We start from the raw sequence: 57,671 nt of genomic DNA, 5'->3' as shown, positions 1-57,671 counted from the left end.
AAAATGCGGATGGGAATGTTCAGCTTCTTCGCATTCTCCTCGATCACCTGGCGGTTGGCCGGGCTGTAGCCAGGATCCATAACAAGGAACTTCACCTCAAAATCAAATTTATTGTGAAGCTTCAGTTCCTGGAAGCATTTTGCCATAAGCATGGAGTCTTTGCCGCCGGAAATACAGACTGCAATCTTATCTCCCGGCTTCACAAGCTCATAGGTATTGATAGCCTTGGTAAATTTGGACCAGATTTTTTTCTTAAATTTCTTGCGGAGGCTGATCTCCACATTCTTAGCAAAATCCTCATCCTGGGAATTCTTCATCACGTCCATAAGCCAGGCAATATAGCCGCGCTCCAGGCTCACTGCATCCAGGCCTTCTTCCGTCAGATTCTCAGCCACTTCCTTGCTGTTGATTCCGCGGCTGCAGCAGATGACAAGCTTCTTCGCCTTATCCACATCCGGATTGCTCAAAATTTCTTCTGGCTTACAGGCAACTGCGCCCTTCACTGCGCCATGGGAAATCTCGATTTCATCGCGGATATCAATGATCTGATAAGAATTTTCGGGTAACTGTTTTAATTCTTCTATTGTTATACTGCTCATTGAAAAACCTTTCCTCTAAAAAATGTCTTAATCCATTAATTCCGGTTCTTGATCAGTGACAGGATAAACAGGATCACTGCCAGAACAGCGAAGAACGGAATCACCGCCACCAGAATATGGAACAAAAGAAATACGATGATCAGCAGGCCTACAACGCCAAGCAGCTTGCTGTACCAGGTATCAAAGCGCCATACATGGGCATGCTTCCCGCCGGAGCTCTGTGTGTCCTCTGTCTCGTCTGAATAAGTGCTGTACTCTGCATAGTCAGCCTGACCATCATCCACATCTGTATCAAGTAAAGTCCTGGCGATCAGCCTTGGATCTCCAAGCTCCGCAAGAACCTGCTGTTCATCACGGCCGCTTCTCACCTGGGACTGAATATAATCCTCATAATAACGCACATGTGCAGCCACCTTGCCCTCATGCATCTGACCGGACAGCTGGCTTCTCAATGTATCCAGAAATTCAGTTCTGTTCATCTGATTGATTCAACCTTTCTATAACAGATTTGTCATTAAAAATTTCATATTATATTCTAACAATACTTGTCCCCATACGCAACTGTCCAAGTCATAAAATTTTTATGAAGCCTTTCTGAAAGCATTCTAAATTACAAGATATATATGGAATGTCTTTTTAAATTTTTGTTACTTTTCACAAATATGCTGTTCGTTTTTTGACAATAATGCTGTTCGTTATTTTCTTGACAAGATGTTTTTTTAATGATACAATTAATGCATCAATTGAAAAGCTTCTGAATACTGACGGATCGTGGAGTTTACCACAAGGACTTCGGAAGCAGATCATAGCCGACCGTCTGGGCAGTATTTGAACTTTCAGATACTGTCCTTTTTTTACCGGGCGGTACCTCTTTTACGAGGGATAATGCCGCTGCCTTTTTAAGGAGCGGTATTGCAAACCATTTAATCTTACACAACGAAAGGAGCTTTTATTATGGGGTTTAAAAGTGACATCGAAATCGCACAGGAATGCGAAATGAAACCAATTACTGAGATTGCGGCTAAGGCAGGTATTGATGACAAGTATCTTGAGCAGTACGGCAAATACAAAGCAAAAATCGACTACAATCTGTTAAAAGAAACCGACAAGAAGGATGGCAAGCTGATCCTTGTTACAGCCATCAACCCGACTCCGGCAGGAGAAGGAAAAACAACTACAACTGTTGGTCTTGCAGATGCTATGCAGCAGATGGGTAAGAGTGTTATGGTTGCACTTCGTGAGCCATCCCTTGGACCGGTATTCGGTGTAAAGGGCGGCGCAGCAGGCGGCGGATATGCACAGGTTGTTCCTATGGAGGATATCAACCTTCACTTCACAGGTGACTTCCATGCGATTGGCGCAGCTAACAACCTTCTGGCAGCAATGATCGACAACCACATTTTCCAGGGCAACGCTCTGAACATTGACCCACGTAAGATCACATGGAGAAGATGCGTAGATATGAACGACCGTCAGCTTCGTAATGTAGTAGACGGACTTGGCGGAAGAACAAACGGTATGCCTCGTGAAGACGGCTATGACATCACCGTTGCTTCCGAAATTATGGCAGTTCTCTGCCTGGCAAGCGACATCACAGACCTGAAGAAGAGACTTGCCAGAATGATCATTGGTTATACATACGGCAAACCATCAGAGCAGAAACCAGTTACAGCTGGTGACCTCCACGCAGAGGGTGCTATGACAGCACTTCTGAAAGATGCCCTGAAACCGAACCTGGTTCAGACTCTTGAGCATGTACCTGCAATCGTTCACGGCGGACCATTTGCAAACATCGCTCACGGATGCAACTCTGTAACCGCTACAAAGATGGCTCTGAAGCTTGCTGATTATGCAATCACAGAGGCTGGATTCGGTGCTGACCTTGGTGCTGAGAAGTTCCTTGACATCAAGTGCCGTATGGCTGACCTTCATCCAAACGCAGTTGTAATCGTTGCTACCGTTCGTGCTCTTAAATATAACGGCGGCGTTGCAAAAGCAGATCTGAACAACGAGAACCTGGAGGCTCTTGAGAAAGGTCTTCCGAACCTGCTGAAACATGTAAGCAATATCAAGAACGTTTACAAGCTTCCATGTGTTGTTGCAATCAACGCATTCCCGACCGACACAAAGGCAGAGCTTGACCTTGTAGAAGCAAAATGCAAAGAGCTTGGCGTTAACGTTGCACTTTCCGAAGTATGGGCAAAAGGCGGCGAAGGCGGCAAGAAGTTAGCAGAGGAAGTTATCCGTCTGGTTGAAGAGCCGAACGACTTCACATATTCCTACGAGCTTGAGGGCTCTATCGAAGATAAGCTGAACAATATCGTTCAGAAGATTTATGGCGGCAAGAGAGTTGTTCTTACAGCCAACGCTCAGAAACAGGCAAAACAGCTGGAGGCTCTTGGCTTTGGCAACTGTCCGATCTGCGTTGCAAAGACACAGTACAGCTTAACAGATGACCAGACCAAGCTTGGCGCTCCGACAGACTTCGAAGTAACTGTTCGTAACCTGAAGATTTCCGCAGGTGCAGGCTTCATCGTGGCCCTTACCGGCGAGATCATGACCATGCCAGGTCTTCCGAAGGTTCCGGCTGCTGAGAAGATCGACGTAGACGAAACAGGCAAGATCACAGGACTGTTCTAATTGAAATTTAACTATAAATTCCCGGGAGAATATTACCTCCCGGGAATTTTTTTGCAAAAAATCGCCGGGGAGCAATTCCCCGGCTGGTTTTGGTTTTATGTAATTATTTCAGCTTCTTGCCTGTGAGCATCTCGTATGCCTGCAGGTATTTGTCGATGGTCTTGTCCACGATTTCCTGTGGGAGAGTCCAGTTGTTGTCCGGATTGGCTTTGAGCCAGTCGCGGGCGAACTGCTTGTCAAAGGATGGCTGGCCATGTCCTGGCTCATATCCATCTGCCGGCCAGAATCTGGAGCTGTCCGGTGTAAGCATTTCATCGCCAAGCACAATGTTTCCATTCTCATCCAGACCAAACTCAAACTTGGTATCTGCAATGATGATGCCCTTGCTTAACGCATACTCTGCACATTTTTTATATAATGCGATGGTGTAATCACGGATCTTCTCGGCATATTCCTGACCATGTCCCGGATAGTATTTCTCAAGGTGAGCAACGCTCTGCTCGAAAGAAATATTCTCGTCATGGTCTCCGATCTCAGCCTTGGTAGAAGGTGTGTAAATAGGCTCAGGCAGCTTGTCTGATTCCTTCAGTCCCTCCGGAAGAGTAATTCCGCAGACTGTGCCGTCCTTCTGGTAGCTTGCCCAGCCGCTTCCGGTAATATATCCGCGAACGATACACTCAACCGGAATCATATCCAGCTTGCGGCACATCATGCTGTTTCCGTCAAATTTCTCCTGCTGGAAAAACTCCGGCATGTCTTTGACATCAACAGAAAGCATGTGGTTTGGCAGGATGTCCTGAGTCATATCGAACCAGAACTTGGACATCTGTGTGAGAACAGTGCCCTTCTTAGTCACTTCGTTGTTCAGGATCACGTCAAAACAGCTGATACGGTCTGTTGCAACCATGATCAGACTGTCTCCGTTGTCGTAAATCTCGCGCACTTTGCCTTCTTTAACTGGCTTCATTTCCTGCATAGCTTTACACCTCGTCACTTTTCTTTTTTAGTTTTATCTGCTGGAAAATATTTTTAAAAACAGTTCTTCCTGTTCCTTATTTTCCATTTGCATTACCTTATTATTTTACCATTTCACAGGGCAAAAAACAATTCTCCTAATTGCCGAAATCACAGCTTCTTTTGCAGGAATCCATGTGAATCTTCACAGAACTGAAACAAACTTTCAGATTTCCATGTATCCGACTGGTTTTTCTCTCCTTACAGGCACTGCCTGCAGCCGCGCTACTTAAATACATATCGGTTTTTTCCATTTTTCTTCGCCACATAAAGATTATTGTCCGCACTGCTGATAAACTCAGCCAGGCTGTAACCACTTTCCACGGTTTTGTTTACCACTCCCATGGAAATAGTCACATGCTGGAAGACCATATGATCAAGAAAAGGCATCTTCGCACTGTTAATATTGCAGAACAGCTTTTCTATAAAGTCTCTTAATTCTTCGTCAGATTTATTAATACCCAGAATTACAAACTTATCTCCTCCATAACGGCTTACAAAATATTCCAGCTGAAGCAGACAGGATGCCAGACAAATAAAATGCCGGAACGCTTCTACATCTTCAAAATTTTTTCCGGAAGTGACAGTATATTCTCTGCTTCTTTGATTGCAGCAGCTTTATTTCCTGTTTCCACATAAACACGCACAGAATCTACTATTCTGTTAATCTCTGCTGCCGAACAACAGTCCTGGGATTTTCCGTCACTTTCCATAGACGCCATGTCAAGATACTTTCTTGCCTGTTTATATTTCTTTTCCCCCAGATATCCAACAGCAAGATTTACAAGATACTGCTTTTTATTGTCAATTTTTTTCGAATCCCTTTGTTCCCTCTTTTGACAAAGTTCATATACTTTTCTAAAATATTCTGCCGCTCCTGCAGCGTCTCCCGCGTTATTCAGCAAAGCTCCAATATTGTTATACACCATTCTCATCATCACTTTGTTACCACATTCGCGGGCAAGCTTTAGCGACTTATAATAATAATCCAGGCCCAACAGGTCATCTCCCTGGTTTACATAAATAATAGCAATAATATTATAGGTTTTCATCAGAAGATCCTGATATCCATATTTTTCCTGAACTTTTTTTGCAAGCATCATATTGGCCAGAGCTTTCTGGAACTCGCCCATGGAAAACATGGTATCCCCCATGTACAGACGGGCATATGCTACCTCATAAGCTTCTTCATTGCTGATACCATGCTCCAGAATTTCACTGCAAATATTGTATGCCTTTCTGGGATCTGAAAATCTGTATTCAATTACTTTCTCGCACTTTTTTTCAATTTCTTTATCCATTTTCTTCTCCCTGGAGGGATTCTACGATTACAAAGCCATTTTTAGAATTTTTCTTCAAATCATAGAGCGCCTTATCCGCCGCTTCCATAACTGACATAGTCTGGGATCCGCCGATTGCCAGCAGGAATTCATCCCCTGCTACATGCCCATAAGTATCATTATATTCTTTGAAAAAGTCCACATCAATGATCAAAACGGCAAATTTATTCCCCACAGCTTTTGCATCAGAAAATGCCTGAACCATATATTTTCGGATGCCCCGTCGGTTCAGCACGCCTGTAAGCTCATCATATTCGCTTCTTTTATACAGAGCATTCCGCCACGCTTCCATATTGACCCGTTTGCTGGATTCTTCCTGAAGTTCGATTCGTTTCCGCAGGCGCTTCACAACCGTTTCTCTGGATGCCGCCTTAAATTTCATATATTATCCCTGTCCGTCAACATTTTCCAGACAATTTCTTTGCACAAAAACAGTCAAAAAGTGATTGCCAGGCACTTCGTAAATTCCAGGCAAATCCTGCCCGGGCAATCTTTATACATGTAAAAGCAGTTGAAGAGAGGTCACAGGTATCGTATAATTATTTGCATCACCAAAGACACATAAGGCCATTAAAAAAATGATTTTTCAAACAGGCTCGATTCAGGAGAATACTATGAAATACAAATTTGCAGCCGCCGATATGGACGGCACTTTATTAAATGATTCTAATGAGATCACTCCACATACAGTCAAAATCATCCGCCAGGCAGTGGATAAAGGGCTGATTTTTTCCATCTGTACAGGCCGTCCCATTCAGGGCGTATCCCGCTACCAGAAGCAGCTTGGCATTCAGGGGCCTGTGATCACCTACAACGGCGCTATGATCCTGGATTCTGCAACAGAAAAAATCCTCTACCGCCAGGAGCTTGCATCCGATGACGCCCGCAAAATCCTGGAAGCAGGCATCCGCTATGACACTACCATGTGCATCTGGTCTGATAACAAATTATACGGAAACCAGTTAAATGACCGCATCCACGAATACAGCCAGGCAACCAAAGTAACGCCTCTTCCCATTCCCTCCATAGAACAGCTTCTCTCCCAAGGCATTACCAAAATCCTGTGGTATGATGATGTGGAGAAAATTCAGCAAATAGAAAAAGAGCTGCGCAGTGCAGCCCATTTCCAGAATGTTACTTTTTGCACTTCCAAGCCTTTTTACCTGGAATTTTTCAACAGCAAGGTGTCCAAAGCCGCTGCCATTGACAGGATTGGAGAACTCTACGGCTTTTCCCCTGCCGAAACCATTGCCATTGGCGACGGTTTCAACGACCTCCCCATGATCCGCTACGCTGCCCTGGGCGCGGCCATGTCCAACGCCCCAGACGGGGTAAAGCAGTATGCAGACTATGTTGCAAAGCATACGAATAATGAAGACGGAGTGGCTGAGGTTCTGGAAAAGTTTGTTCTATAAGGTTCTCAAAAGCAAAACAGAGCGGTCATAACGCACCGCTCTGTTTTGCTTTTTGTTTAATCTTAAACTTCCATATTCTTATTTAAATAATGGTTTCATTGTCGGATACAGCTGTCTGAATTTCTGGTATCTTTCCTCATATTTGGCAGCCAGTTCCGGAGTTGGTTCTACGGTATCTACTACTTTGGCAAGTTTTTTGCCTGCTGTCTCAACATCCGGGAAAACGCCGCAGCCTACCGCTGCAAGCATAGCGCCGCCAAGGGACGGTCCCTCTTCCACTTCCAGGACATCCACCTTAATGTTCATCACATTTGCAATAATCTTTTTCCAGAGAGGGCTCTTTGCTCCGCCGCCGCAGATCTTGGTACGCTCGATCTTGATGCCAAGGCTCTTGGCAACCTCAAGGGAATCACGAAGTGCAAACGCAACCCCCTCCAGAACAGCCTGTGTCATATCTGCTCTTGAAGTGTCCATGGACATTCCGAAAAATACGCCTCTTGCATCCGGGTCATTGTGAGGAGAACGCTCTCCCATCAGGTATGGAAGGAAGTAAACATGGTTCTCTCCAAGCTTTGTGATCGGTGCCTGCTCTGCTGCGAAATCCTTGGTTCCAAGAATCTCCTCAGCCCACCATTTGTTGCAGGAAGCAGCGCTGAGCATGCATCCCATAAGGTGATAGCTTCCGTCTGCATGGCAGAAGGAATGAAGGGCATTGTTCTCGTCTACGCCAAAATTCTTGCTGGAAATAAATACAGTTCCAGATGTTCCAAGAGAAATGTTGCACTGGCCATCGCCAACCGTTCCGGTTCCAACAGCTGCTGCCGCATTGTCACCTGCTCCTGCGATTACTTTCACATTCTCGGAGAAACCAAGCTCTTTCGCAACCTCTGGCTTCAGGGTTCCCACAACCTCCCAGCTCTCGTAAACCTTCGGAAGCTGCTCTTCCTTCACGCCGCAGATCTCCAGCATTTCCTTAGACCAGCAGCGGTTCTTCACATCAAGAAGCAGCATACCGGATGCATCAGAAACATCTGTGCAGAAGGATCCGCTTAAGCGGTAAGCAAGATAATCCTTCGGAAGCATGATCTTTACAACCTTCGCAAATTTCTCCGGCTCATTTTTCTTCATCCACAGGATCTTCGGAGCAGTAAAACCGGCAAACGCAATGTTGGCAGTGTACTGGGAAAGCTTATCCTTGCCGATCACATTGTTCAGATAATCAGTCTCCTCAGAGGTACGCCCGTCATTCCAGAGAATTGCAGGACGGATTACCTGGTCCTGATCGTCCAGAGTTACCAGGCCATGCATCTGACCGCCAAAGCTGATTCCAGCAACCTGTGAGCGGTCGATTCCCTCAGTCAGTTCCTTCATTCCCGCCATGCTCTGGGTGTACCAGTCTTCCGGATTCTGCTCAGACCAGCCCGGATGGGGAAAAAATAAGGGATACTCTTTGGAAACAATATTACAGATTTTTCCGGATTCTTCCATAAGAAGAAGCTTCACTGCGGAAGTACCAAGGTCAACACCGATAAAATACATTTTGTCCTCCTTACCAAAACAGCCGTACCGCATAAAGTGGTACGGCCGTTTTTATACGCCTATAAATTATTAACGTTACTTAATTAGCCCCATGGATTCTCAGTTGGATATCTTACACCAGCCGGCTGGTTGTAACCGATCTTCTTCACATCAAGTCCAAGGAATTTCACTACTTCATAGAATGCTTTTCCGTAGTGTCCAAACATAACTGCGCCATGATGCGGGAAGTTGCCCTCGATGAGAACGTGACGGTAGAATCTTCCCATCTCCTTGATTGCGAAAATACCGATACCGCCGAAGGATCTTGTAGGTACATCAAGGACTTCACCTTCTGCAACATAGGAAACCAGTTCTCCTTCAGAGTTGCACTGCAGACGATAGAATGTAATATCAGATGCAGCGATATCTCCCTCAAGAGTTCCTCTTGTAAAGTCTGGCTCAGATCCTGCCGGCTCAAGAAGTCTGTGCTGGATCAGCTGATATTTAACTGCTCTGGACTCGCACATCTTGCATGCCGGAGTATTTCCGCAATGGAAGCCCATGAATGTATCTGTCAGCTTGTAATCATATCTTCCCTTGATGTCCTCATCATAAATGTACTGCGGAACAGAGTTGTTGATGTCAAGGAGTGTAACAGCATCCTGAGAAATGCAAAGTCCGATGTACTCGCTGAGTGCTCCGTAAATATCAACCTCACAGGATACCGGAATTCCTCTGGAAGCAAGACGGCTGTTTACATAGCAAGGCTCAAATCCGAACTGTGACGGGAATGCAGGCCAGCATTTGTCAGCGAATGCAACGTATTTTCTTGCACCCTTGTGAGCCTCTGCCCAGTCAAGAAGAGTCAGCTCAAACTGTGCCATTCTCTCGCTAAGGTCAGCATAGTATCTGCCTTCGCCCATCTCTTTTGCCATATCTGCGCAAACTTCCGGGATACGAGGATCGTTCTCATGCTCTTTGTAAGCAACCAGAAGGTCAAGCTCAGAGTTCTCTTCGATCTCAACACCCAGCTCATAAAGTCCCTTGATCGGTGCGTTGCATGCGAAGAAGTCCTGCGGACGCGGTCCAAAGGTAATGATCTTCAGATTGCGAACACCGATGACAGCACGTGCAACTGGTACGAAGTCTGCGATCATCTTCGCAATGTCATCAGCTCTTCCTACCGGATATTCCGGAATATAAGCCTCAAGATGACGCATCTTTAAGTTGTAGGAGCAGTTCAGCATACCGCAGTAAGCATCACCACGTCCGTTGATCATGTCGCCGTCGCCTTCAGCAGCTGCTACATACATGCAAGGTCCGTCAAATCTCTCTGCGATCAGAGTCTCAGGAGTCTCAGGTCCAAAGTTTCCAAGGAAAACAACCAGTGCGTTGCACTCTGCCTTGTTTACATCCTCAAGAGCCTTCTCCATGTCTTTCTCATTCTCAACAGTTACTGGACATTCATAAAGCTCTCCTTTGTAAGCTTCCATGATAGCTGCGCGTCTCTTCTCGGAAAGCTCGATTGGGAAACAGTCACGGCTTACTGCGATTAATCCAAGTTTTACTACTGGTATATTGTTCATAATAGGTATTCCTCCATATTTAAATTTTCTTATTATTTGATTGCTATAATTAATTTGAAAAACTTAGTCGATTGTGATGTTCTCACCTTTCAGGCCATTGAATGCGCCTTCGATTTTCGCATCCTCGTGGGCGATCAGCCATTTGTTCTTGGCTGTCATCAGGCTGTCCTCTCCGGTCTTCTCAGTTGGGAAAGTAAGCTCTGTGTTGGTTCCCTTCGGCAGTACAACAACGCACTGGAAACCGCCCTCGTTCACATGGCATGGTGCATAGTGAAGTGTAGTTGCGTAAACTTCGATTCCGGTTCCTGCAGGTACCAGGAATGCCTCGATCTTAGATGTGTCATATGTATGATCTGGCTCAATATCCTGCTGATGTCCGATCAGAAGAACCAGGTCTGTCACTGCCACATTGATCTCGGAATTGCGGTGATACTCCACTGCATTTAATTTCTTGTTATGTCCGTTGCAGTATCCGATCTGGATAGGCAGTCCGCCGTAGCCCTTGTTCTGCAATTTTTTCATAACATCCAGTGCTTCCAGTTCCTCAACTGACGGAACATAAATTACATCCTCGGGAACCGGTGTGTGCTTCATTTCTTTAATAAGGCTTGTAAAATCGTATCCCTCCAGCACCTGTCCGTATTTGCGGAATGCCGGATCTGTTACTTTCTGAATCTTCACAATTAACCTCCTTTTTCACCTGTCAGAATGCCGACAGGCTTACACTCAAAATTTCAGAACCAGCGGTCTTCCACAGCTTTTCCGCAAGCTCCTTAAGTTGAAAAAAGCATACCATATCCTGGCATGCTTTTCGACGGTTTTCTTGTCTTATGTATAGCACTTTTTTGACCTTTTATTATCTGCCAGCTTTTGCCTGAAATCACTTGGCAATATCCCGTACTTCTTCTGAAACTCCCCGGAAAAGGCCCGGCTGTTTGCAAATCCGTTATCCAAAGCAATCTGACTGATGGTTTTCTCTGTGTTACTCAACTCCCTGTAGGCGTAGGACATGCGGATTTCCTGCAAATACGCCTTAAAATTGATTTTCGCATACTTTTTGAACATTCGCGACAAATAAGCATCGGAATATCCAAAAAGGGCTGCCATGTCCGAAAGCTTCAGGTCTTCGGTATAATGCTCCCGCATATAAGTGGTAATTTTTGACAAAGCATCCAGGCGACGGCTATCCTGAATCTCCGCCTGCTCTGCTTTAGTTTCACGATAATCTTTTACCATAAGGTACAAAACATTATAATATAATGCCATAGTTCGATATTCCCAGCCTTCTTCCCTGGCCTGGTATACCTTGTGCAATTCTTCTATAAAAAATGCCAGTTTCCGGTTATCCGGAGCCTTCGTATTCTTATCCTTTGCCAGCCGGGCTGCGCTTGTAAAACGGATAAAGCGTTGTGCAGTAAAATATTTTTCAAATTGCTTCAGCGGAATCTGCAGGACTACGGTTTCATTTTTTTCCGGCGCATAAATAGAATGAATCTCATTAGAATTGATAATAATCAGCTCACCCGCCTCCAATGGATATTCCTCATCATTCAGAAAAAACGTCAGTCTGCCTTTCAGCACGGCAAAAATCTCGATAGATGTGTGCCAGTGCTTCTCTCTCTCATAATGGCCCTGTCCACCCTCAAATAAAAATATTTTAAACGGCAGCCCCTCATTGGGTATGATCAGTTCATGCTGAAATTCCATAGTTTGCCTCCCGCAGTCATTTTTCTAAAATACTATCGGCCTTCAACAGCATTGTATAAACTATCTTTAAATGTAAGAATATCATTTTACAGTAGCTTTTACAATCCCGTTCCTTTTTCCATTTAAATGCAAACATAAATATCTTACTGTTTCATCTCTTGTATTTCCGGACTTAAACGCTTATAATATTTCTAAAAATGAATTTTACTACTTTATTTTCCTGGGAGGTTTATTATGAAATTTATATATCCTGCAGTTTTTAAGAAAACCGAAGACGGCCGCTACAAGGGAACTTTCCCCGACCTGGAGGGCTGCTTCGGAGAAGGTGACACCTTAGACGAAGCCATCGAAAATGCCAACGCCGCTGCTTTCGACTGGATCTCAGTAGAGCTTTCCGAAGAAGTCCCGGAACTCCCGCCCATTACCGACCCTGACGACATGGAACTGGAAGAGGGCGATGTAGTGCGGAATATTCAGGTGAATATACGGTTGTATGAAGGATGGGATGAATAGAATTCTTCTCATTCCAGCTACGGCAACTGAATTCGTGTAAAATATACTGCAAAGTGGGGCGTGCAAATTGCGGAAATGATTTTGGTTGCACGCTCTAAATCAATGAATATTTCGTAAAAGAATCCCCCGGAGCACCATATGTCTCCGGGGGATTCCTTTATATAAAAATTTATTTAATTTTCCTCATACTGATTGGATTTCCAGATTACGCTGACCAGCCTTGCGATGCAGGCTTTCAGGTCTTCCAGCTTCAGGGTTCCGGCTTCCAGTTCTTTTTTCAGGTTGTCGTGGTCACCGAAGCAGCCGGGCATAACCAGGTCGTTTCCGGCGCACATGCAGCCAGAAGCTGTACAGCTGTCATCACGTTCAGTGGTTGTCCAGTCGGTCATGATGGCACCGCCAAAGCCCCACTCATTTCTTGCCACCTCTGTGCAAAGATCATAATTGTTGGCAGCGTGAACGCCGTTGATCAGATTATAACTTGTCATAATGGAAAGAGGCTGAGATTCTTTCACTGCAAGCTCAAAGCCCTTCAGGTAAAGCTCACGGATGGTTCTCTCAGAAACAATGCTGTCAGAGCCCATGCGATTGTCTTCCTGGTTGTTACATGCAAAATGCTTGATGGTAGTTCCGCATCCATAGTTGGACTGTACGCCATTTGTCATGGCAGCTGCAATGGTACCTGCTACATACGGATCCTCGGAATAGTACTCAAAGTTTCTTCCACAAAGAGGATTTCTGTGGATATTCATTCCAGGAGCAAGCCATAAGGTAACTCCGAAATGCTCCATCTCTTTTCCAATCATAGCGCCCACTTTTTCAATCAGGGCTGTATTCCAGGTCTGTGCCAGCATGGTTCCCACTGGAATTGCCGTACAGTACTGGTAGTATCTGTCGCCAGGAAGCTCAGTAGGACCATTGTAGAAAAGTCCGCCTTCCAGACTGAATTCAAATGGCATGGAAATGATCTTTCCTTCATTTACATTGTAATATTTCATAAGGCGAAGGCCAGCCGGGCCATCTGCAAGAACAATACTTGCCAGACCTTTGTCAATAGCACATCTATGTGTCTCACCTGCGGAGCCTGGTACGGAAATTCCGGCTGCTCCCAGGTTTCCACCCTGTGCTTTTCCAGGATCACCGGCAGCCAGATTAATAAGCTCTTCCACGGAAAGGGTATTTACAAATTCCATTGCCTCAGGTGCAGCCAATTCACTGTTCTTACGGTATACAATTTTCTTTGTCTTAAACTCAGCAGCTTTCAGTTCCAGAACCGGAAGCTGCTTTGACCTGGCAAGCGCAGCTTGTACAGCTTCACGTTTACAGGTTGCACCTGCTGGCTGCTCTAATTCTTTTAATGCATCCTTTAGCGGAAAAAGATTCTTCACTTTTTCCAGAACTGCATCCTGATCCAGCTGCAGCCCGAATGTCAAATTGGCACTTTCCAGGCTGTTTCCAAGAAAGATTCCATAAAATCCTTTTTCCAGAACCCATGCTGCTTTTTTCTCATCATAGGAGATTAAGCATTCTGCCGGGATTTCCAGCGTGATGCTCTGCGCCTCTCCTGGCTGTAACAGTTCTGTTTTTGCATATGCGATCAGACGATGTGCCTCTTTTTCCATGGAGCCACCAGGTAAGGAAGCATATGCCTGTACAACTTCCTTTCCGGCAACAGCACCAGTATTCTTTACAGACATGGAAACCTTCAGAAGATTTGTCTGTTCTTTTTTAACTGACGCATTCTGAATTTCAAATGTGGTATAGGAAAGTCCGTATCCAAAGCCATAGCGAACCGGAATTCCAAATGTATCAAAATAGCGATATCCTACATAAAGTCCTTCCTCATAGAACTCCTTTTCCACATTACCGTTATTGTGGGAAAAAGTAGCTGCGCTTGGATAATCCTCATATTTATATGCCCAGGAATCCACCAGCTTTCCAGATGGATTTACCTTGCCGGAAATGACATCTGCGAAAGCATTTCCTCCTTCCATTCCAGGCTGTACAATCACCAGAAGTGCTTTGATATTGGAAAATTCATCCATAAAGGAAAGGTCCACCTGTCCGCCTGCATTGATAACAATAATAACATTTTTGTAATATTGGCAAAGATCTGCCACCATCTGGCGCTCGTCATCCTTCAGATAATAATCTCCTTTATCTGCATTGCGGTCTGCGCCTTCTCCGGCAACACGGCTCAGTACATAGATTGCAGTGTCTGTGCTTTCATCAGCTTCCGGTACCTTTACAGGATCACCAGTTGGCATAATAAAGGGTGTTGTACTGTAAACCGTAAAAAAGTCCATCACATCACCGCCAGTCTGGCTGGCTCTTGCATTAATATCATTTTTCCAGTCCTGACGGGCTTTCTCATAAATCTGATCGTAGCTGCTGATCCAGTCTTCATTGGTGATTTGGTAACCTGCATTTTTCAGCCCCTGCCAGATAGAAATGTTCTCACGCTCATTTACATCGCCGGAGCCAGTTCCACCCTTGATTGTTCTGCCTGCGCCTGCACCATAAACAGCAACTGCACTTCCCGGTTTCAGAGGCAGTATCTGGTCTTCATTTTTCAGAAGAACAATTCCCTCATCTGCTGCTTCTCTTGCTATCTGACGATGTTCATTCTCCCATGACGCAGCTTCCGGGTTAGTTGTTCCTGAAAAAGTTCTTTCTTTTAAAACACGTGTCATAATTATTTCCTCCTCAGGCAAAATATTTTCTCAAAAGATAAGTCGGGGTACAGCTCCACGCATGGCAGTAGCTGTTAACAATACTGCTTCCATAAGGAGACTCTGCCGGATTTTCCGGATTATAAAGCTCCCAGAAGGTGTCTGCTCCGTGGCTGATCATTCCGCCCCAGTAATATTTCATATAGTCAAGAGCCTGCTCTTTTTTCCCGCAAAGAAGAAGTGCTTCTACATAATGATGATTCATATACGGGGAAACCATACCTTTTTCCGGCTTCATGTCTGTTACTTTTTCAAGAATCTGTGCGCCGTCTTCTTTGTCTACTGCACCAGCAAGTACCATCCAAACCTGGCTTGCATAATTAATCTGTCTGTCCGGTCCACTTACAAACAGTCCGGCTTCAGAATCCAGAAGATATTTTTTTGCTGCTTCTGTTTTGGCTTTTTCTTCCTTTGCAAGCTCTGCTGCTTTTTCGGTATCCCCAAGGATTTCAGCAATTTCACGTACCTTTTTCGCACAATAAATATATACGCCCTGCATCGCAGCCTGCTTGTCCAGGCCATCAGTCCAGTCGATAAATGCCCAGAAGCCTTCGCCGCAGATCAGAAGATCTTTCTCGTCAAACTGTTTTCCTGCAAGCTCCATCTGGCGGTAAGCACATTTGCTCAGGTCACGAAGAGTCTCCATGTCACCGGAAGCCTTATAGTAATCAAGAAGTGCGGCTCCGTAGAACATAGAGTAGTCCAGAAGGAAGGTATCATCCACAATAAATTTCGGCTCTGTAAACAGGCAGGCGCTTACCATTCCGTCATCTCTTGTCTGGCCTGCAAACAGGTAAAGACATCTTTTTACCAGGTCATAGTTTTTAAATGTATCATAATTTGCCAGTGCCTGAAGTCTCAGGTCTCCCAGCCACAGTCTGCGGTCACGTTTCGGGCCGTCTTCAAATACAGACTGCATGCAGTTCATTAAAGTACGCAGGCTGACCTTGTCCAGTGTACGGATCATTTCGTCATCACTCTTGATAGGCTTTACCTGATCCATGTTTACAGAAGAAACACTGACACAGGTTACATCCTCCACAACCATCTGCCATTTCAGGGAAGTATCGATTGCCTCGATTTCCAGATAGCGGAAAGCATAGCGTCTTGGCAGCTTCAGTTCTGCTGGCAGCACATCAATATGAATAAATTCTTCCTGGATCCATCCGCGGCTGATCCATCCGTCATAGTCTGCGGAATCCTCCGTCATCTCTTTTGCAATCTCTCCGAATTTCAGACGAAAAAATGCAGGTGAGTCCTGCGGGCTTCCTACAGAAGCAAGCTTCAGAGTTACATATCCAACCTGGTGATCTCCAAAGTCCAGGCACAGCTTGTCCCCTTTGGCAAGATGGTAGCTGGAAAGATTTTCAATGGAGTCTTTGACAACTACATCTGGATATATGTTTTCTGTTTTTACAACATCCACGATAGAAACTGGCTTTACAACGGTCTCCTGAAGCTTCGGTGCGCAGGCCTCTGCTTTTTTTACAAAATCATCGTTGGTTACACGAACCATATTTAAATCAATGCTTACTTCTGGCATAATTCTTTTCTCCTTTCGGTACTCTTCCTTCGATGGGTTTACTTTACCTCTTTTTTAGGTGTTTTCCAATTGTTTTTTTTGAGATGAAATACTGACCTTTTTTACGAATTTTACAACAAAAAAGCAGCAACTCCATGCTCACATGAAATCACTGCTTTAACTCATAGCTTTTTAGTCAGATAACTTGATAATAACGGTGTCCTTATAGATTGCAATTGATCCGTAATCCGGATAACAGGGCATATTTTTTACATAAGGATCTTTTCTCAGTTCTTTTACCTGGTCATTGTCAACAAGGTTTGGTACATATCCCATGTAATGCCAGAACCAGGATTTTCTGGAATAATAGTTTACAAGCGGTTTTTCTTCTGTAACTCCGTTGCCTCCATAGTGGAATTTATTGGAGTCCTTCCACTGATTATGAAAGGTCTCATCCGATACTTTTCCAATAAACGCCCAGCTAAGAGAGGTATTAAAGCCTTCCGTCATTCGTACCTGTGTCAGCATGGAACTTAAATATGCTTTGGTTTGTTCTGTATTGTAATACATTGCCATATAATTTCCATTGGACAGCCAGACATATTGAACCGTGACCAGAATCAGAAGTGCTGCTACGCTGTTTCGTCCATACAGATACAGCTTTCGGCGGGAAAGCTTATTGATTTTCACATCTGCGTTTTGAACGATCAGATCCATAACCATAACCGGCACCAGAAAAATGAAAACAGAGCCATATACCATCATGGTATAGATTTCGCTCTCAGAGCACATAATGGTGATGCCGTTTACTGCCAATGGAAAAATCATGCACAGCAAAATACATTCTAAAATCAGGCTCACTCTGGCTTTCTTTGCCCAAAGTAGATAAACAATCCCCACAAATGAAATTATTGCAAGAATCACAATTGCGATTCTGACAACAACTGTAGATGAAATTCCATAATAATCAATGAATGGCATCTTTACGATATCTCCCACCGCACGCTTCAGAAGTCCCGGAAGACTGCGTAAAGAAATATTTCCCATATTATTAATTCCCTGATAATCAGACAATTCGGCGCCGTGTTTTGCCAAATTCCATTTCATACAGCCATAATATGCTGCAAATCCCAGAATCATAGTAAAAAGATCAAGAACTCCTCTGCAAAGTACCGTAAGCCATCTGGATTTACCCGACAGAACCTCTTTTAACAGCAAAATAACAAACAAACTTGCAGTCATTGGCAGATAGGCCTGATAGATTCCAAGGGATACTGCAAGGCAAAGAGTTCCGCCGACGAGACCGATCCAATGGTATTTTCTGGCCACCCAGACGGCCAGGACTGCTAAAAATGCTGCGAGGGAATTATATTCCACCACATACATAAAGAACATGGAACTGGTAACAACAGGAAAGCTGATAAAAATTCCTGCAAATACACAGCAAAGCGGTACAGACTGAATATTCAGTACATCGATGATCAGGCAGACACTCACGGATAAAAGAAAAATGGCAATCAGCCCGTTCACCATAGGAATATTATAGTTCACGCCGTACTTTATATGAAGCTGGGACAATAACTCAATTACCCACCTTCCTGATGTAACACCTGTTCCAACACCCACTGGTGTCTGTGAGATATTGTCGTAATTCTGCAGTACATTGGTAAGTGCAAATAAATGTGCCGCAAGACCTACGAAAATACTTGTGAAGAATGTGTATTTAAAGCGTTTTTCTGTAAGTTTCATTGATACCCCCTTATTTTTATAAATAGCACTTTACTTATACTGTTATTGTGCACATTCTGTAAAAAATGTCAAGCCATACAAACATAACAGAACAAAGTTCAGGCGGCATTCTTTTCTCAACGCAGCAAACGCCCCGGAATGATTTCCGGGGCGCATGGGATTATGGCAATAATCGGTTTTCGTCTGGCAATTATGCTTCTTGAACAAATTCCGCAAATGCTTCTCGCACCTTCTGCTCATCATCTGTATCTGCGTTAAGCACCAGCGGCTGGCTCAGGTCCAGGCTGAAAATTCCCATGATGGACTTGGCGTCCACATAATATTTTCCGCTCTGCAGATCCATGTCGCAGTCAAATTTGCTGCAGATTTTGTTAAATTTATCGGCATCCTGCATGGACACGATTTTCACGTTTAATTTTACCATCTTCTAATGTCTCCTTTCAGGGATTATGCTGCTCTTCTTTCATCTAATTCCTTGATGATCTGCGGGTAAATTTTATCAAGGTTATAGAACATCATGGTGATAATTGTTGCAATGTTCATCACGATGGGAACCCAAATGTACATGGTTGTGATGTAGCTCTGTGCAGTTGCAGACTGTACGGAAAGAACTGCGTCAAATCCGCCGAACTGAAGCAGTGCTGCACCAATACTGCTGGCAATTGCCATGCCCACTTTTCCAATAAATCCGTTTACTGCGGAAAGAGTTCCCGCTGTATTTACACCGCTCTTCCACTCGCCATAGTCAACCGGGTCAGGCTGCATTGCAAAGTGCATGCTTCCTTTCAGACCGTATCCTGCGGCAGCGATCACTGCGCCTCCAATCAGCACCGGTACATTGGTACCGCCAAAGAAGATGATAAGAAGACCGCCTGCATGTACCGCGCTTCCTCCGATCATCAGGTTTCTCTTGCTTGTAAGCTTTACAAGGAATGGAGCCAGAAGGTTGGTTACAATTGGCACCAGTGTTGTAATGGTGGCAACGATCTGAACCATGCTGGTGTTCTGTACTACATAGGTAAAATAGTAAATAACTGCACTTGCCTGAATTACATATCCGCCGAAAAACCATACAATGTTCAGCGCAAATAATTTCCACGGGCCATTGTGAAGCAGACAGGAAATGTTTGCTTTCAGGCTAACTTTTTCCGCCTGTACCATAACACGTTCTTTTGTGTTAAAGAAGCAGAAGAAAAATACCAGGCAGCCGATCACACCGAAGATGATCATAACAATACGGAAACCAAGGGCTTCATTTCCATTTCCAAATTTATCTACAAGAGTTAAGGCAAAAGCACTTACAACCGTAGAACCAACAGAGGAGAAGAAGGTTCTGCAGGAAGCAAGAACGGTTCTCTCATGCGGGTTTTCACTAAGCGCCGGGAGAATGGATGCCATTGGAATATTAACAATTGTGTAAGAGGTTGACAGCAGAATGTAGGTTACGTATGCATAGATCAGCATTCCGGTTTGTCCTATATCAGGTACAGAGAAAGCAAGCACAGCTGTTACACCAAACGGAACAGCTCCAAAAAGAATCCAGGGTCTTGATTTTCCCCATCTGGTATTGGTCTTATCAATGAGATAGCCTACGATCAGGTCAGATACACCGTCAATAAATTTGGTTACCAGGAACATAATGCTTACTGCTCCTGCATTTAAATGCATTACATTTGTGTAGAAATACAGCAGATACAGGGAAATCATCTGCCAGATCAGATTACAAGCAAAATCAGAGGAACCATAGCCGATTCTCTGACGCCAAAGTCCGATTTTTACTTTTTTTCCACTTCGTTCATTTTCATTACCTCCGTCTTTTATGGTTTTACTTTACCCTTTTTTGGCGTTTTCTCCAATTGTGATTTTTTTTACGAAATACTGATTTTTTTTACGATTTATTTTCGGGAAAATATGATCTTTTCTAATGTATCTTCGGGCAGTTATTGCTTTTCTTATAAAATCAGATATGGTATACTCAGCTTATCTACAGACAACGCAATGAGGATTGTACTATGAAATTAACCAGAAGTGAATTTCAGAATTACATACATTCTTACGAACAGGATGAGATTTTTTACCGTGATCTCTATTTTGCAGAGAAAGAGCATCCAGAGACGTTTCGAGAATACTGCCAGAATCTGGACAGGGAAATGATCGCCCAGCGCAAGCTTTATGTTCCTGCCCTTCGCAAGGAAGGGTGGCTCCCTTATCTGAATGAAGGAACTTTATTCCAGGATTTTACAGGGGATATTATGCTTTCCAAGCACTACCGCTACACTCCAGCCTTTGCCCATGAGCATGAATTTTTTGAAATTATGTGCATTTATGACGGCACGGTAAAGACCACCATCCAGGGGATTCCGCATACTTTGCAGCAGGGAGATGTGTGCATTATCCCTCCTCACACCAGACACAGCGTGAGTATTTTTGATGACAGCATTGCCATCAATATTCTGGTGCGGACTTCCGCTTTCCAGTCCACCTTTTTCCAGACACTGACTGCAGACAGCGCACTGTCCCAGTTTTTTACCCATGTGCTCTATCACAAAACAGAGGGGAATTTTCTGATTTTCCACACTGGAAATGATAAAATTGTTATGAAATCTGTGGAGAAGCTTTTTATAGAATATCTTGGCCATGAGAAATACAGCTATACTTTTCTCAACTCCATGCTGATCTTATTCTGGGCCAAGCTTCTTCGCTACCACGAAAATGATATTGAATCCATCCTCACAAAGGAGACTACTGGCAGTTCCATGACTGAAATTCTGAACTACCTGAACCAGAATTTCCAGATTGCATCGCTTAGCGACACTGCTGCGCATTTTGGCTACAGTTCCTCTCATTTCAGCAAATTAATAAAGGAAGGTACCGGGCGTACCTTCCTTCAGATCATACGTGATATTAAACTAAACCAGGCCTGCCGCGCCCTCCGGGAAACCACACTGAGCATTCCATCCATCTGCAAGCTTGTGGGGTATGAAACAACGGAGCATTTCATGCGCACTTTTAAGAAAGCGTATGGGATGACACCGGGGGAATATCGGAAAACTTCCAGTTCGCTTTTGGAAAAATGACTGGTTCAGTTCTCATGCATCAGTTTTCCCAACACGTATTCGTCCTGGTTTTACTTTCCAAGCAACTGCTGAAGTTCTTTGATTTTCTGATGAGCTTCTTCTAATTGCTGCTCTTTAGATTGAAGTGCTTCTTGCTTCATGCTTACCTCCGCACTTAACGAATTAGTCGCCTCTTGCATCTGGTCTACCATGTACTGTACAGTGTTTCGGTCAAGTATTTTAAGTTCTGCTGAATACATTTCCATCATCCTTTCCACATTCTGGCAAATGTAATATAAATGCTCGTACATGACTTTGAACTTCGGGTACTCTGTAATCAGGCTGATCATCAGCTCCGGCGAGTCTATGCTTAGAAATACAAGCCATGCTTCAAGCAGGTTCCTTATACCGTTATTGTGCACAGTCTGCGAAAAAATATCAAGTGGTATAAACACATAATTCTGGAGTAAATTCATCTCAAGTCCTGTGTTGGATTTCTGGCAAAAATAATGGGTATATACATCTGGATATTTGTGGAACTGTACCGGGCTTTTTTCAAAAAGCACTATGGTATAGACACCTTTTATACTGCCGTAAAAGTAAATCTGCTGAATAATAGGAAAATACTGTTTCAGCTTATTTTCCATAAAGTCTCTCCTGCCTTTTCACAAGGCATTGATGCGCATCAAATGTAGTCCGTTTGTTTCGAGAAATATTCGCTTCGAAATGAAGCAAAGAAAATTCTTTTAAAAGAAATGCTCTTATAAGATAGAAAAAGTTTATCACAGAACAGGAGTAAAACAAAGAAAAATCGTTCGACAAAATTCGGCATAAAATTCCGACCGGGAGAAGGTGAGGAAAACAAACGAAAACCTTGAATCGTCCCATTTAGTGCCATAGAAAATTCTAGGTTTTCGTTGGTTTACATGATAATATTATGCATCAAAAGCTTATGCGTAATCCTGCTTTTTCACCGCAGCCGCAACAGACAGGCCAGGATTGCAGTAGGGGATCAGGGTTGCCTGGAGGGCGTGGTAGATGTCGGATTTGCCGGGCCAGACGGTTGTCAGAAGATGGTTCTGGCGGTCAAGCTGATGGAACCAGGAGCCGTTTACATGATCCAGGACCTTTTCATCCAGATATGCCATAAACTCAGCGTAATCTGCTGTGTATTTTTCTTTTCCGGTTACACGGTACAGAACTGCAGACGTATTAATGGCTTCAGCCAGGGTCCAGTGCATTCTGTCGTGGACGATAGGGTTGCCGTCCCAGTCAGTAGTGTAAACGATTCCCGGTGCGCCGTCTGCGTTCCAGCCGTCTGCGATCGCACGGTTATAAAGATTCTCCGCTGCCTGAATATATGGAGCGGCACCAGTCTTGTCCTCTTTGTATGTAGAAAGAGCCCACTGGGTAATCAGTCTCGCCCATTCAATTCCGTGGCCAGGAGTGGCTCCGTATGGCTTGAACTGATCGTCAGGACGGTCTTTGTTGCATTCCAGATCTGGCTCCCAGTTGCTGTAAAAATGCTCTGGAATCCGCCAGCTGTTATTCTTCGCCCAGCTGATCACATGGTCAATAATTCTGCCTGCGCGGACGCGGTATTTCTCATCACCGATTGCATCTGCCGCTGCAAGAAATGCCTCAACGGTGTGCATATTTGCGTTTACTCCGCGATAGGGATCCAGTTCCGTAAATTCTGTATTCCAGGTATCGCAGGAAAGTCCCTCTTCCTCATTCCAGAAGCGAAGATCATAAACCTTAAGGGCATCTTCCAGAAGCTCTTTTGCTCCCTCTCTGCCTGCAAGAATGCCTGATGTGGCAGCCAGAATTGCAAATGCATGTGCATAGCACTGCTTGGTAGGAACAATCTCTCCGTCCTTGGTAAGGCCTGCGTACCAGCCGCCGTTTTTGTCATCGTGAAGTTCCCCGCGGATTCCCTTCAGTGCCGCGTCAACCAGAGCTTCGCTACCCTCATGTCCCAGCATGGAGCCAATGCTGTACACATGGGTCATACGGCATGTGATCCATGTTTCGCGGTTTCTGTCTTTCCATGGAGTTCCGTCATCCCCCAGGTAATAGGAGCTTCCTCCTGGTGATGGAAACTGATGTCCGAACTTCAGCAGATCCTCTCTGATTTCTTTCATAAATGCCTGGTTTTCTTCGGTTCCAAACTGGTATTTTCTCTCTGTAACGTCCATTTTTTATTCTCCTTTATGAACTAAAATATTGTCCCAAAACCTACTTATACACAAAGGTATCACTATCTCTGGTACCATCTTACTCTATCTTCCATTCTTTGAAAAGAGGGGGAATTTTTTGTTTTCCGGGGGATTTTTACGCACTAAAAAACCTCCCTCCCAGGCATTTCGCGGTACGCCGGGACGGAGGTTTCCTTATGCTCTTATTTTATATTCTTCAATATACTTATGTTCTTTATAAAACAATTAGCAGATTGCTTTTCCAAGCTCGATGCATGCAGCCTGAGCTTCATCATCCGGATCCTCGTTGCAGATCACGCTGTCAACAGCAAGTGCAACGCCATCGTTCTGGCATTTCTCTTCCCAGCTGCGCATCCACTCGCCGTCTCCCCAGCCATAGGAACCAAAAAGTGCTACTTTTTTGCCTGCAAGCTTTGCCTCACATGCTTCAAATACTGGCTGGAATACGGAATCCTCAAGCTCCTCATCTCCCATTGCAGGGCATCCGAAAGCTACGCCATCAAAACCACTGATATCTGTTCCGTCAAAATCGTCAGCGCTGATTACTTCTACTTCTGCTCCAGCAGCCTTAGCACCCTCTGCTACTTTATTTGCCATTGCCTCTGTATTACCGGTTCCGCTCCAATATACAACTGCTACTTTACTCATGACTTCATTCTACCTCTTTCTTCTTAATAATTTTGTTGCCAGCCCCCGAAAACTTTCTTGTATTCATTTCCCATCGCCGACTCTTTATGTATGTTAAGCAGCCACTGTCAGCTGCAGAACACTCCTGCCTTTTTCCCATAAATTTCGGTAAACTTCCCGGCATTTATGATACTTCTGAAACATTTTCAATGCTTCACATTCATTGCAGTAAACTTTCCAGCAGCCGGAACATTTATAATTCTGTCCGCCGTTCTGGATAAAACCAATCACATCTCCAAGTGGATAATCAAGAAAAATCCCAATCTCATGAGGAAAGCCCTGTGCTGCTTCAAAGCGCTTTCTCAAAAGTGCAAGGCACTGATCCGGCTCCCCGTTTTGGTAACCATATTTTTTCAGAAATCTGGCTACGCCCGGGCGCTTCAGATTCTCTGCCAGCCTTTTTTCACGGTATACGTAGATTAGTGCGTGATTCTTCCATTTGCGAAGAGCCATCAGCTTTACTCCTTTTGGATTCATCATCTGGTTCCAGATGACAAGCTGAAGATCAATATTTTCTCCCTCTTCACAGCACGCATTAAAAAGATTTGCAGCTTTCAGGGAAGCAAGAGTTGGAGCACAATGCTCAATGAGACATTTCTCGATCATGACGGCCTCCTTATGCCATTACACAGTGCTCATCAAGAGCGCATTTTAAAGCACTTGCGCTGCTGGTATGAACACGTGCTACCGGGATGTTATTTTTCTTAGCTTCCTGGGAAGCACTGATGACCATTTTATGAGACACGGTGTTGGTAAAAAGCACCATCAGATCCGGACATCCAATCTTCTTGCGGATTGCGCCATTCTCCTTTGGAAAAACTTTTGCTTTATAGCCATAATCTTTGCAGATATCCGTGTACTGACACACCATTCTCTCGTTGCCGCCAATAATTACAATACTCATGTGAACTGTCCTTTCCGGGTTTTTAAGCATTTATGATAAGCATTTCCAATTACAGGATTCTTATTCCCCTTATGTTTCTTATCTCTTATTTTTGTTAGCTTATTCTAACCCTTTCTTAAAAAAATTAGAAGTTTTCACTTCTATCTCTATATTTTACGGTTACACTCATGTATTCGCCACAGGATATCCTGCGGGTTTCAGGTTTATACGCTTTAGTTAGCAAGTGCTAACTTTTATGATGTTAGTTTAACCTAATCCTTTACTGCTGTCAAGTAGCAAAATAAAAAAAGAGAGCTAATGAAAAATAGTCTCATTAACTCTCTAATAGGTCCTGACTAAACCAGTTGAGCGACATCCTGCAAAAAGATCAGATGTCTTCTGTCACCAGATTCTTCATGCTGTTCATACCGATCAGCAGTGTAGAGGTATTGTGAAGCAGTGCGGATGTAGTCGGCTGCAGGATTCCGGCAACGCCAAGCAGAATCAGACCTGTGTTAAATCCTACGATAGTTCTGTAGTTATTATGAATACGCTTCATCAGTGCATCACTGATATTCTTCAGAACTACGATGCCTTCCAGGTTGTCTGCACCGATGGTAATATCTGCGATTTCTCTTGCAATTTCAGCACCTTCGCTTACCGCAATACCTGCATCAGCTGCGGAAAGTGCAGGAGAATCGTTAATTCCATCACCAAGCATCACAACCTTACGGCCTTTTGCCTTCTCTTTTTCTACAAAGCTTGCCTTATCCTCAGGAAGAACCTCAGAATAATACTCGTCAACGCCAACTTTTGCAGCAACAGCTTTGGCTGTACGCTCACTGTCTCCGGTCATCATAACAACCTTGGTAAAGCCGGCTTTTTTCAGTGCTTTTACCACAGCCGGTGCTTCCTCACGAAGAGGATCCTCGATGCAGATGACTGCAGCAAGACTGCCTTCAATTGCAAGATACAGATGGGAATACTCATTTGGCAGATTCTTAAACTGCTCTTCCATGCCTTCCGGAATGGTGCACTTCTCATCTTCAAATACAAAGTGGGAGCTTCCGATAATGACCTTCTTGCCCTCGATGGTTGTAGAAATACCATGCGCTACAATGTATTCTACTTTGGAGTGCATTTCCTCATGGTCCAGCTTTCTCTCTTTTGCCGCATCTACAACAGCTTTTGCCATAGAGTGAGGGAAATGTTCCTCCAGGCAGGCTGCAATTCGAAGAAGCTCATCCTCGCTCTTTCCATCAAATGAAACCACCTTCGCTACAGTAGGCTCTGCCTTTGTAAGAGTACCAGTCTTGTCAAATACGATGGTATCTGCGTCAGCGATTGCCTCCAGGAACTTACCGCCCTTAACAGTGATCTTATATTCTCCGGCCTCGCGGATCGCGGAAAGTACGGAAACCGGCATCGCCAGCTTCAGTGCACAGGAAAAGTCAACCATCAGTACGGAAACTGCCTTGGTTACATTTCTAGTAAGAAGATAAGTTAAAGCAGTGCCGCCAAGTGTGTACGGAACCAGTCTGTCTGCCAGGTGCTCTGCCTTGCTCTCAAGACCGGATTTCAGCTTCTCAGTATCTTCGATCATCGCTGCAATCTTCTCATAACGGCTTGCTCCGCCTACTGCTTTTACAGTAAGGACAGCTTCGCCCTCTTCTACTACAGTACCTGCGTATACGGAATTTCCTTCCACTTTTCTTACCGGAACGGATTCGCCAGTGAGAGAGGCCTGATTGACCATTGCCTCGCCTTCTGCGATCACACCATCAAATGGGATCACATTTCCCATATGTACCACAACCATGTCGCCAGTCTGGATCTTGTCTGCGTCCACAAGAACCTCTGTGCCTTCGCTGCGCAGCCATACCTTGCCTGTATTCAGGGACATAGTGCGTGCAAGGTCATCCACAGATTTCTTGTGTGTCCACTCCTCAAGCAGTTCGCCGATTCCAAGCAGGAACATAACAGAACCTGCAGTGGAGAAGTCGCCGCGGAAAATGGATACGCCAATGGCTGTTGCATCCAGTACCGGAACTTCGATTTTCCGTTTCCAGAGGGTCTTAATTCCAAGCCAGATGTATTTCACTGACATTGCAGTGGTGTAAATTGCAGACCATGGATACGGCAGAAGAAGCTTTCTTCCATAATGGAAAAGAATCTTATCTACCAGTTTCTCCTTGTATGTCTCATTTAATGCTCTTCCGGAATTCTCCAGAACCTGTACCGGAACAGAAACTCTTGTGTATCCAAATGCCTGAATGGATTTCAAAAGCTCATTTCTGTCTCCTGTATAATAAATCAATGCGTCACAGGTACGGTTAAATACCTGTGCTTTCTTTACACCGGACAGATTCTCCAGATAATACTGAAGGGTGTCTGCCTGATTGTAATTCATATATTTCTGAAAAAGATGGACCCTGATACGTCCTTTCTTCTCATGTTTAATCGTAAATTTCAATATGTTCACCTACTTTTCAAAGCAAGAGGACTGTCGTAAAAATACGGCAGTCCCCGGTATGCATCTGTTTGATAGACAAATTACTCAGCAGCTTCCTCTGTTGTCTGTGCCTCGTCTTCAGTCTCCTTGAACTCAGTCTCGCCCTCGGAAGCCTCATCCTCGAATGGCTCCTCTGCTGCCTTTCTGTCCTCGTTGATCTGCTGTGCATCTGCATAGATGTCACCTGCATTCTCCTGAACAGTTGTAACCGTCTTCATTACGCAGTCCTTTGCTCTTAAAACAGCAGCTGTGCACTCTGTGTAAACTTTCTTTGCATCTTTGCTGGAAAGGAGCTTGATACCAGCAGTTCCGAATAAAACACCTGCTGCAAAAAGTCCTGTTTTGTCCCATTTAAAACTTGCCATGATTAAATTCCTCCTCTTAAGAACATTTATTTTTATCTACTTGTTTTCGATTTCTCGTATTATATATCAGTTTTTTTTCAATTTCCAGTGGTTTTTTGTTTGTTGAAAAACTTTCTCAATTATTTTCCATGTTTTATACAACTAACGTTTGTTACCTTTGTGCACTTTGTCTATATTGTATAATTAAACCCTCGCTTGTAATCGTCTGCGCATCTTATAAAAAGCATCTTTCAACCATACCCTAATTTTCGACGCTTTTCGGCATGGCGTTCAGATAACTCTTAATTCCCTGAAAGGTTTCCTCGCTGATCACGTGCTCTACTTTGCACGCATCAGACTCCGCGGTTTCCTCAGATACATTGGCACATCTGGAAAAAAGCTGTGTGATCACGCAATGCTTTTCATACACCTTTTCTGCAATTTCACGGCCTGACTCCGTAAGAAGCAGACGTCCTTTTTCGTTTCTTCTGATATGCCCCTCCTTTTCCAGCTCTGTCATGGCCCTTGTCACGCTGGGCTTGGTGATTCCCAGATGATTTGCCACATCCACAGGTCTGACATCGTCCGGTGATTTCCGGTTCAGCACCAGAATTGTTTCCAGATAATCCTCCCTGGACTCCTTCATTCCCTCTTTTTTCATACACCACATGATTGCTCCACCTCCGCCTTTCTTTTGGGCCTCGGCTCACAATACTGACGTATCCCGATCCCTAGTCGGCATTTGCCTGTCCGTTTCATTGCAGACAGCTTTATACCTGGCAATTCGACATTGTCATCTCAATACTTTCAATATCCTGATCTCCGATATAGCCCATATTTTTAAGTCCCGCCTTTACTACCTGTTTCCAGACTTCAGAAGGTAACTTACAGACTGTATCATCACTCAGCCTTACTGTGCAGCCATTTGCCTGACAGCAGGCTTCGCAGCCGGATATCCGGTACATATTTTTGCGGCTGATCGCGCCAATACGCTCCAGCATATTTACCATGCGGTAAATGGTTGCAGGACCAATGTTCTTATCCTTTTCCTGCACCTTGTAATAAATCTCCTTACAGCAGGAGCATTCTTCTGCCAGAATAATGTCCAGGATCAGCTGGCGCTGTCTGGTAATCCGGCAGCCCTGCTCGCGCAATCGTTCTATGATCATATCTTTTTGCATCTGTGTGCGCTCATATGCTTCATTGTTCTGATATGCTTTTTCTCCTACTGCTTTTTCCATCATTTTATCGCCATCCTTTTTCTGAACTTTTGATTGTTTGTTATTCTGGAATTCTTATATAAAAAGAAATACGATTTTCCATTTCTCCTTATATAAAAATTCCAGCCTGTATCTTTAAAGGATACAGGCTGAAATATTTTTACAAGACCTTTTGCTTAAGCAATACTTTTTGTATTTACTTTTAAGCTGTTGCTCTCTTTGTATGGTCTGAAGAGCAGGTACAGGAATGCTGCAACCAGAACAAATGCTACAACTGTTCCCAGTCCAAATCCGCCGCCTGTAAGCAGTGTACCAATCTGATAGATGCAAAGTGCAACTACATAAGCAAGACCGCACTGATATCCGATTGCGAACCAGAACCATTTAGCGTTGTTCATCTCTCTCTTGATCGCACCCATAGCTGCGAAGCAAGGAGCACACAGAAGGTTGAATACAAGGAATCCATAAGCAGCAACAGGAGTCATAACTGCTGCAAGATTTCCCCAGATCTCTGCTCCATCCTCTGCAACCTCAGCAAATCCGAAGAGCATACCGAATGTAGCAACGACGTTCTCTTTTGCGATAAGACCGGAAACAGCAGCAACTGCCATCTTCCATCCTTCGCCGGCGTTTGTCCATCCAAGTGGAGTGAAGATCCATGCGATAGCAGAACCGATCTTAGCAAGAATACTGTTGTTCAGCTCTTCTACCATTCCGAAGGAACCGCCTTCCCAACCGAATCCCATAAGGAACCAAAGAACGATGGTGGATAGAAGAATGATGGTACCAGCTTTCTTGATGAAGGACCATGCTCTCTCCCAAACGCTTCTTAATACGTTTCCAACTGTCGGCCAGTGATATGCCGGAAGCTCCATAACGAATGGTGCCGGCTCGCCAGCAAACATTTTTGTTTTCTTCAGGATGATACCGGAGCAGATGATTGCTGCGATACCAACAAAGTAAGCACTTGTGGATACCCATCCACTGTTGTCAAAGAATGCACCAGCGATCATAGCGATGATCGGGAGCTTAGCACCACAAGGAACAAATGTTGTGGTCATGATTGTCATTTTACGGTCACGGTCGTTCTCGATTGTACGGGAAGCCATAACTCCAGGAACACCGCATCCAGAACCGATCAGCATTGGGATGAAGGATTTTCCGGAAAGACCGAATTTACGGAAGATTCTGTCCATGATAAATGCAACACGAGCCATGTATCCGCAGGACTCAAGGAATGCAAGGAACAGGAACAGAACTAACATCTGCGGTACGAAACCAAGTACAGCACCAACACCGGCAACAATACCGTCAAGGATCAGTCCCTGCAGCCATGCAGCGCAGTGTACAGCTTCCAGAGCGGACTCGATTGCCGGAGGAATGATCTCACCGAACAGTACATCGTTTGTCCAGTCTGTTACGAAACCACCAACTGTACTTACAGATACATAATAAACAATCCACATTACAACTGCGAAAATCGGAAGAGCTAACCATCTGTTGGTTACGATTCTGTCGATCTTATCAGAAGTTGTAAGTTTCTTTCCTGTAGAAGATTTTGTATAGCACTGTCCGATAATGGAGGAGATGTATACATAACGCTCGTTTGTGATAATACTCTCTGTATCATCATCAAATTTGTCTTCCAGAGCTTTTACTTCGTAGGATACATCTGGAACACTCTTCATCTGCTCTACGATCTTGTCATCTTTCTCGATGAGTTTGATTGCAAAGAAACGTTTCTGAGCGTCTGCAACAGTTCCTGTCAGTTTGTCCTCAACAGATTTGATTGCGTCCTCAACATCCTGTGCGAACTCGTGAACCGGAACGGTTTTCTTTTTGCTCTGTGCTGCGCTGATTGCTTTCTCAGCAGCTTTCATGATTCCGGTTCCCTTAAGAGCGGAAATCTCAACTACTTCGCAGCCAAGCTTTTTGCTTAATTTATCAATATGTATTTTGTTTCCGGATTTCTGAACCAGGTCCATCATGTTGATGGCCATAACAACCGGAATACCAAGCTCCATGATCTGTGTGGACAGATACAGGTTACGCTCAAGGTTTGTACCATCTACGATGTTGATGATCGCATCTGGCATCTCATTAATGAGGTAATTTCTGGCTACAACCTCCTCCAGAGTATATGGAGAAAGGGAATAGATTCCAGGTAGGTCCATGATTGTTACATCTTTGTGGCCTTTCAGTTTACCTTCTTTTTTCTCTACTGTTACACCAGGCCAGTTACCAACGAACTGGTTAGAGCCGGTCAGTGCATTGAATAATGTGGTCTTGCCGCAGTTAGGGTTACCTGCAAGTGCAATCTTAATCGACATTTTCATGCCTCCTCTTTCTTTCCAGATTTTCTTTCTTCAATTGTCCGGCGGATCATCTGTCTGGATGCTTCTTATCCATTAACCGCCACTGCTGATTGTTTCAATCAGCTTTCATTTGTTAGCGTCATCGCCTATTTATTAGGATCCGCTAACCGACCAGGTAAAAAAATGACCGATGCTTATTCTACCTCGATCATTTCTGCATCGACTTTTCTCAGAGACAGCTCGTAATCTCTTACGGTTACCTCGATAGGATCGCCGAGCGGTGCAACCTTACGTACATAGATCTCTACACCTTTGGTGATTCCCATGTCCATGATACGTCTCTTTACCGGGCCCTCGCCGTGCAGTCTTTTCACTTTGACAGTCTGGCCTACGCCAACTTGCCTTAATGTTTTCATAATACTAGACTCCTTTTTTCTGGATTTCAGACCATGATCCGATTCGCCATATCTTTGCCAATGGCAACTCGGGAATCCTTCACATTCACGATCATGTTACCGCCAATCTCGCTGACGACAGTTACAGTAGCTCCCTGTACAAATCCAAGATTCTCAAGAAATTTACGGGTTTCTTCTTTTCCGCCGACTTTTTTGATCACCTGCGGCTCTCCTTCGTTTACCATTGATAACGGCATCATATCATCCTTCCTTTTGTGCTTTAGAAACACCTATTTATTATTATGTTTCACTTACGTTGATTAGTATATTCTAATTTATATAAGCTGTCAATAATTTATTTGCACTTTTTTCTCATTTTTTTCCATTGAAAATTTGTTGATTCTGCCCAGAATTTTTGTAATTGTTTCGGAAACATTGGGGAACATGGTAGAATTATGGGAAATATTTGTTTATAATATAAAGAAATAACTAAAAATTTGTGACTGAGTGTGTTTTTATGCTTAGTGCACAGTTTTTAATGGTAAAATATATGAAAAATTACATGTATTTTGATTGCAGAAAGGATTCTTTTTTATGAAGCAGGGAAGTAAAGTTGGGATTGTCTGTTGCTCTAACGGACTTGACCAAAAGCAGGCCGAAACGGTTGATCTGCTGGTTCAGATTCTGGAGAAATCAGGGTTTGTGCCGGAGCTTAGCCCTTATCTGTATGGGGATGAAAATGGGATGGTCGGAACTGCCAGGGAGCGTGCCCAGGCGTTAATGAATTTTTACAGGGATGATTCTGTGGAGGAAATTTTCGATGTGTCCGGCGGGGATCTGGCCAATGAGATTCTGCCTTATCTGGATTTCCAGACCATTGCCTATGGGAAAAAGCATTTCTGGGGATACAGTGATCTGACTACTGTTTTGAATGCTATTTATGCACGCACGGGTAAATTTTCCGTACTTTATCAGGTACGAAATCTGACTTATGAGCACAGCCAGGAGCAGATTACGGATTTTCTGGAGACTGTGCTTGGCGGAAGCTCTGCCCTTTATGATTTTCCCTGTGAGTTTGTCCGGGGAACGCATATGGAAGGCATGGTTGTGGGCGGGAATATCCGCTGTCTTTTGAAGCTTGCAGGAACGCCTTTCTGGCCGGATATGCGTGAGAAAATTCTGCTGCTGGAGTCCTATGGCGGCGGGGTTCCCCAGATGGTGACTTACTTAAGCCAGCTTAGTCAGATGGGAGTTTTTAAAAAAGTAAACGGGATTTTGCTGGGGACATTTACGAAGATAGAGGCCAGTGAATGCAAGCCGGATATGGCAGAACTGGTGCTGAAATTTGCAGAAAAAAGGACGCCGATCGCGCAAACCAAATTTATTGGACATGGAACGGATTCCAAGGCGATTCGGATTGGGCATCATTTGAAGCTTTATTCGGCGGAAGCGAATAAGAGGATTTATAATACCATTACCCGTACGTGATTTCACAAGGCATATTCATCGCAGGTCGTCGCAACACTCCACCGAGCTAACTGCCAACTACGACTAAACATCTCAGGAGAGCCTTCGATGTTAAGTCTTCGTAGGCAGTGGATCTCGTTTCCGTTAAGAGCGCTCCTGAAATGACCTGCTCACGAATATGCCTTGCAAAATCACTGGTTACTGGTAAGTTTTTACTTTAAAATTTATACTTTAGATTCTTGCTACGCCGCTCTTGATCGCTGCTTCTGCAGTTGCTTTGGCAACGGCGTCTTTGACGCGGGAGTCGAAGGCAGCCGGGAGGATATAGTCGGCGCACAGCTCTTCATCGCTTACAAGACCTGCGATGGCGTAAGCTGCGGCGATCTTCATCTCATCGTTAATGTCGGAAGCGCGGACATCTAATGCACCGCGGAAGATTCCCGGGAAGCACAGAACGTTGTTTACCTGGTTTGGATAGTCAGAGCGGCCGGTGGATACAACGGCTGCACCTGCTGCCTTAGCCTCCTCCGGGAAGATCTCAGGAGTAGGGTTCGCGCATGCAAAGATGATCGGGTCTTTTGCCATGGTGCGCACCATATCCGGAGTAAGGGTTCCCGGTGCGGAAACACCGATAAATACATCTGCGCCTTTGATTACTTCGCTTAAGGTTCCCTTTTCATGATTGGCATTGGTGATCTTTGCCATCTCTTCCTTGATCGGGTTCAGACCTTCGCGTCCCTCATAAATAGCGCCCTGGCGGTCTGTCATAATGACATTCTTAAGTCCCATGGAAATCAGAAGCTTAATAATCGCAATACCAGCAGCACCTGCACCGGAAGTAACGATCTTAATGTCTTCAATCTTCTTTCCAACTACTTTCAGTGCATTGATCACACCGGCAAGAGTGATAACGGCTGTTCCATGCTGATCATCATGGAAGATCGGGATATCGCAGCATTCTTTCAGCTTTTTCTCAATTTCAAAGCATCTTGGTGCGGAAATGTCCTCCAGATTCACACCGCCGAAGCTTCCTGCCAGCAGGCGGACGGTCTGCACGATCTCATCTACATCCTTGCTGCGCACGCAAAGCGGAATGGCATCTACATCACCGAACTCTTTAAACAGAACGCATTTTCCTTCCATAACCGGCATGCCAGCCTCCGGACCGATATCGCCAAGTCCCAGAACTGCAGTACCGTCTGTCACAACTGCAACAGTATTCCAGCGTCTGGTAAGCTCATAGCTTTTATTAATATCTTTCTGAATCTCAAGGCAAGGCTGGGCAACACCAGGGGTGTAGGCAAGGCTTAATGCATCCTTGGAATCAACCTTTGCTCTTGATACCACTTCAATTTTACCTTTTAACTCATAGTGCATTTTTAAGGATTCTTTTGCGTAATCCATGTTCGTATCTCCTCTTCTTGAAAAACTGTGGCGGGCATGCTGAATGATCATATTCAGCATGCCCCTGTCGGATACAAAATATCCACTTTGGGCTACAAGGGAAAGTATATACGAAACAGACCAAAATCACAACATGAAATTGTGAATAAATCTCTCAATAAATAAATCAAACCGGGCTCCTGTCAGATCAAGAGTCCGGCCTGAAATCCCTCAATATTCTATTTTGTTTTCCTTATTCCACATTCTTCAGCGCTACATCCATCGGAATCTTCCGGATTCTTCTAAACTGAAGCACCGCTACCAATATATATGCGCCCATGCCCATGGCAAACATTTCCGGGTAAACCTTCGGTTCCAGATACAGGGTCAGCCAGCCGGAGAAGGAGGACATCAGATAACTGTAAATTCCATGTATGGTCCAGGTGGATAGCACCAGACTAAGTAAAATACTAATAACCACTACCCACGTGGTAGAAGTCAGATACAGACTCATGATTTCCCGATTCTGATAGCCCAGAATTTTTACCATGGAAATCGCCGTTGCGTTCTTCTCAATAATCAGCTTGGTCAGCAGGTAAATCAACAATGCAAACAGAATCACAGAAAAAACATTGATTAGCTGGAACATCTCGCCCATGGAAACATCCAGCTGACGGCTGATTTTGGTAAGATCATCTTCTGTGATGGTCGCTGCAATCAGATCCTCATCCAGATCCGTGATCTTTTCCTGGGAAAAATATCCGTTAAAGTAATCTTCGCTTTTCCCAAATGTCTTCCGGAAGGAATCAACCGGCATGAACACAGCCAGTGCACCAGGATACTGGTAAATGCCCCGGACAGTTAATTCATATTCCTCGTTTCCGTAGGACTCCTTCAGTAAAATGGTGTCGCCGCTTTTTACCTTATATTTCTCAGAATAGCCATCGGAAATCAGCACGCCGTCGGTGGGCAGTTCTGTGCTTACATAATCACTGTCATCTTCAATTCCATAAACGGTGATGGTCTCTCCATCTTTTCCCGGCACAACGTTTTTCACAGATTCCAGGCAGAGTTTTTCTGCGGATTCTTCATTGGTTTTTAAGGACGGAGTCAACAGCTTCTCGATCATTCCCATCAAAGTAAATTTCTCATCCTCATCCGGCTCTTCCGGTACGTTGAGAATATACTGATAAGGCGCGAGCATATTCGCCACAGTTTCTTCCTGATAATGATCCAAAAGAGGCTTCATCATCATTCCGAACAGCAGCAGTACATTAGCAAAAAAGATTCCCACAAACAAGGTCAGGTAACTGGATTTGTTCTGCAGGATAATGCGCAGGCGAAAACGGCTGAAAAATTTAAAATTAGGCAGACGCACTGCTTTTTTCCTGCGGGAAGTGCTAAGATCATGACGCAGGAATTTTAGGGGTGACAGCTGAAGCTTTCTGGAAATCAGAAGCAGATTGATCACCAGCATCAGCACTACGGGAATCACCGTAGTAAGAATAAATGCATCTGCATTCCAGCGGGTCTCGTAGGTTGGAAGGCTGTAGCTTCCGTAATACATAGCGGCACACATGCCCTTAAAAACAGTATATCCCAGCACATTTCCAAGCAGCGCCGCAATCACAGTCACGATGATTGGCAGGGAAATATAATGGCGAAGCAGTTCCCCTCTGGAATAGCCGGATGCACGCAGGGTTCCGATGACAGAGGCCTCTTTTGCAATGGTGTTGTTAATGGTAACCGCAAATACAAAGGCAATGATCACAATAAGAATATAAAGCAAAACCTCCATCATCGCCTTATCGCTGCCCATATCATCCCCGGTGAAATGAATGGCCTGGTTCGCATAGCCCGGAATTACTTCTGTTACCTTCGCGTATTTTACAAGAATATCAATGAAATCCTCGGACATGTTTTTGGCTTCGATGTCATCCTTGGGCTCATTGGCGTACTGCCAGGAATAGCGGTATTCCAGATGGGTAGTGCCGAACTGGTCAGCCCCCTCTTCTGTCATAATGGCAACGCCGAATTTTACTGCATCGAACATCATGTCGCTGTTGTTGGAAAATAAACAACTGTAGTCGGATAACGCTATCAGTCCTGTAATGGACAGTTCTTCACCTCCAACTTTGATCTTGTCTCCTACGGTCAGGCTGTTGTTGTCCGCATACATACGGTCAATGGCAATCTCATTCTTTGCCTGGGGCATTTCCCCTTTCATCAGGCATACAAGGTCCATATCCGTACGGTCCTGGTAAATTCGGATGGTTCCGTTTTCCGTTCCATCCAGATCCGTATCCACCGACTCGTCTCTGTAAAAATTTTTACAGAGACGGACATCTCCTTTTTCCTCAATTTTCTTTATTGTGCTTTCGCTGGCTTCTGAGGACAGGGTAAAATTGCCATGCTCAATGTTGTATTTCTCAAAGCTCTCATCATAGGCTGCAAGCATACTGTCATCTGCAACCAGAAAACCGGATACAAATCCGATGGTCAAAGTCATAAACAGAAAGATTACAATGTATTTTCCAAAATCACTTTTTAGCTCTCTTGGAAGACGTTTCCACAATGGATTTCTCATAGTGCACCGCCTTACCAGTCAAGATCGTCTGCTGAGACTTTTGACTCATTGAGATAGTTTCTGCGGATCTGGCCGTCGCGAAGCTTTACCACACGGTCTGCCATATTTTTGATGGCGTCATTGTGGGTAACCATGATGATGGTATTTCCATATTTCTGGTTTACCTGCTCGATCAGCTTCAGAATTTCCTTGGAAGTGTTGTAATCCAGGGCACCTGTTGGCTCATCACACAGAAGAATATCCGGATTTTTTACAATGGCACGGCCGATGGCGGTTCTCTGCTGCTGTCCGCCGGAAAGCTGATTTGGCAGCTTATGCCTATGCTCGTATAGTCCCAACGTATGAAGAAGCTCGTCAATATCCAGCGCCTTATTGCTCAGATATGCGCCTACTTCAATGTTTTCTTTGACATTTAAATTTGGGATCAGATTGTACATCTGGAACACGTAGCCAAGATGCTTCCTGCGGTAAAGGGTCAGGGCCTTTTCTTTCATATCCCCTGTTTTTTCCCCGTTTATGGAAATGTAGCCCTCGTCCGGCTCATCAATTCCGCCGATAATATTCAAAAGTGTGGATTTTCCGGAACCGGATGGTCCCAGAAGGACGCAGAATTCTCCTTTTTCCACGGAAAAATCAATTCCCCGCAGTACTTCTGTCCTGCTGTCGCCAGATCCGAAGCCTTTCTTTAATCCTTTAATTTCAAGAAACATAACTCTTCCTCCCAGACAGATTGCTCTTTTGTTAGTCCATGCTAACTTGTTCTTATCATACTTCTTTTGTCTGAAAAAGGAAAGGTGGGAAGGTGAGAATAATTCTCAATATAATGAGTTTCGGGGATTTCGGGAAAGATTTTGGTAAAAATGACTGTTGGGTTTATATTTTCGATATATAAGAAATCAGAGTCAAAAAATCTTTGACCCTGACTTGATGCCTACACGAAAAAGCGATGATACCAGATCAGGAAAGCCAGGACGGTCCAGATCTTGCGGCTGTTGTCTTTTTTTCCTTCTTTGTGGTCTTTCAGAAGCTCTGCCAGTTTCTCGGTATGGAAAAACTGCCCGGCTTCCCGGGATGTGAACATTTCCATCACCATCTGGTACCAGTCATCCTGCCGCAGCCATACGCGGATGGGAATGGGAAAGCCCAGCTTTTTTCTGCCGTCAGTGTCCTCGGGGATGTAACCGGATACGGCTTTGCGGAAAATATATTTGGTAGTGCCACCTGCAATCTTGGCGTCTTTGGGAAGGCCGGCTGCCAGATCAAAGACTTCCTTATCAAGGAACGGCACCCGCACTTCCAGGGAATGAGCCATACTCATCTTGTCGGCTTTCTGGAGGATGTCGCCGGGAAGCCAGTAGTTCAGGTCGATGGACTGCATTTTCTCCATATCCTGTAAAGGATGTCTACGAGATGATTTTTTTGTTTTGATTCCAGTCGTTTCTGGTGTTCCAGTAATGTCTGAATCTTCTATCTCTTCATAAAACGGGCGTAAAAATTCCTGGGTGGATGGCCCGGTAATGCCATTTTTTAGAATCTGTTTTTTCTCTTTCTCCCGGAAAATATAGGCGTTTCCGATGAAACGCTCTTCTACTTTCATTCCTGCACGAATCAGGAAATCACGACCTTTGACATCGGGAAGCTTCGCCGCCAGCCTGCCTATTGCCTTTCTAACCTGGAATGGAATCCAGGATACTGCTTTCAAAGACTCTGGTTCCCGATAGATATTGTAGCCGCCGAAAAGCTCATCGGCTCCCTCACCGGAGAGCACTACTTTCACATGCTTGGCAGCTTCCCTGGACAGAAAATACAGGGCGATTGCGGAAGCGTCTCCCAATGGTTCATCCATGTGATACATTACATCCGGAAGGGAATCCCAGAATTCCTGCTTGGAGATGATCTTTACATGATGCTTCAGCCCGGCTTTCTTGGCAACTTCTGCTGCCTTGCTGACTTCGTTGTAGCGGTTTCCTTCATCAAATCCTACGGTAAAAGCCTGGTCTGCACCTGAAGCGGCAGACAGATAGCCAGAGTCCACGCCGCCAGAGAGAAAGGCACCAACTTCCACATCACTGAGCATGTGATGCTTCACGGAATCTTCCAGAACGTCTGACAGCTGTTTCTGAAGGGGCTGCAGATTAGGACATACTCCCGGCGTAAGCCTTGGCTGAAAATATGTTTTAATTTTATATTTTCCATCTTTATAGAGCAGAATATGGCCTGGCATCAGCTTGTAAATCCCTTTGAAAAAGGTCTCTTCCAGAGGAGAATACTGAAAAGACAGATACTGCTCCAGCGCCAGCTGATTCACTTCCCTCTTATAGCCTGGAAAAGCAAGAATACTCTTAATCTCAGACGCAAATACAAAATGTTCCCCAATCTGGGCATAATACACAGGCTTAATCCCAAAGAAGTCCCGGGCAAGCATCAAAGTCTGCTCTTTTTCATTCCACACCGCAAATCCAAACATTCCCCGCAGCTTGTCCAGGGCTTTTTCCCCGTACTGCTGAAGGGTATTGACCAGAACCTCCGTGTCGGAATGGGTGCGAAATGTAATCCCAGCAGTCTCTAATTCCTCGCGCAATTCCTGATAATCATAAATTTCTCCGTTAAATACAATATGCAGACTGCCGTCTGCGCTTTCCATGGGCTGCTGCCCGTCTTCCAAATCTATAATACTAAGTCGTCTGAATCCCAGGGTAATTTCTCCACCACAAAAAGAGCCTTCGCTGTCCGGGCCCCTATGTTCAATGGATTTCATCATCTTCTCAATGACTGCTTTCTGATCCTGCCTGCGACCTGTAAATCCACAGATACCACACATGTCTTCCTCCGTATTTTGCCGCTGCACCAACTGCAAACAGCTATATATTTTTCTTTTCCCTTTACGCTTCCTCTTCCCCTTGAGAATGCAGATGACACAGAACGTGTCCTAAAATGAACTTATCATTATGGTATTGCCGCTTAAACGGCAGTTTCCTTTAGAATTAAAGTTTTGATTATTGTAGCATAGAATCATTTTGATTATGTATTATAAGTTTTCCCTGCCTGATGGTCTTGCCGGTACATCTTAAAATGCCGCACTTTTCTGGGTGCAGCATTTTATACGACATTTGGAAAATCCTTCTGTAACATAAGGCATGCAGATTATAGAAATAATTTTAGATCTAGAGCGTGTTTGAAAAATCATTCCTGCAATCTGCACGCCCCACTTTGCGGGAGATTTCACCCGAATTCGGTTGTCGTAGCTAGCCCAGCCACTTGATGGATGGATAATATCTCACCACAGCTTTTCCCACAAGCTGGTCGAAGCGGACGAATTTATTTTTCCAGAAACGGGAGTCGTTGGAATTATTCCGGTTATCGCCAAGCATAAAATAACAGTTTTCCGGGACCTTGTATGGGCCGTAATTTCCCGTCATCTTCTCTGGAATAAAGGAATCGTCCAATGGAGTACTGGAGTCGTTTATATAAACCTTTCCATCTTTAATTTCCACAGTTTCTCCAGGAAGCCCGATTACCCGCTTGATAAAGAGACGGCTTTCGTCATCCGGAGATTTGAATATTACAATATCGAACCGGTCAGGATCCTTGAACTTTTCGGAAATTTCATAGCCGAACAGATTCAGGTTAATTCCGTACGCCAGGCGGAAGCCAAAGAGACGGTCTTTGACCATAAGTGTGTTTTCCATGGAGGGCGAAGGGATTTTCGCGTTAATCAGAACAACATTATTGATAACCAGAGTAATCGCCACTACTATGACAATCAATTTCACATAACTTAATAATTCACGCCAGATTTTCATGCCTTTTCCCCCCTCAACGCTCTTCGTCTTCTTTCATATATCGGAACAGTTTTTTATCATATTTAGCTTCACGGTACCATCCGATTCCGATCATGACCACGCCTAACGCAATGGTAACCGTTCTGGCCATAGTATCTGCTGAGAACAGGCAGGTAATCACAATTCCGGTACCTGCGCCTGTGAAAAAATCAATAACAGATTTTTCCCGTTTCAATGTTCCCAGCACTCTTTCTTTATCCATGGTTTTTACCATCTTGACATCTTCTTTTATTAAGACGTCCAGGGAAATGTCGAAACGGTTGCTGATGTCTATAAGAATCTGCAGATCCGGATAGCTCTTCTCATTTTCCCAGTTGGATACGGTCTGCCTGGTGACGTGAAATATTTTTCCAAATTCCTCCTGGGTTAATCCTTTTTCTTTTCGAATTTTCAGTATCTGACTGCCTATGTTCATATTTGCTTCGCTCCTGTTCTTCCAGTCGTTTTTGCTTTCTTACATGAGATTATAGAAAAAAAACGGCCAAATGAAAAGCAATTTGCCTTTTACACCAGAAAAACAGACGCGCAAAGCTTCTTTGACAAGGGATTTTTGAGTTAGAATGGCATTTTCAGAGTGTATTTCTGTAAATATGAGATGCTTTTTGCAGCAGGCTCTGGCATTCATTCTCTCCTATCATTTAAGTTGAATCTTTATCTTATTCCCAACGGCAATTCCATAATCTGAGTCATCCTCAATGCCAGCTTCTCCCCAGGCATCACTTTCTTCTGTTCCATAAAGCTCGTCATCCGCATTTTCTTTTGGATCCATGTTATCCTGTATCTCTATTTCAGTAGGCGCGTCTGCCCCTCCAATAATTGCGGTTTCAACTGGATCATCCGTAGTCAACACTGTTCCATCGTCAAAAATAATATCCGCATCTGACGCCATGTAACGCTCACGAGCATAAAGCTGCAATTCCAAACCATCGCTGTCAATGTCCGGAAGCAAAAGTACAGGGCCGTCAGAATCCAGCTGATACATACCCCAGAAACTGGTTTTGAAGCTCCAGTGAGGTTTGCCATCCCCCGATTCATTGCTTAGTTCATACTGCACCTGATTTCCTTTACTGTCTGTTCCGACAAGTATCATCTCATAATTATTGTACAGTTTTTCCGCAAGTTCTTCCGGAATTTCTGCTGTCATTGTACTTTGCAGTTTATTCATGGAAAAATCGGTTAATTTAATGGTTCCTTCATCCGTTTCAATGGAAACGTCTTCCAGTTTTTTGTGAACAGTCTGCTTCATAAGTTCCTCATGCGGGATAGAAAAGTCAAACTCAAACTCCGCGAAATAATCTTCGCCTAAATTTTCATCTCTATAGGCACCAAGCACCAAATGTACTTCCGGATTCTCCCCCAAATCTCCATCAGTGGAAAAGCGGGATTCCAGAACAGCATCATAGACATTTTCATCCAGTCCTGTATTTAATAACTCTTCTTCTGAATACGGCAGATAGCTTCCGCTTTCGTACTCATTCATTTTCTGCCCGTTTATGGTAGTTTTGTGATAATCAATATCAAGTTGTGTATTTGCAAAAGTCAGTGCATCCTGATCAGGATCTGCCGCTTCCTGACCAGAAGCTGTTTTTTCTGCATGCACCTTTGCCAGCAAAACTCCATCATCCAGAACTACCTCTTTTAAGGTTACGGTAATTCCTTTGTCCGTCTGAGAAGTGTTTAATACTTCTGTGTAGGAAGCAATACTCTTGGGAAAACCTAGCGTCTCTTCTATAGACAATGTAAGATTTTTCATTGCGGCCTGTACCTTCGGGTTTGAAAAAATTACGGAGCCCAATGCCACGATCACGCATGCTGCTGCCGCTCTGCTCCAAAACGTTGGTGTCCAGATGTTCTTTTTTCCCTTCCATTCCTCTTCTGCTTCACTGATGTACTTCGAATCAATATTTCCGAATTCTTTTGAAAAATCAAATTTCTTCATAGGCGGCCTCCTTCTTTTTCCAGCACCTTCTGCAGTTTCTTTCGATTTCTGTACAGATTCATTTTTACACTTCCAGCTGACATATGATGTCTTTTGGAAATTGCGGCAATAGAATCCAGAAACCAGTATCTTCTTACAAAAATATCCCGGTCTTCGGCTTTCAGATTTCCAAGAAAATCATTGATGACTTTCAGCAGCTCTTTTTCTGCCAGCTGATCGTCCATGGTATACGCAATATTTAGCTGATCCATTTCACCAAGAACATCTGCCATATGAACGTCCGGACGCTTCCCGGCATGCTTTTTCCTCAGACGGTCAATACTAAGATTTCTTGTAATCTGACCGCAAAACTGGGCTAAAGCCAAAGGGCGTGCAGGAGGAATCCGCGACCAGACCGAAAACCAGGTGTCGTTCAGGCATTCCTCGGCATCCTCTTTATTTGCAAGTAAATTCCAGGCAATCTTATAGCAGTAGGGATGATATTTCGCACTTACTGCTTCAATTGCTTTCTCATCTCTTGCCAAAAATAAATCTATAATCTCATTGTCTTTCATTTACAGATTATCCTCCAGGTTTCTAGAGCGTGCCCCCAAAAGGCTTTCTGCAAGATGTGCGTCACAATTTGGGGGCGCGCTATAAGATTGTAAGGCGCCTTGTGAATGGAAATCCTCCATTGGAATTTTTCCATTCATAGTATATATCGTAAAAAACGAAAGATGGTAACAAAAAAAATCGGAACCACTGATTTCTCAATGATTCCGATTCTTAGTTACGTGTGTTAGAGGATTCGAACCCCCGGCCTTTTGGTCCGTAGCCAAACGCTCTATCCAGCTGAGCTAAACACACATTTGATTCTTACGAGTTTCTTACGCTCTTGCGTTTCTCCCTCGCAACAATGAGTATTCTACACGATACCTACTGTTTTGTCAACACCTTTTTTGAATTTTTTTATTTATTTTTTTGTATGTTTTTTTCGTGTTATTGGTACGATTTGATGTGCAACCCATACTACCGTTATTTTACTGCTTTTCGGCGTTCTTTGCCTGCCAGTTGAGGATGGCTCCTACCATGTAAATTGCCGGGAACATGAGCATGCGGATTACAGATGCAGGATCAAATTCGCCAAAATTCATAGTGACCATCACTTCCGCAATAACCTCCGCAACCAGAAGGATTCCCATTCCCATGCACATTCCTGCGTTTTTTATATTGCCTGCCTGTTTCACGCCCACTACGCCTGCTGCCAGGTAGATTACTCCTGCTGCCAGGACCATCACTGTACTTGCCACCAGCTGGGTATAGGTCATATTATTCTGCTGAAGATACTCTATCACCGCACTGTCAGCGCTGCCTCTTGTTGCCAGGGAAAGTGTGTTTCCGCTGCCAAATGCCAGCATTACCCCCAGAAAAAGGAGGAGCATGCCGCCCACTTTCAGGATGGTTTCCCCAGGTGCCTGTTTTTTTATCATACTGTTTTCTCCCCATTTAAATATTCATCTGCGTTATTTTCCAAATTTGAATGGCTCACTTAACTGCCAGAAAAATATCGGACAGACATCATGTCAATGTCTGCCCGGTACTTTCATTCATTCTATTATGCATCCAGAAGGAATGCCTTGTAAGCCTTATAAGCTTCGTATACATCTGCCTTGCTTGTAACCTCCCACGGTGCATGCATGCTGAGAACAGATACGCCGCTGTCGATTACTTCCATTTCATAAAGAGCAGCAATATAAGCGATGGTTCCGCCGCCGCCCACATCTACCTTGCCAAGCTCTGCAGTCTGGAAAAATACATTGTGATCGTTGAAAATCTTGCGGACTCTTGCCACATACTCAGCGTTAGCATCATTGGAACCGGATTTTCCGCGGGCTCCAGTAAACTTGTTCAGCACAATACCTCTTCCAAGATATGCAGAATTCTTTTTCTCAAAAGCTTCTGCAAATGCAGGATCATATCCAGCACTTACATCAGAGGAGAGCATGCTGGAATTCTTCAGCGCCTTTCTCAGTCTCAGGTCAGAATACTGTCCCAGTGCATCCAGAACATCTGCTACGCTGTTCTCAAAGAAACGGGACTGCATACCGGTAGCTCCTACGCTTCCGATCTCTTCCTTATCAACCAGCAGACAGCAGCTTGTACGCTTTGGAGCTTTCATCTCAAGAAGAGCCAGAAGGGAAGTGTATGCGCAAACTCTGTCATCCTGTCCGTAACCAGCAATCATGCTGCGGTCAAGTCCGCAGTCACGGGCCTTGCCAGCCGGCACAATTTCAAGCTCTGCGGAAAGGAAATCTTCCTCTTCCACACCATATTTCTCATTCAGGATGCGAAGAACATTCTCTTTCACAGCTTCTTTCTTCTTATCATCCGGAAGATCTGCAAGAGGACGGCTTCCAATGAGGATATCTAGCTTCTCACCCTCTACAACCTCGGAAGCTTTCTTTGCCATCTGCTGTCCTGCAAGATGAATCAGAAGGTCTGTGATATAAAGAACCGGATCTTCCTCATCCTCACCGATTGTTACATTCACAACGGTTCCGTCCTTCTTCACGATTACGCCGTGCATTGCCATAGGAAGGGCAACCCACTGGTATTTCTTCACACCGCCATAATAATGGGTGTCAAGATATGCAAGGTCTGTATCCTCATATAACGGATTCTGCTTGATATCCAGTCTTGGGGAATCGATGTGCGCGCAAAGGATATTCATACCTTCTGCCAGATCGTCCTCTCCAATATGATACAGGGCAATGATCTTCTTCATGCCAACTGTGTAAACCTTATCTCCTGCTTTGAGAGCCTCGCCTTTTTTCACCTTTTCTTCCAGGGAAACATAACCAGCCTCTTCGGCTTCTTTCACGATCTGTGTGATGCACTCACGCTCTGTTTTTCCCACATTTAAGAAATGACGGTATTTCTTTGCTACATCTTCCAGCTGATTCATATCAGCCTCGGAATATGAAAGCCATGCATTTGGACGTTCCATAAATCTATATCCACCTTTCTTCTGTTATCCTTGCAACACCAGGCCAATTCCAGAGCATGCAAACCGCAGAAATCATTTTTTCCACCGCTCTGGTCCCGGCGTTTTCCTCATCCAAAGTTCATTATAACGTATAACGAACCAAAAAGCTACTGACAAATGTGCTTTCCTGCACAAACTGATGGAGGTTTATTCCTGCACGCATGGGCAGCGCCGCGACAGTATTTCGCGTTTATGGTCTTCTGTAACGGTTGAAGCAGGCGTAAATTTCCTGTCTGCGGGGTACCGCATAGCCACAGGAAATGTAACCTTCTGCAAGGAAAGACATGTCTTCTTTTTCCAGTCGGTCACACAGAATCTCCACAATCTCCGGCAGGGTTCTTTTCCCGTCGATCAGTTTCTCTACGGCATACTTCAGAAGCCCGCCAAGGGCCTGGGTCTGCTCGCTGTCGATCAGCTGCTCAATATACCGCAGATCCACGTCCTGTTTGCCAATGGAAAAACCATCACGGCCGTGTACTTTTACCTTCAGGCGCTCTGGTTTATCCTGGGGCTTGAAATAGCCGTAATAGTCCTTTTTGGGGCTTTTGGACGGTGCCGCCTTGGACATGATCCGATGGCTGTGAGGCAGGCAGAATTCGGATGCTGTGCTTTCATTTAAAGGATAGTCCCCGCAAAGCTTCCGCGCCTTATCCGTAATATCCACAGGCCTGTAATTGTCCATCTGAATCACCGTATCCGCAATATGGAAAAATGCGCCGGAGCTTCCGGCCACCAAAATAGTAGAAATCCCTGCTTTCTCATACAGGTCACGGGCACGCTCCAGAAATGGAGTGATGGGCTCTTTTTCCCGGCTGATCACCCGCTGCATAAAGGCATCCCGTACCATAAAATTGGTTGCAGAGGTATCCTCATCCAACAGGAAAACATGGCTTCCCGCCTCGATTCCCTCCACAATTCCAGCTGCCTGGGAAGTACTTCCGCTGGCATCCTCTGTGGAAAAACAACTGGTGTCTTTTTTGTTTGGAAGATCATTGATGAACAGGGAAATATCCACATCCTTTATAAATCGTCCGTCCTCAGAACGCAGCTTCTGGGCAGTGGAATCGGTAATCACATATTCCCTGCCATCCCCCTGGATATGATTGTATACGCCCAGTTCCAGAGCATTCAAAAGGGTAGATTTGCCGTGATAGCCTCCGCCGACAATCAAAGTGATTCCTTTCGGAATTCCCATGCCTGTGATCCTTCCTTTGTGAGGAAGCTCCATGGTCACCCGCAGGCTTTCCGGGGAAGAAAAGTCCACGCAGTTTTTCATCGGTCTGGAAGAAATTCCGCTTTCTCTTGGCAAAACCGCGCCATCGTTTACAAAAGCCGCAAGGGAACGTCTGGAAATCTCCTCACGGATAAACTGCTGATCTTCTGCCAGAAATATGGCATTTTCCAGATCTTTTCCACTTAAATTCCGGTAGAAGAATGCTTTTTCCACACAAACAGGGAGAAACTCAAAGAAAATCTTCTCCAATTCACCTGAATTGATGGTTCGTCCATTCGCCGGGAATCCCACGAAAAATCTGGCAATGATTCCCTGCTCTGTAATCTCACAGGCAGTTCGCTCCAGAACCTCCTGTCCGCACTTCGTCACAGAAATCAGACCGCTTTTCCCGGAACCTTTGGCGCGGAATGTATAGCGGTTCACCTGCTGCTCAAACTGGCGGGTAAGATAATCCGCAAGCGTAATTCTGGTAAGATGATCTTTATAATACGCAGCGGGAAAGCCTGCTGCCTTATGGGAAATTTTTACGCTCACATGAGATGGGGATGCAAAGGGATCTCCCTGTACATGGTCGATTGCTAAAATATATTTCTGAAACTGGTAAACACCTTTCAAAGACTTGTAAGCAGGATAGCTCTTTCGGTTAATAGACCGCAGAAGCTCCTGCAGCTGAATTGCTGACTGCATATGGATCCTCCATTTTTTTGCATATTTTATTATAAAATGCCAATACTGCTATCCCCTAGTGTGCCGACAAGTTGATTCTTGTAACAATCTTGCAGGATAAATTTTTTATTTCAAGGCGGAGGAAGGAGGCGTAGCGGTGGCTACGGCGACCGACGACAACGCAGAAATAAGAAATTTAGACGCAAGATTGTTCTAGAAATCAGCTTGTCGGTACACTAGCAGCATTTAGCTTAATTGCTCAGGCATAATATTGTCTGTATCCTTTACTATAGTCAATCCTTCAGAACTTGTCCAGATATGCTTTTGCACAACGTAAAACCACCGCCCAGTCGACGTTCTTGCCAACAGACGGTGGTTTATTTATACATTTTTAGGGAAAGGAAAGAGTTTTTCTTAAGAGTTCTCTCTCTTAAGATGTATATATCATATCGCATAAATGTGAGAAATATTTGTCCAAATTCTAATAATTTTATAAAATTTCTAAAATGAAAATAATGAACTCGTAACTGAATACGAAACTTGCTATTACTGACTCTGTTTTTCCCTGTCGCCTATAACACAAATGGAATTTTTATTCAATAAAAAGTTCTTAATCGTGTCTCTGGTCTTTATTTCCATAGGCTTCGCAGAATCTTGCGGCGAAAGCCGGCGGCTCGTTGTTGGCATACAGGTGAGAAATATCACCGAAAGCGCTCATACGGAAGGCAGCGATGCCCTGACGGCGTTCTTCGGTTGTCAGGGTTGTCACAGATGAGGGCGCAGCTACACAGCCATGCCATAACACCATGGGAGATACATTCAGCAGATGGCTGAGAAGCACGCATTCCAGTCCGAAATGACAGAAGAAAATAATGGTGTCGTTATTTTCCTCATTTACTTTATAATAATGGCCTTCTCTCTCATAACCATGCTTTGCCAGAACCTTATCGAATTCTCCGGTCACATGATCGTACATTTCCTTCACATGACCTTCCTGCATGGCCTCGTTCTCAAACCAGTGGTCATACTGGAAAAAGCGCTCGTCTGCCATCCAGTCCTGGGGCAGCCAGTCCCATGCAATAATTTTCTTATCCTTCACATCCGGGCGCCAGATCTGGCAGGGGAATTCCTGAAGCCACTCACATACCACTGCGGTTCTTCCCATTTTTTTCAGGGTTGGGGCTGCGGTGTCCCTGGCTCTTCCAAGAGGTGATACATAAAATGCCTTCACATCCAGCTTAGAAAGCTTCTGGGAAAGATATTCCACCTCTTTCCAGCCTTTTTCCGTAAGGGAATCTATATCATAATCCGGATCACCATGGCGCACAATCAATACTTTCATAATGTCACTCCTCGTTTTTTATTATTAACGATTTTAGCATATCTTCACAGATAATTCACCATGATTTTCTGTTCATTCAAAAGAAACATCCGCGCTGCTGCCAGAAATCTCCCGGATTTTTTCTGCCAGTATCTTCGCTGCCTTTTTGTGAGACAGATGTCCCGGATGCTCTCTGGATTGCATGCCCTTATTTTTCTTAAAAAATCAATCACAGCCTTTTCAACCTTTTCCATATCCCGGGTGCCGCTGCCGTCATTGGTTCCCAGGTTTACCACAACTACATCTGGCTGGAACTTCTGGAAATCCCATTTTTCCAGAGCGCCCAGTTCTTTATTTCGCTCACCATTTAAAAGGCCGCACACCTGCTCATAATACAGCGGAATCGCCTGCTGCTCATTGCCTTCCCAGGAACAGAAAACGCCCCAGCCGCTCTGGCTGATGCAGTGATATACCGCCCCAAGCTCTTTTGCTGCCATATATGCATAATGATCCACTGCATTGAAGCAGAATGAATTCCAGGTCATCTCCTTCTCTGCGCCGCTGCATCCTTCCCCGGAAGTAATACTGTCCCCAATCACTTCCATTCTAAGCTTTGGCTCCTCAAGCGGGAAAAATTCACCGTCTGTCTCAACACTTAGCACCTGAAGCAATGTTTTCTCATCTGTAGGAAATGCAGGTGTATCCCTAAGAAACTTTACATTTCTTACCTTGTCCCCTTCCATATTACGGAAAAGACAGATTTCTGTTGCTCTTACATTCAATTCAATTCCGGAGGCTGTCCAGAATAAGGTAACGGTCTCCAGACTGTCGTTGGTTCTTCCAAGTACTCTTAAATATGGAAAAGATATTTATCCAAAAGCCAAAAAAGAGTTATTGCAATATGGCTTCCCAGCAGTTTTCTGCTTCTGGCACAGCCACACTTGCAATAACTCTTTTCCTGTTTTAACTTTACAAAATTCCTGTTGTCGCAGCAACAGTGTCTTTGAGCATTCCAAGCCCCTTCAGCAGATTGATGGTATCCCGCACTCCTGCCGCATAGGACAGATCAGAATACCTCTCATCCCTTGTCTGCATGCAGGCGATATAATCGTCAATTACACGCTTCACAGTATGAGGGAGCTGCAGCTGTTCGTATCTGCCTTCCAGATATTTCAGATCTTCATTGTCCTGTTTGATATAGGAATCCTCTTCATCTACTCTATCCTGTTCCTTTACCATCTTCTCAATATTTTGAAGCATGATCATTCTTGTTGTCATTTCCATTGTATTTTCCTCCTGATATGTACTGATTACGCACAGTTCATTAGTAGCTTACTATTTTTCCCTTGCACTTTCCGTCATTATTCTACTTTTTATATCAGAATTTTGCAACAAGAATCGTCCGACAACTTGTACTATAATTCGACAAAAGAGGTCCATCCGGCACTGCTCATACTCCGCAAAAGTCACTGGCATACAGGCTTTCAAGGCATGCCTGTACGTCTTCTTTTTTCATGCATTCAATGGTCCAGGTACGCCCCTGATCCTGGGGCAAAAGCTTCAGGACTTCTTTCCATGGAAGATTTCCCTTTCCCAGACCAATATGAGAATCCCGGTCACCGCAGTTGTCATGGACATGGGCATGAGACACATAAGGTGCCAGATTTTCCGCCCATTTTCGAGCATCTACGGTGGAATAGCAGTGCGCATGTCCTATATCCAGGCAAAGCTTGAAATTGGGCTGATTTACCCGCTGGTAAACATCCAGAAGCAGTTCCCAGTCGTTATCAAACACATTTTCCAGAACAATCTCGATTTCCCGCCTATCCTCCATAAATTCCTGCCAGAAAACAGACACATGATCTGCCCAGCCTTCTTTGTAATAGGCATACGGGTTCATTCCTGAGTGAAAAACGATCTTCTTTGCACCAAGCTCCAGCCCGGCCTCATAGCACTGGGAAAAACGGGTCATGGTGGCTTCCCTTACCAGACTGTCGTAAGCGCAGGGATTCACATCCAGAAATGGGCCGTGCAGAATCAGTTGGTCCGTTCCCATATATTTTAATTTTTCCCGACAATACTCTATAGACCTGGAAAGCTGATCCAGGTTGTCCGAAATGGAAAAATCAATGCTCTCCACTCCTACACCGTATTTTTCCACAAAGAATTTCATTTTCTCATCCGGAATGAGATGACTGATGTATATCATTTTTGTTCTCCGTTACAATTTCGTTATTTTTCCATTGGGGCAATACAGCTTTGATTTTACTGCCAGTCCCCGGCATTGAATTTTTCAAAAAAATGGATTTCTTTTGTCTTCTGTATTTCCTCCAGGCGTTTCTGCAGCTTCCCATGTGTGAAATCCTGAGTCCTGATGTTCCTGTGAATGTAAAGTTCTCCCTTCACATGCTCCAGGCCATCCAGATTGCGGATGTTTGCTTCTCCGAAAGGAATGTCCGCAACGATCACCGCGTCTGCATCTTTCATCAGCTCCAGATTTTTCTCCTGCTCTTCTGGACCTACTGTCTGGAAGGAATTAATCTCAATCCTTGGGATCCCCAGATATTCGCAGATCTCGGCATCATCGCTTTCCCGGTTCACAACTCCAGCGCTGACAAAGTGTCCCATATTGGTCAGCTGTTCCAAAATACGCACGCCGCCTTTTTCCCCGCAAATCACGTGGATCCTAAGAGGCTTCGCAGTCTGTTTCTCGTCCATGACGCGAATGGGAATAATTTCCCGGCGATTGATAATTTCCCGTGGGGGCCCGTCGGCTTTCACTTTTCCGTCCTTCAAAATTACGATTCTGCTGCAGAATCTGGATGCCAGATTGATATCGTGAAGAACTGCCAGCACTGTGATATGCTCTTTCTCGTTCAGCTGACGGATCAGTTCCATTACTTCAATCTGATGATGCAGATCCAGTGCAGATGTAGGCTCGTCCAAAAGGATAATGTCAGGCTGTTGGTTAATGGCTCTTGCAAGGATCACACGCTGGCGCTCACCGCCGCTTAACTGGTTATAAAGCCGATTTCGGAACATATCTGTCTTGGTCAGTTTCATGGCGCGCTCTGCGATTTCCCGATCTTCCTGGCTTTCACGATGGCGAAAATCGATGTAGGGATTTCGCCCCATCATTACAATATCCTCTACAGTAAAATCATAGTCCACATAATAGGACTGCGGAACCACAGCTACCATCTGCGCACGCTCCCGGGCTTTCAGCTTCCTGCTGTTTTTTCCGCAGATCTCAATCTCACCGCCTGTAAGGGGAAGAAGGCCGGACACACATTTGATCAGGGTAGATTTGCCTGTTCCATTAGAGCCGATTAACGCCACATACTCGCCTTTTTTCACCTGAAAGCTTACATCCTGCAGCACCACTTTTTCCCCATATCCTACTGCCGCATGAGAAAAGGAAAGCATTGTCTGATTTTCATTTTTCATACTACTCCCCCTCCCTTCTTAGATTTTCGAAGCAGATACAGGAAAAATGGACCGCCGCAGATGGATGTGATAATTCCCACTGGAATTTCTGAGGTGGTCAGACTTCTGGCAGCCGTATCGCAGATTACCATAAATGCGCCGCCAAATACCATAGATACCGGAAGCAGCCTGCGGTGCTTGGGGCCTGTGAGCAGGCGTACCACATGGGGAACTACCAGGCCTACAAAGCCAATGATTCCGGTAACAGAAATCACCGATGCAGTGAGAAGACTGGACGCGAACAGGACTTTTCTTTTTACTAATTCAATATTTACACCTAACTGGGTTGCTGTTTCTTCTCCAGTGAGCATTACATCCAGTTCCCGGCAGGAAAGCAGCATGATCACAAGTCCGATGAGCACCCAGGGCAACACTGCCGCAATCTGGTTCCAGCCTTTTCCATTCAAAGTTCCCATGGTCCAGAACATAATCTGATCCATGCTCTGTTTGTTCATCATCATGATAAAGGACATCAGTGCAGAAAGTGTGGAGTTGATTGCCACTCCCGACAGCAGCAGGGTTGCCACTGGAACTCGCCTGCCCACCCGGGAAATACTGTATACCAGGAATAATGTGGCAAAGGAGCCTGCAAATGCCAGAAGCATGGTGCTGTTAAACACGCCTATGCGAAATGTAAAATGGCATACGATTCCTACAGCAGCGCCCAAAGCGGCTCCTGATGAGATGCCCAGCACAAAGGGATCTGCCATTGGATTTTTGAAAATGCCCTGGTATCCGGCTCCGCTTACCGCAAGGGCAGCTCCGGTTATGAAACCCAGAATAATTCTGGGAAAACGAATGTTCCAGATGATAGTAATATTGCCTTTTGAGATTTCTTCCAGACTTACATTAAGATGAAACAGTTTGTTCAGCAAAATGCGGTTTGCATCACTTATGGATACAGAAGCTGCACCTGTAATGGTACATACCCAGACAATTCCAAGACAAAGAAGAACAGCCAGCACAAGAAATCCGGTTTTGCTTTTTTTGTTTTTCATATAGTTTTCCTTTTTGTATTTGGAAGCCTTCTGAATTCTTAAATATGATGATACAAAAGCAGGGGCAAATTCCTTGCCCCTTACTTTGTACTTCCATTATTAAATTTCAGAATTCCAATATTTACTCTGCGATTTCCGGATAAACAAGCTCAGCAAGTACTTTTAAGCCTTCTACGTAACGCGGGCCTGGTCTCTGGATCATGTCGCCTTCTACGCTGGAATCATCGATATAGATGAATCCGCCGTCTTCATTCAGGCATGCCAAATCAGAAAGTCCTGCAGTCTGCTGTACATCCTCAAGTGTGGAATACAGGGAAATGTATACGTCCGGATTTGCTTCCACAACTGCTTCTGCGGAAAGCTGCGGCCATGCGCTGTCTGCATCGGCTGCCACATTCTCTACCTTGATCATCTGCATGGAATTGTCCAGAAGTGAAGATGGTCCGGCGCTGTAAAGGCTTCCTATATCGATAAATGCGCTTTTCTCTTCTTTCACATTCTCAAGCTCTGCGCTTAAGTCTGTCCACTCATCTTCCATGTTCTTTACAACTTCTTCTGCCTCTGCATCATGTCCGATGAGCTTTCCAAGTGTCTCGATGTTTTTCTCTGTGGACTCCAGATCACTTGCATTTGTGATAAAAATGGCGGTTCCGTTTTCTTCTAACTGCTGACGGATGTTGTCATCGATGAATCCGGATGCTACAACAAGATCTGGGGATTTGGATAAGATCAGCTCCATGTTTGGTTCCATGTATGTTCCGATAGAATCTACATCTGCAGCTTCTTCCGGATAATTGCAGTAGTCTGTTCTTCCAGTTACAGAATCGCCTGCTCCAAGAGCAAACAGGATCTCAGTGTCCACTGGTGCAAGAGATACAATGCTCTCTGGTGCTTTCTCCAGTGTAACTTCATTGCCAAAGTCGTCCATTACTGTAACAGGAAAAGCGTCTGTTTCCGCAAAGACAGTTGCACCTGATACCCAGACTGCACCTAATAAGGCAGTTGCTGCTGCAAATAATGTAGCTTTTTTCATTTTGGAAAATTCCTCCTGTAGGTTCATTTTATTTTTATCCGCGTATCTTTTATTGTACCTTATCTAAAGGGATAAAGCTAGTGTGCCGACAAGTTGATTCTTGTAGCAATCTTGCAGGATAAATTTTTTATTTCAAGGCGGAGGAAGGAGGCGTAGCGGTGGCTACGGCGACCGACAACAACGCAGAAATAAGAAATTTAGACGCAAGATTGTTCCAGAAATCAACTTGTTGGCACACTAGTTGTAGAGAGGGATTATTTTTTCCAAATTATTCTATATTAGAATCCCAGTGTATCATTTACCAGAATTACATGGATTCTGCCTTCGTGACGGGAATATCTTGTAATCAGGAACTGGCAGCATATTGTATCCGGGGATTTGCAGTCGAAGCATTTGCCGGTTTCTTTGCATGGAGTTTTGACATCGAATCTCTGGGCATTGGCTGGGGCTGCTACATTTCTGGCACGTTTCATTGCTGCGTCAAGGTCGGAACAGACTTTGTTCATTCCCACGATGAATACTACTTTTCTTGGACCCTGGGCAATGCAGGAGACACGATTGGAATTTCCATCAATGTTGACCATAACGCCATCGCTTGTGATTGCATTTGCGCTGGAAAGGAATACATCTGCATCATATGCCGCCATAAGGCTTTCTCTTGGAGACATTTTACTGCGGTCAAGGTAGTTGTAATTGCCATCTTCTAAGGCACTGATCAGCCCTACTTCGGAAGCGCTGGCACAGCCGCCCATTGCAATGGTGCTGCCTTCTGGAATAAGCTCTAATGCCTGCTTCACAGCAGCTTCTTTATCTGCCGCATAGTAGCCGGACATATTGCGGGACTCCAGCCCTTTAATCACCGTCTTCGCCAGGATCTCGTTTCTTTTCTTCATGTTTTCATCCATAATTTTTAACCTCCTGTATTGTGTATATTCGTATATATCAAAAAAGCCCTTGGAAATCCAAGAGCTTTTAATCATGCCGCAGACCGGAATCGAACCGTTTTTCTTAATCTCAAATACTGATAGAAAGGGGCTTTGAAGACTTCATCACGGTTGCGGTGTTCAAAAAGTGTTCAAATGTTTGTCGCATACAAACTTGAAGTTATCTTTTTCCTAATGGCAATGCTATTAAATTTCCCAATAATGCAATAACAGCATATCCAACTACATAAACCCATGCACTTGAGTTATAAAATATAAATATAGATGGCGCAAACATTATTGCTACAATCAAAATATACCAGAAGTTAAAACCATTCCTAATCCCATAAAAAACAGAGGTTATTAAACATATTAGAGGAATAATTACTAACATAACAATCATTGCACTTCCTGTGTTTTTTATAAACCAAGGAACGATATAAAAATCTATCAGCAACAGTAGGTAGAAAACCATGTTCTTTTTTAATTTATCCATCATATCATCATCCTTTCAAATCGTTAAGGAAAGAATCGAAGGTGGTGCAAACGAAAAAGCAGTATTGAGATTTTTCATTAACTGCCCTTTCGTTTGCATCAATTTCGATTTTTTCTGGTTGAACAAAGCGCGTCAACTCTATATGGACTTTTAATTCTGACACTCTATTTATAATAGGATAGCGTGTACACATAGAAACACATAAAATTTATAATTCAGTCCTGTATTATGACACCAGAAATAAGCCTCCCTAAGGAAGCTAAAAAAATATACAGTTATGATACGTTAACAGAGCATATGTGGTTTTGGTTTTATAAAATATTGTTCTGTAGGCAGAGGAATAATCTTACCACCACAGGAAGAGCACTTGCATATATCTTTATTATAAAGAAGACGGATAATGGCAGGTGCATCCATATCTTTCAGCTTGGAAATATATTTTTTGCAGCCAAGGATGTTTCTGCATAGGGTAATCTTTTTCTTCTTATTTCTGGATGAAAGAAGACCGTAGTGCCTGATACGTACAAAACGTTTTGGAGGAACATGCATTAAAAATCGACGGATAAACTCCTCACCAGATATGGTAATCTCCTTCCACTTACCCTGTTTTTTATAATCCTTAGCAGAAAAGGTAACTGTAGCTTCTGTCATACTTTTGATACGGTAGTTGCTGATAGCAATCCGGTGGGTGTATTTTCCAAGGTATCTGATAACAGATTCGGCACCGTCAAATGGTTTCTTGCAATAAGGAATCCATTCCTTTGCATAGCAGGTATTTAACAATTCCTTGAAAGTATAGTAGTTTTTGTAAGGTGCAGCCGATCCATGAAATTCAAGCCTGTCATTTTCCCAGAGCTGCTTAAGTTCAGCCATGTATTTTCCACGAAACGTTTTTGAGATTACCTTAATCGGAAGGAAAAAATCTTTCCCATTGTCTTTCCAATGATTTTTCACATCCAGCCCTCCACCAAGAACAATCGCATGGATATGAGGATGAAAATTCATGGTGCTTCCCCATGTATGGAGGATACAAATATAGCCGATATCAGTCCCGAGATATTTACTATCAGCAGCAAGTTCACTGAGAGTATCTGAAGCCGCATGATAAAGAGCAGTGTATAAGAATTTCTGGTTGCTGTAGATAATGGGATTAAGTTCTTCTGGAACTGTAAAAACTACATGGAAATACGGAGCATCTAAGATATCCTCACGCCGTGCATCTACCCATTTTTCTTTTGGAAACTCCTGACACATAGGACAGCATCTGTCACGGCAGGAGTTATAGTGGACTGACATGCAGCCGCA

At 44.3% G+C, this 57,671-nt stretch carries 54 protein-coding genes, 1 tRNA gene and 1 riboswitch (1 of these 56 only partly in view); of the genes, 5 read left to right on the top strand and 50 right to left on the bottom strand.

The features are described from left to right. Together DWZ38_RS12360 and DWZ38_RS12355 are read right to left on the bottom strand one after the other, a co-directional pair. Positions 1 to 599, bottom strand: partial view of an ATP-binding protein gene (locus DWZ38_RS12360; RefSeq protein ID WP_021926366.1) — the 5' portion only. It extends 559 nt beyond the left edge of the window; the window shows 599 of its 1,158 coding nt (coding positions 1-599); its start codon is at positions 597 to 599; the stop codon falls past the left edge of the window. 35 nt (positions 600 to 634) lie between these two features. Next, positions 635 to 1,078 carry a DUF1700 domain-containing protein gene (locus DWZ38_RS12355; protein WP_021926365.1) on the bottom strand — a complete coding sequence of 148 codons (444 nt, stop codon included), beginning with the start codon at positions 1,076 to 1,078 and terminating at the stop codon, positions 635 to 637. Positions 1,079 to 1,346: 268 nt separating this feature from the next. Beyond that, positions 1,347 to 1,429, top strand: a riboswitch (ZMP/ZTP riboswitch). A gap of 124 nt (positions 1,430 to 1,553) precedes the next feature. Here DWZ38_RS12355 and DWZ38_RS12350 point away from each other — a divergent pair. Beyond that, positions 1,554 to 3,239, top strand: coding sequence for a formate--tetrahydrofolate ligase (locus tag DWZ38_RS12350; RefSeq protein WP_021926364.1), 1,686 nt, complete (start codon positions 1,554 to 1,556; stop codon positions 3,237 to 3,239). Positions 3,240 to 3,342: 103 nt separating this feature from the next. Here the strand turns inward: DWZ38_RS12350 and DWZ38_RS12345 are convergent, their stop codons facing one another. From DWZ38_RS12345 to DWZ38_RS12330, 4 genes are all read right to left on the bottom strand, one after another. Beyond that, positions 3,343 to 4,215: a phosphoribosylaminoimidazolesuccinocarboxamide synthase gene (locus DWZ38_RS12345; protein ID WP_021926363.1), complete on the bottom strand. Its 873-nt coding sequence runs from the start codon at positions 4,213 to 4,215 to the stop codon at positions 3,343 to 3,345. A 263-nt stretch (positions 4,216 to 4,478) separates the two neighbouring features. Continuing rightward, positions 4,479 to 4,772: a diguanylate cyclase gene (locus DWZ38_RS12340; RefSeq protein ID WP_278309145.1), complete on the bottom strand. Its 294-nt coding sequence runs from the start codon at positions 4,770 to 4,772 to the stop codon at positions 4,479 to 4,481. A 35-nt stretch (positions 4,773 to 4,807) separates the two neighbouring features. Continuing rightward, a complete protein-coding gene (locus tag DWZ38_RS12335) occupies positions 4,808 to 5,554 on the bottom strand; it encodes a tetratricopeptide repeat protein (protein ID WP_117853115.1) in 747 nt (248 codons plus the stop codon). After that, a complete protein-coding gene (locus DWZ38_RS12330) occupies positions 5,547 to 5,975 on the bottom strand; it encodes a GGDEF domain-containing protein (RefSeq protein WP_117853112.1) in 429 nt (142 codons plus the stop codon). The genes DWZ38_RS12335 and DWZ38_RS12330 overlap by 8 nt, the downstream gene beginning before the upstream one ends. A gap of 232 nt (positions 5,976 to 6,207) precedes the next feature. On the opposite strand from DWZ38_RS12330, the gene DWZ38_RS12325 reads away from it, so the two are divergent. Continuing rightward, a complete protein-coding gene (locus DWZ38_RS12325; RefSeq protein ID WP_178105330.1) occupies positions 6,208 to 7,008 on the top strand; it encodes a Cof-type HAD-IIB family hydrolase in 801 nt (266 codons plus the stop codon). A 78-nt stretch (positions 7,009 to 7,086) separates the two neighbouring features. On the opposite strand, the gene xylB is transcribed toward DWZ38_RS12325, so the two are convergent. The 4 genes from xylB to DWZ38_RS12305 form a co-directional block, all read right to left on the bottom strand. Further along, a complete protein-coding gene (gene xylB, locus DWZ38_RS12320) occupies positions 7,087 to 8,547 on the bottom strand; it encodes a xylulokinase (RefSeq protein ID WP_021926358.1) in 1,461 nt (486 codons plus the stop codon). Between the two features lie 83 nt (positions 8,548 to 8,630). Beyond that, positions 8,631 to 10,112, bottom strand: coding sequence for a fucose isomerase (locus tag DWZ38_RS12315; RefSeq protein WP_117853106.1), 1,482 nt, complete (start codon positions 10,110 to 10,112; stop codon positions 8,631 to 8,633). A 63-nt stretch (positions 10,113 to 10,175) separates the two neighbouring features. After that, positions 10,176 to 10,793: a DUF4867 family protein gene (locus tag DWZ38_RS12310; RefSeq protein ID WP_117853104.1), complete on the bottom strand. Its 618-nt coding sequence runs from the start codon at positions 10,791 to 10,793 to the stop codon at positions 10,176 to 10,178. A gap of 147 nt (positions 10,794 to 10,940) precedes the next feature. Beyond that, on the bottom strand, positions 10,941 to 11,819 hold the full coding sequence (locus DWZ38_RS12305; protein ID WP_173765124.1) for an AraC family transcriptional regulator: 879 nt from the start codon (positions 11,817 to 11,819) through the stop codon (positions 10,941 to 10,943). Between the two features lie 234 nt (positions 11,820 to 12,053). On the opposite strand from DWZ38_RS12305, the gene DWZ38_RS12300 reads away from it, so the two are divergent. Next, positions 12,054 to 12,332 (top strand): type II toxin-antitoxin system HicB family antitoxin, encoded by a 279-nt coding sequence (locus DWZ38_RS12300; protein ID WP_021926354.1) that lies wholly within the window; start codon positions 12,054 to 12,056, stop codon positions 12,330 to 12,332. A 173-nt stretch (positions 12,333 to 12,505) separates the two neighbouring features. Here DWZ38_RS12300 and DWZ38_RS12295 read toward each other — a convergent pair whose 3' ends face one another. The 5 genes from DWZ38_RS12295 to DWZ38_RS12275 form a co-directional block, all read right to left on the bottom strand. Beyond that, positions 12,506 to 15,025: a glycoside hydrolase family 3 protein gene (locus DWZ38_RS12295; RefSeq protein WP_117853101.1), complete on the bottom strand. Its 2,520-nt coding sequence runs from the start codon at positions 15,023 to 15,025 to the stop codon at positions 12,506 to 12,508. Positions 15,026 to 15,038: 13 nt separating this feature from the next. Next, the gene (locus DWZ38_RS12290) at positions 15,039 to 16,607 is read right to left on the bottom strand and encodes a family 78 glycoside hydrolase catalytic domain (protein WP_021926352.1); all 1,569 of its coding nucleotides are present in this window, start codon (positions 16,605 to 16,607) and stop codon (positions 15,039 to 15,041) included. Positions 16,608 to 16,778: 171 nt separating this feature from the next. Continuing rightward, positions 16,779 to 18,335: a glucosyltransferase domain-containing protein gene (locus DWZ38_RS12285; protein WP_021926351.1), complete on the bottom strand. Its 1,557-nt coding sequence runs from the start codon at positions 18,333 to 18,335 to the stop codon at positions 16,779 to 16,781. A gap of 190 nt (positions 18,336 to 18,525) precedes the next feature. Beyond that, the gene (locus tag DWZ38_RS12280) at positions 18,526 to 18,759 is read right to left on the bottom strand and encodes an HPr family phosphocarrier protein (protein ID WP_021926350.1); all 234 of its coding nucleotides are present in this window, start codon (positions 18,757 to 18,759) and stop codon (positions 18,526 to 18,528) included. A gap of 23 nt (positions 18,760 to 18,782) precedes the next feature. After that, positions 18,783 to 20,087, bottom strand: coding sequence for an MFS transporter (locus tag DWZ38_RS12275; RefSeq protein ID WP_243000258.1), 1,305 nt, complete (start codon positions 20,085 to 20,087; stop codon positions 18,783 to 18,785). 260 nt (positions 20,088 to 20,347) lie between these two features. On the opposite strand from DWZ38_RS12275, the gene DWZ38_RS12270 reads away from it, so the two are divergent. Continuing rightward, positions 20,348 to 21,412: an AraC family transcriptional regulator gene (locus tag DWZ38_RS12270; RefSeq protein WP_117853097.1), complete on the top strand. Its 1,065-nt coding sequence runs from the start codon at positions 20,348 to 20,350 to the stop codon at positions 21,410 to 21,412. 50 nt (positions 21,413 to 21,462) lie between these two features. Here the strand turns inward: DWZ38_RS12270 and DWZ38_RS12265 are convergent, their stop codons facing one another. The 12 genes from DWZ38_RS12265 to DWZ38_RS12210 form a co-directional block, all read right to left on the bottom strand. After that, entirely contained in the window at positions 21,463 to 22,038 is a 576-nt protein-coding gene (locus DWZ38_RS12265; protein ID WP_117853094.1) for a PD-(D/E)XK nuclease family transposase, read from the bottom strand. 303 nt (positions 22,039 to 22,341) lie between these two features. Further along, complete coding sequence (locus tag DWZ38_RS12260) at positions 22,342 to 23,589, bottom strand: AGE family epimerase/isomerase (RefSeq protein ID WP_117853092.1); 1,248 nt, start codon at positions 23,587 to 23,589, stop codon at positions 22,342 to 22,344. A gap of 246 nt (positions 23,590 to 23,835) precedes the next feature. Further along, complete coding sequence (locus DWZ38_RS12255) at positions 23,836 to 24,258, bottom strand: flavodoxin (RefSeq protein ID WP_021926343.1); 423 nt, start codon at positions 24,256 to 24,258, stop codon at positions 23,836 to 23,838. Between the two features lie 93 nt (positions 24,259 to 24,351). Further along, a complete protein-coding gene (locus DWZ38_RS12250) occupies positions 24,352 to 24,903 on the bottom strand; it encodes a DUF3793 family protein (RefSeq protein WP_021926342.1) in 552 nt (183 codons plus the stop codon). Between the two features lie 10 nt (positions 24,904 to 24,913). After that, positions 24,914 to 25,201: a DUF2325 domain-containing protein gene (locus DWZ38_RS12245; protein ID WP_021926341.1), complete on the bottom strand. Its 288-nt coding sequence runs from the start codon at positions 25,199 to 25,201 to the stop codon at positions 24,914 to 24,916. A 367-nt stretch (positions 25,202 to 25,568) separates the two neighbouring features. Further along, positions 25,569 to 27,653, bottom strand: coding sequence for a heavy metal translocating P-type ATPase (locus DWZ38_RS12240; protein ID WP_117853089.1), 2,085 nt, complete (start codon positions 27,651 to 27,653; stop codon positions 25,569 to 25,571). An 80-nt stretch (positions 27,654 to 27,733) separates the two neighbouring features. Beyond that, on the bottom strand, positions 27,734 to 28,057 hold the full coding sequence (locus tag DWZ38_RS12235; protein WP_021926339.1) for a DUF6110 family protein: 324 nt from the start codon (positions 28,055 to 28,057) through the stop codon (positions 27,734 to 27,736). Positions 28,058 to 28,298: 241 nt separating this feature from the next. Continuing rightward, the gene (locus DWZ38_RS12230) at positions 28,299 to 28,706 is read right to left on the bottom strand and encodes a metal-dependent transcriptional regulator (protein WP_021926338.1); all 408 of its coding nucleotides are present in this window, start codon (positions 28,704 to 28,706) and stop codon (positions 28,299 to 28,301) included. 100 nt (positions 28,707 to 28,806) lie between these two features. Continuing rightward, positions 28,807 to 29,280, bottom strand: coding sequence for a transcriptional repressor (locus DWZ38_RS12225; protein WP_021926337.1), 474 nt, complete (start codon positions 29,278 to 29,280; stop codon positions 28,807 to 28,809). A 152-nt stretch (positions 29,281 to 29,432) separates the two neighbouring features. Further along, complete coding sequence (gene feoB / locus DWZ38_RS12220) at positions 29,433 to 31,586, bottom strand: ferrous iron transport protein B (RefSeq protein WP_117853087.1); 2,154 nt, start codon at positions 31,584 to 31,586, stop codon at positions 29,433 to 29,435. Positions 31,587 to 31,765: 179 nt separating this feature from the next. Then, positions 31,766 to 31,987: a FeoA family protein gene (locus DWZ38_RS12215; RefSeq protein ID WP_021926335.1), complete on the bottom strand. Its 222-nt coding sequence runs from the start codon at positions 31,985 to 31,987 to the stop codon at positions 31,766 to 31,768. Positions 31,988 to 32,013: 26 nt separating this feature from the next. Continuing rightward, entirely contained in the window at positions 32,014 to 32,226 is a 213-nt protein-coding gene (locus tag DWZ38_RS12210; RefSeq protein ID WP_021926334.1) for a FeoA family protein, read from the bottom strand. A gap of 334 nt (positions 32,227 to 32,560) precedes the next feature. Between DWZ38_RS12210 and DWZ38_RS12205 the strand changes: the two genes are divergently transcribed. Beyond that, a complete protein-coding gene (locus tag DWZ38_RS12205) occupies positions 32,561 to 33,454 on the top strand; it encodes an LD-carboxypeptidase (RefSeq protein WP_117853085.1) in 894 nt (297 codons plus the stop codon). A gap of 210 nt (positions 33,455 to 33,664) precedes the next feature. On the opposite strand, the gene DWZ38_RS12200 is transcribed toward DWZ38_RS12205, so the two are convergent. The 23 genes from DWZ38_RS12200 to DWZ38_RS12095 form a co-directional block, all read right to left on the bottom strand. Continuing rightward, positions 33,665 to 34,837, bottom strand: coding sequence for a malic enzyme-like NAD(P)-binding protein (locus tag DWZ38_RS12200; protein ID WP_117853082.1), 1,173 nt, complete (start codon positions 34,835 to 34,837; stop codon positions 33,665 to 33,667). A 232-nt stretch (positions 34,838 to 35,069) separates the two neighbouring features. Continuing rightward, complete coding sequence (locus tag DWZ38_RS12195; protein ID WP_117853080.1) at positions 35,070 to 37,403, bottom strand: ABC transporter permease; 2,334 nt, start codon at positions 37,401 to 37,403, stop codon at positions 35,070 to 35,072. Between the two features lie 11 nt (positions 37,404 to 37,414). Further along, complete coding sequence (locus tag DWZ38_RS12190; protein WP_021926330.1) at positions 37,415 to 38,113, bottom strand: ABC transporter ATP-binding protein; 699 nt, start codon at positions 38,111 to 38,113, stop codon at positions 37,415 to 37,417. Between the two features lie 221 nt (positions 38,114 to 38,334). Then, complete coding sequence (gene asnB / locus DWZ38_RS12185) at positions 38,335 to 40,251, bottom strand: asparagine synthase (glutamine-hydrolyzing) (protein WP_347519715.1); 1,917 nt, start codon at positions 40,249 to 40,251, stop codon at positions 38,335 to 38,337. A 219-nt stretch (positions 40,252 to 40,470) separates the two neighbouring features. Further along, entirely contained in the window at positions 40,471 to 40,629 is a 159-nt protein-coding gene (locus tag DWZ38_RS23545; RefSeq protein ID WP_347519626.1) for a DUF6783 domain-containing protein, read from the bottom strand. Between the two features lie 19 nt (positions 40,630 to 40,648). Further along, a complete protein-coding gene (gene lepB, locus DWZ38_RS12180) occupies positions 40,649 to 41,206 on the bottom strand; it encodes a signal peptidase I (protein ID WP_021926327.1) in 558 nt (185 codons plus the stop codon). 13 nt (positions 41,207 to 41,219) lie between these two features. Continuing rightward, complete coding sequence (locus DWZ38_RS12175; protein ID WP_021926326.1) at positions 41,220 to 41,660, bottom strand: helix-turn-helix transcriptional regulator; 441 nt, start codon at positions 41,658 to 41,660, stop codon at positions 41,220 to 41,222. 219 nt (positions 41,661 to 41,879) lie between these two features. Beyond that, positions 41,880 to 43,184 carry a DUF4179 domain-containing protein gene (locus DWZ38_RS12170; protein WP_117853076.1) on the bottom strand — a complete coding sequence of 435 codons (1,305 nt, stop codon included), beginning with the start codon at positions 43,182 to 43,184 and terminating at the stop codon, positions 41,880 to 41,882. Continuing rightward, a complete protein-coding gene (locus tag DWZ38_RS12165; protein ID WP_021926324.1) occupies positions 43,181 to 43,738 on the bottom strand; it encodes a sigma-70 family RNA polymerase sigma factor in 558 nt (185 codons plus the stop codon). The genes DWZ38_RS12170 and DWZ38_RS12165 overlap by 4 nt, the downstream gene beginning before the upstream one ends. Positions 43,739 to 43,956: 218 nt before the next feature. Further along, positions 43,957 to 44,030 (bottom strand) — tRNA-Arg (locus DWZ38_RS12160). A 173-nt stretch (positions 44,031 to 44,203) separates the two neighbouring features. Then, positions 44,204 to 44,653 (bottom strand): hypothetical protein, encoded by a 450-nt coding sequence (locus tag DWZ38_RS12155; RefSeq protein WP_021926323.1) that lies wholly within the window; start codon positions 44,651 to 44,653, stop codon positions 44,204 to 44,206. Between the two features lie 125 nt (positions 44,654 to 44,778). After that, positions 44,779 to 46,170 (bottom strand): aminopeptidase, encoded by a 1,392-nt coding sequence (locus tag DWZ38_RS12150; protein WP_021926322.1) that lies wholly within the window; start codon positions 46,168 to 46,170, stop codon positions 44,779 to 44,781. 229 nt (positions 46,171 to 46,399) lie between these two features. Beyond that, entirely contained in the window at positions 46,400 to 48,130 is a 1,731-nt protein-coding gene (locus tag DWZ38_RS12145) for an ABC-ATPase domain-containing protein (RefSeq protein ID WP_021926321.1), read from the bottom strand. Between the two features lie 589 nt (positions 48,131 to 48,719). Next, positions 48,720 to 49,451, bottom strand: a complete 732-nt coding sequence (locus tag DWZ38_RS12140) for a histidine phosphatase family protein (RefSeq protein WP_021926320.1) — start codon at positions 49,449 to 49,451, stop codon at positions 48,720 to 48,722. Positions 49,452 to 49,495: 44 nt separating this feature from the next. Beyond that, complete coding sequence (locus DWZ38_RS12135; protein ID WP_117853073.1) at positions 49,496 to 50,212, bottom strand: GDSL-type esterase/lipase family protein; 717 nt, start codon at positions 50,210 to 50,212, stop codon at positions 49,496 to 49,498. Positions 50,213 to 50,399: 187 nt separating this feature from the next. Further along, positions 50,400 to 50,714, bottom strand: a complete 315-nt coding sequence (locus DWZ38_RS12130; RefSeq protein WP_021926318.1) for a hypothetical protein — start codon at positions 50,712 to 50,714, stop codon at positions 50,400 to 50,402. Positions 50,715 to 50,880: 166 nt separating this feature from the next. Further along, complete coding sequence (locus DWZ38_RS12125) at positions 50,881 to 51,639, bottom strand: sugar phosphate isomerase/epimerase family protein (RefSeq protein ID WP_021926317.1); 759 nt, start codon at positions 51,637 to 51,639, stop codon at positions 50,881 to 50,883. A gap of 56 nt (positions 51,640 to 51,695) precedes the next feature. Next, positions 51,696 to 52,877 (bottom strand): ABC transporter ATP-binding protein, encoded by a 1,182-nt coding sequence (locus DWZ38_RS12120; protein ID WP_021926316.1) that lies wholly within the window; start codon positions 52,875 to 52,877, stop codon positions 51,696 to 51,698. Next, complete coding sequence (locus tag DWZ38_RS12115; protein WP_021926315.1) at positions 52,874 to 53,914, bottom strand: iron chelate uptake ABC transporter family permease subunit; 1,041 nt, start codon at positions 53,912 to 53,914, stop codon at positions 52,874 to 52,876. Before DWZ38_RS12115 ends, DWZ38_RS12120 begins: the two co-directional genes overlap by 4 nt. 121 nt (positions 53,915 to 54,035) lie before the next feature. Further along, positions 54,036 to 54,947 carry an ABC transporter substrate-binding protein gene (locus DWZ38_RS12110; RefSeq protein ID WP_021926314.1) on the bottom strand — a complete coding sequence of 304 codons (912 nt, stop codon included), beginning with the start codon at positions 54,945 to 54,947 and terminating at the stop codon, positions 54,036 to 54,038. Positions 54,948 to 55,225: 278 nt separating this feature from the next. Then, positions 55,226 to 55,852: a lactate utilization protein gene (locus tag DWZ38_RS12105; RefSeq protein WP_021926313.1), complete on the bottom strand. Its 627-nt coding sequence runs from the start codon at positions 55,850 to 55,852 to the stop codon at positions 55,226 to 55,228. 199 nt (positions 55,853 to 56,051) lie between these two features. Further along, a complete protein-coding gene (locus tag DWZ38_RS12100; protein ID WP_081733101.1) occupies positions 56,052 to 56,369 on the bottom strand; it encodes a hypothetical protein in 318 nt (105 codons plus the stop codon). A 282-nt stretch (positions 56,370 to 56,651) separates the two neighbouring features. Next, the coding region (locus DWZ38_RS12095; protein WP_243000249.1) for an IS91 family transposase at positions 56,652 to 57,671 on the bottom strand (1,020 nt) is incomplete at its 5' end.

The sequence above is a fragment of the Ruminococcus sp. AF31-8BH genome, from assembly GCF_003460605.1.
Lineage (GTDB): Bacteria > Bacillota > Clostridia > Lachnospirales > Lachnospiraceae > Blautia_A > Blautia_A acetigignens.
The sequence above is the reverse complement of the archived record's forward strand: the minus strand, read 5'-3'. Positions and strand labels throughout refer to the sequence as shown.

What these genes read in the sequence shown, in the direction of transcription:
- DWZ38_RS12355 (WP_021926365.1), bottom strand. Translation starts at nt 1,078, where the DNA reads ATGAACAGAACTGAATTTCTGGATACATTGAGAAGCCAGCTGTCCGGT.
- DWZ38_RS12350 (WP_021926364.1), top strand. Translation starts at nt 1,554, where the DNA reads ATGGGGTTTAAAAGTGACATCGAAATCGCACAGGAATGCGAAATGAAA.
- DWZ38_RS12345 (WP_021926363.1), bottom strand. Translation starts at nt 4,215, where the DNA reads ATGCAGGAAATGAAGCCAGTTAAAGAAGGCAAAGTGCGCGAGATTTAC.
- DWZ38_RS12335 (WP_117853115.1), bottom strand. Translation starts at nt 5,554, where the DNA reads ATGGATAAAGAAATTGAAAAAAAGTGCGAGAAAGTAATTGAATACAGA.
- DWZ38_RS12330 (WP_117853112.1), bottom strand. Translation starts at nt 5,975, where the DNA reads ATGAAATTTAAGGCGGCATCCAGAGAAACGGTTGTGAAGCGCCTGCGG.
- DWZ38_RS12325 (WP_178105330.1), top strand. Translation starts at nt 6,208, where the DNA reads ATGAAATACAAATTTGCAGCCGCCGATATGGACGGCACTTTATTAAAT.
- xylB (WP_021926358.1), bottom strand. Translation starts at nt 8,547, where the DNA reads ATGTATTTTATCGGTGTTGACCTTGGTACTTCCGCAGTGAAGCTTCTT.
- DWZ38_RS12315 (WP_117853106.1), bottom strand. Translation starts at nt 10,112, where the DNA reads ATGAACAATATACCAGTAGTAAAACTTGGATTAATCGCAGTAAGCCGT.
- DWZ38_RS12305 (WP_173765124.1), bottom strand. Translation starts at nt 11,819, where the DNA reads ATGGAATTTCAGCATGAACTGATCATACCCAATGAGGGGCTGCCGTTT.
- DWZ38_RS12300 (WP_021926354.1), top strand. Translation starts at nt 12,054, where the DNA reads ATGAAATTTATATATCCTGCAGTTTTTAAGAAAACCGAAGACGGCCGC.
- DWZ38_RS12295 (WP_117853101.1), bottom strand. Translation starts at nt 15,025, where the DNA reads ATGACACGTGTTTTAAAAGAAAGAACTTTTTCAGGAACAACTAACCCG.
- DWZ38_RS12290 (WP_021926352.1), bottom strand. Translation starts at nt 16,607, where the DNA reads ATGCCAGAAGTAAGCATTGATTTAAATATGGTTCGTGTAACCAACGAT.
- DWZ38_RS12285 (WP_021926351.1), bottom strand. Translation starts at nt 18,335, where the DNA reads ATGAAACTTACAGAAAAACGCTTTAAATACACATTCTTCACAAGTATT.
- DWZ38_RS12280 (WP_021926350.1), bottom strand. Translation starts at nt 18,759, where the DNA reads ATGGTAAAATTAAACGTGAAAATCGTGTCCATGCAGGATGCCGATAAA.
- DWZ38_RS12270 (WP_117853097.1), top strand. Translation starts at nt 20,348, where the DNA reads ATGAAATTAACCAGAAGTGAATTTCAGAATTACATACATTCTTACGAA.
- DWZ38_RS12265 (WP_117853094.1), bottom strand. Translation starts at nt 22,038, where the DNA reads ATGGAAAATAAGCTGAAACAGTATTTTCCTATTATTCAGCAGATTTAC.
- DWZ38_RS12260 (WP_117853092.1), bottom strand. Translation starts at nt 23,589, where the DNA reads ATGGACGTTACAGAGAGAAAATACCAGTTTGGAACCGAAGAAAACCAG.
- DWZ38_RS12255 (WP_021926343.1), bottom strand. Translation starts at nt 24,258, where the DNA reads ATGAGTAAAGTAGCAGTTGTATATTGGAGCGGAACCGGTAATACAGAG.
- DWZ38_RS12250 (WP_021926342.1), bottom strand. Translation starts at nt 24,903, where the DNA reads ATGATCGAGAAATGTCTCATTGAGCATTGTGCTCCAACTCTTGCTTCC.
- DWZ38_RS12245 (WP_021926341.1), bottom strand. Translation starts at nt 25,201, where the DNA reads ATGAGTATTGTAATTATTGGCGGCAACGAGAGAATGGTGTGTCAGTAC.
- DWZ38_RS12235 (WP_021926339.1), bottom strand. Translation starts at nt 28,057, where the DNA reads ATGGCAAGTTTTAAATGGGACAAAACAGGACTTTTTGCAGCAGGTGTT.
- DWZ38_RS12230 (WP_021926338.1), bottom strand. Translation starts at nt 28,706, where the DNA reads ATGTGGTGTATGAAAAAAGAGGGAATGAAGGAGTCCAGGGAGGATTAT.
- DWZ38_RS12225 (WP_021926337.1), bottom strand. Translation starts at nt 29,280, where the DNA reads ATGATGGAAAAAGCAGTAGGAGAAAAAGCATATCAGAACAATGAAGCA.
- feoB (WP_117853087.1), bottom strand. Translation starts at nt 31,586, where the DNA reads ATGTCGATTAAGATTGCACTTGCAGGTAACCCTAACTGCGGCAAGACC.
- DWZ38_RS12215 (WP_021926335.1), bottom strand. Translation starts at nt 31,987, where the DNA reads ATGAAAACATTAAGGCAAGTTGGCGTAGGCCAGACTGTCAAAGTGAAA.
- DWZ38_RS12210 (WP_021926334.1), bottom strand. Translation starts at nt 32,226, where the DNA reads ATGATGCCGTTATCAATGGTAAACGAAGGAGAGCCGCAGGTGATCAAA.
- DWZ38_RS12205 (WP_117853085.1), top strand. Translation starts at nt 32,561, where the DNA reads ATGAAGCAGGGAAGTAAAGTTGGGATTGTCTGTTGCTCTAACGGACTT.
- DWZ38_RS12200 (WP_117853082.1), bottom strand. Translation starts at nt 34,837, where the DNA reads ATGGATTACGCAAAAGAATCCTTAAAAATGCACTATGAGTTAAAAGGT.
- DWZ38_RS12195 (WP_117853080.1), bottom strand. Translation starts at nt 37,403, where the DNA reads ATGAGAAATCCATTGTGGAAACGTCTTCCAAGAGAGCTAAAAAGTGAT.
- DWZ38_RS12190 (WP_021926330.1), bottom strand. Translation starts at nt 38,113, where the DNA reads ATGTTTCTTGAAATTAAAGGATTAAAGAAAGGCTTCGGATCTGGCGAC.
- lepB (WP_021926327.1), bottom strand. Translation starts at nt 41,206, where the DNA reads ATGAAAATCTGGCGTGAATTATTAAGTTATGTGAAATTGATTGTCATA.
- DWZ38_RS12175 (WP_021926326.1), bottom strand. Translation starts at nt 41,660, where the DNA reads ATGAACATAGGCAGTCAGATACTGAAAATTCGAAAAGAAAAAGGATTA.
- DWZ38_RS12170 (WP_117853076.1), bottom strand. Translation starts at nt 43,184, where the DNA reads ATGAAGAAATTTGATTTTTCAAAAGAATTCGGAAATATTGATTCGAAG.
- DWZ38_RS12165 (WP_021926324.1), bottom strand. Translation starts at nt 43,738, where the DNA reads ATGAAAGACAATGAGATTATAGATTTATTTTTGGCAAGAGATGAGAAA.
- DWZ38_RS12155 (WP_021926323.1), bottom strand. Translation starts at nt 44,653, where the DNA reads ATGATAAAAAAACAGGCACCTGGGGAAACCATCCTGAAAGTGGGCGGC.
- DWZ38_RS12150 (WP_021926322.1), bottom strand. Translation starts at nt 46,170, where the DNA reads ATGGAACGTCCAAATGCATGGCTTTCATATTCCGAGGCTGATATGAAT.
- DWZ38_RS12145 (WP_021926321.1), bottom strand. Translation starts at nt 48,130, where the DNA reads ATGCAGTCAGCAATTCAGCTGCAGGAGCTTCTGCGGTCTATTAACCGA.
- DWZ38_RS12140 (WP_021926320.1), bottom strand. Translation starts at nt 49,451, where the DNA reads ATGAAAGTATTGATTGTGCGCCATGGTGATCCGGATTATGATATAGAT.
- DWZ38_RS12130 (WP_021926318.1), bottom strand. Translation starts at nt 50,714, where the DNA reads ATGGAAATGACAACAAGAATGATCATGCTTCAAAATATTGAGAAGATG.
- DWZ38_RS12125 (WP_021926317.1), bottom strand. Translation starts at nt 51,639, where the DNA reads ATGATATACATCAGTCATCTCATTCCGGATGAGAAAATGAAATTCTTT.
- DWZ38_RS12120 (WP_021926316.1), bottom strand. Translation starts at nt 52,877, where the DNA reads ATGAAAAATGAAAATCAGACAATGCTTTCCTTTTCTCATGCGGCAGTA.
- DWZ38_RS12115 (WP_021926315.1), bottom strand. Translation starts at nt 53,914, where the DNA reads ATGAAAAACAAAAAAAGCAAAACCGGATTTCTTGTGCTGGCTGTTCTT.
- DWZ38_RS12110 (WP_021926314.1), bottom strand. Translation starts at nt 54,947, where the DNA reads ATGAAAAAAGCTACATTATTTGCAGCAGCAACTGCCTTATTAGGTGCA.
- DWZ38_RS12105 (WP_021926313.1), bottom strand. Translation starts at nt 55,852, where the DNA reads ATGGATGAAAACATGAAGAAAAGAAACGAGATCCTGGCGAAGACGGTG.
- DWZ38_RS12100 (WP_081733101.1), bottom strand. Translation starts at nt 56,369, where the DNA reads ATGATGGATAAATTAAAAAAGAACATGGTTTTCTACCTACTGTTGCTG.